Raw genomic sequence first — 55,672 nt, forward strand, 5'->3', positions numbered from 1 at the left:
CGAACTCGGCTACCTCAGCCCCGACGAATACGAGGCGGCCTGGCACGCCCAAACCGAGCCAGATAACCTCACCCCTGCCCCGACCGGAAGCAGGTAACCACCGCTCCGTCGAAACGGGGGGAACTCAGTCCAAGTCGAAGGACACCTACCCGGCGGAGACCCCTTCTACTTCAGAGCCCGCCACAACGAGGTATGCCTGGCCGTAGGAGGCGAAGATCCCTCCGACGTGCCCCTGTGGCAACAATGCGAGCCATACCCGAACGCCAGCTACCTACCAGCGGCCGACGGCCTTCCAATCATCAAGAGACTCACCCAGGCGCACCAGGAGTCTGCGGACGACGACTGATCACCCTTTCACTCATCGCCAGAACCGCATGATCGGGCACCCCGAGCCCGGACGTTCGCATCGGGATACCCGCACGTGTGGCGTGCCGAGGGTCGACCGAGAGGTGCCAGCCGGTTGGTTTGCGGTACATTTCGCCACGTAGCAACGGTCAAGACTAGAGGTCGATGATTCAACGACGGGTCGCCGACGCCGAGAGCGGCAAGGCGTTTCCGACCCGCTGGCGGTAGGAAACCTGAAGGTCAGTCCCGCGCGGCCCGCAGCGCCCGGTAGGCCGCCAGGTAGGCGTCGACCCGCGCGGCCCGCTCTTCCCGCTGTTCGCTGCCGTGGTTGGTCCGCCGTTCCGGATAGCGCTCGTGCTGGGAGACGAACTGGCCGCAGTTGCCGCACAGCAGCCCACGCACGCACAGCCCGCAGCTGCGCTTTGCGCAGCATGCGTGGTCGTGGTCAACCGCGAGCGGCACCGGCTCGCAGCACAGCCAGTTGAAGCCGTCCGGGCAGAGTGCACACACGCCGCCCTGGGCCTTCAACATGTCCCGGTAGCGCTGGGCGGTCATTCGATGGGCGCGAATCGCACGCAGCGGCAGAGCGTCCATGCACATGTCCGACCGGGGCCACCACTTCCGCTCTACCCGGATGCCGACGTCCACACGCACCAGGCGGGTCTTCGCCGGGCAGCTGAAGTTGTGCTCGTCCTCGACCCGCTGCAGCGGCAGCTCCGCTTGGTTGCGCAGGTGCGCGCCCAACCGCGGTGGCGGCCCTGGCGGCAACCAGCTAGGCCGCGGCCGCAGTTGGCGCATCCACTCATTGACCTGGTCTGCGCCTGCGCTCCACCCTGCGTACGCGCCTCCACTCACGCCCGAATTGTACGAAATGATCAAAACCCGCGAGGTGACGATCGCCTCGGACCCAGCAGGTCGCGACGGTGGACCTATCTGGCCTTCTTGGACGCCGTCATGAAACCTCCGTGTCGGGATGCTGCGACACCGACGCTAAGCCCACCAATGCTTGTCCGAATTCCGCGCGACGACGCCCTGATCCGAATCCCTGGAGCAAGCTTCACCGAAAACAAACAACCGCACCCTACGAAGGGCCCGACTAACCCGGATTGGTCAGGCGGCTACTCTCCGCCGTCATCCGATCAAACCGAACGCGAGCATCCGCCAGGTCAACCGCATCGAGGCCGACGCGGGCCATCGCCATGAACTTTCGATCTCTCACAGCAATCGGCCGGCGCGAGTGCACGCGGGTCGCGGCATGAGAGTGTGCTGGTTCGTCGACACCACGACGTTTCGTCTGGCAGCCGTCCGCTAGTAGCTCGCCGATTCATGATGTGGAGCAGCGTGACGCCGAGCTGGCGACGCAGGGGGCCGACAGGTTGGTTCTGTTGTTGAGAACCGAGGACGCGTTTGTCGAGAAACCGGATCGCGTGTCGGGCGGTTCGGGACTCATCACGATGCGGCCTGTAATCAGTGACGTCCCGTCTTATCGGAGTGGTTCGCGGAGATGTCTTAAGTGGACCGCATCGGGTTGCCGAACGCGGAGACCGTCGATTCGCCGGGGCGGTACCCAACAGTGTCAGCATGTACGGATGGCATCGAATGTGATCACCCTCGCTGACGGCAGGCGGCTGAACTGGCACGAGTTCGGACTCCCGAACGGGTGGCCGGTCATCTACACGGCCGGGACTCCAGTGTCCGGCCTGGGTGCAGCCGGCTACGACCAGGCAGCCCGGGCAGCCCGTCTGCGCTTGGTCTCGCCGGACAAACCCGGCTACGGCGCCTCCGATTATCATCCCCGGCGCAGCGTGGCCAGTTGGGGTGAGGATCTCGCCACGCTAGCTGATCACCTCGGCTTGGACCGGCTGGCGCTGGCCGGCGAGTCCGGCGGTGCCCCGTTCACGCTGGCCGCCGCGCGTCATCTCGCCGATCGGGTCAGTGTTGTCGGGCTGATCGCGTCGGGCGGGCCGATGAGCCGAGCCGACCGGGTAGGGATGACGGTGAATGCCCGGGTGATGAACTGGCTGGCCAGGAACGCGCCGATGCTCAACACCATCCGGGTCGCGGCGATGCGGCGGCAGGTTGTCAGCGGGGAGCGTGCTCTGCACCGCGCGACGGCGGAAGCGCCCGATGCCGCGCACGCCGCTGCCCTGCGCATCGAGTTCGAGGCCGTCGCCGACGCGCTGCGGCCAGGCGCGCGCGCCACCGTGCAAGAACTCGCCCTGATCAAGCGCCCATGGACATTCCCGCTGAGCGAGGTCAAGGTGCCGGTGCACCTGTGGCACGGCGCGCTTGACCGTAACGCGCCGATCGCCTTCGCTCGCCGTCTCGCGCGTGAACTGCCCGACGCCACCCTGCACATCAGCGACTCATCGGGGCACGATGTCGGCCCCGGCCGGGCCGGCATGATCATGGACGCGCTGGCCTCTTTCGCGAAATAGACAGCCAGTGACAGGGTTCCTTCGCCCGCCAGCATCAAGTTCCCACTCAGGGGCCAGCAGCGGGTTTGTCGTCGAGCAGCGCTTCGGCAGGAAGTGTTGCGCCCGACGGCCGCCAGATCCACATCAAGCTTCAACAGGATGTTGAAAACTCCCCGTTGAGCTGTCATGCTTTAGGCATGGCTGATCTCTTTGCTCGACCTGACTCCGCGGCACAGCGCGTCGAGCGCACTTATAGATCTCTGACGCACCTTGTCGACCGGCACGCCGACAGTCCCGGTCGCCGGTCACGCCAGGTGCATTCCGCCATGCCGGCTCCACATGAGGTAGTTCGGCTCGTGGCGGGGATGGTAAGTGGCTCGATCGTCGCGGAATCGGACGAAGACGATGTCGATGACAACGACCTGGTTGCGGCGCTGACCTTGCTGCCCAGTGTTCGGGCCGATCTCGACTCGACCGAGCTGGCCCTGCTGAAAGTTGCCCGGAGCAGGGGGATGACATGGCAGGACATCGCTTTCAGCCTGGGACTCAATACGCCCCAGGCGGCTAAGCAGAGGTATGAACGCCTCGAAACGCGTTCCGCAGGGTCCGCAAGTACCGATAATTGACCCTCGCGCCTTGCAGCTGAGCTTCAGCGGTTCGCTCGCCGCCGGCTCCGAAACGCGGCGGGCGGCGGGAACGACTGCGTCAACTGCGACGCAAAACGCAGGAGTTACGCATGGAGAACAAAGTTCCGACGCACTGTTCTCGGCAGATCCCCGCGAGCATCACGTTGGCCGGGTTGGTGTCGAGGGGGCCGCACCACGGCAAGTCGTGGATGGCTTGGGCGTGGATGCGGCGGAAGATGTCGTTCAGGGCGGCGACCGACGGGGACCGCGAAACGATTGCCGCGTGGAAGGTGGCCGCCTCGGTGGGTGGGGCGGGGCTCAACCATTCCATGATTTGCAGGTCGCCGCCACCGGGGAGCCGGTGATGGGTGAACAGATGGGGCACCTGGCGGGTAGGGGCGGCCTCGCGGTAGAGCGCCGCAATAGCGGGCCTACCGGATCGAACGGGCTTATTCGGGCGTTGGCCTTGCCGTCCGGTGAGCGCAGGGCGATGGCCCAGTCGCCGGCGCCGCACCTGGTCCAGCCTTCGGCCAGGAGCACGCGTTCGACCTCGCGATGGTCGGCGGCGGAAAAGCGGTCCATGGGAGGGAGCCTAGGGCGACCGGTTGTGGAAAACGGGCATGGGGAACGCCAAACCGGGCACCAAACTACGGCGTGTACGCCTTGCAGCCGCCCCCAGGAGACCCGCGGCCATCAGAAGATTCCCCAAGCCGGTCGGCGGTGACCTGGACGTTCCAGTGGGATGCTGTGGGTGATCCCCGATCCACTGCCGGGAGGAAGAGCCACCATGCTGCCCCTCAACGCTGAGACCCTGCGTCAACTGCCCGCCGGCCTCGCCGTCCCCTCGTACGATCGGGGCGCGCTGAGCACCGGCATCGTCCACTTCGGGGTGGGCGGTTTCCACCGCGCGCACCAGGCGATGTATCTGGATCGGCTGATGAATGAGGGTAAGGCCCTCGACTGGGCGATCTGCGGGGTCGGGGTGATGCCGGGCGACCGGCGGATGCAGCAGGTGCTCGACGCGCAGAACGGGCTCTACACGCTGGTGGTCAAGGCCCCGGACGGCACGCTCGAGGCGCGGGTGATCGGCTCGATCAAGGAATACCTGTTCGCGCCGGACGACCCGGATGCCGTGATCGAGAAGATGGCGTCGCCGGAGGTGCGGATCGTCTCGTTGACGGTCACCGAGGGCGGATACAACTTCAACGCGGTCACCGGCGAGTTCATGGCCGACAACAAGGACGTCCAGCACGATTTGGCCATGCCCAATCAGCCCCGTACGACGTTCGGGCTGATCACGGCGGCGATCGAGCGCCGGCGCGAGCGGGGGCTGCCGCCGTTCACGATCATGAGCTGCGACAACATTCAGGGTAACGGGGACGCGGCCCGGCGCAGCTTCGTCGCGTTCGCGGCGCTGCGCGGGGGCGACCTGGCGGCGTACGTGGAAAGCAGTGTGCTCTTCCCGAACAGCATGGTCGACCGGATCACGCCGGTGACGACCGACGACGACCGGGCCGAGGTGGGCAAGCACTTCGGGGTCGAGGACGGCTGGCCGGTGGTGTGCGAGCCGTTCACGCAGTGGGCGCTGGAGGACAGCTTCGGCAACGGGCGCCCGCCGTGGGAGGACGCGGGCGTGCAGGTGGTGCCGGACGTCGAGCCGTACGAGTTGATGAAGTTGCGCCTGCTCAACGCGTCGCACCAGGCGCTGTGCTACTTCGGCTACCTGTCGGGCTATCGGCTGGTGCACGACGTGGCGCGCGACCCGGCGTTCGCGAAGTTCCTGCTCGCATACATGGAGAAGGAGGCCGAGCCGACGCTGGAGCCGGTGCCCGGCATCGACCTGCGGGAGTATCAGCACCAGCTGATCGACCGGTTCTCCAACGCGCAGGTCAAGGACACGGTGGCCCGGCTGTGCGCCGAGAGCTCCGACCGGATCCCGAAGTGGCTGCTCCCGGTGATCCGGCACAACCTCGACGCGGGCGGCGACATCATCCTGTCGACGGCCGTGGTGGCCTCGTGGGCCCGCTACGACGAGGGCGTCGACGAGGAGGGCGAGCCGATCGAGATCGTCGACCGGCTGCGCGACAAGCTCAACGCGGCGGCCCTGCGCCAGCGCGAGGAGCCGCTCGCCTTCATCGAGGACCGCGAGGTGTTCGGGGACCTGATCGAAAGTGAGCGGTTCGTCTCGGCGTACAGGTCGGTGCTCTCGTCCTTGCACTCGCGCGGCGCGAAGGCCACCCTCGAGGCCCTGGTGTCAGGAAGCCTTTAGCCGCTGGGCGCGGAACCGGGCCGGCACTGCCCAGTCGACGGCCCGGTTCAAAATCTCGCGCGCCATGATCGCGACGCAGGTGCAGCCGTTGAAGAACGAGGCGATCACGTCGCTCGGGTGGTGCATGCCGCGGTAGAGGCGGGCGGTGGCCACCGCGATCGGGAACAGCACGAGCAGCCAGACCAGGCTCCGCGACCAGGTCTGGTGCAGCAGCGTGAACAGCACGAAGGCCAGCCCGACATAGAGCGCCACCGCGGCCGACGTGTGCCCGGACGGGAAGCTCGAGGTGGGCGGCGAGTCGTCCATGCGGTGCACGGCCGGGCGATCCCGGTTGATCACCATCGTGGTGAACAGGAAGATCAGGGCCTGGGCGCTGACGGCCGCGCAGAGGTAGAGCGGCTCGCGCCAGCGGCCCAGCTTCCAGCGCAGGATCGCCGCGGCCACGCCGGTCACGGCGATGATGACCGGGGTGCTGCCGATCAGGCTGGCGATCTCGCTGATCACGTTGAGCGGGGCGGTGCGATGGGCCTCGAACGACCGGTTGATGTCGTCCTCGACGGTGAACGGCCAGGCCTGTTCGGCCACGCGCGTCACCAGCAGGCCGAGTCCGACCATCACTCCGAAGAGGACGGTCACCGGCAGCAGCAGACGCTTGGCCACTTGCGCGACGATCGGGGGCATGGCGGCCCCCATACCCGGACGCGCGAAAATTTATGCCCGCACGTCGATGGGCCTGCGCACCAGGAACGCGGCCGTCGTCGCGGCCACCACCGCCAGCCCGAACAACCAGCCCCCGACCACGTCGCTGAGCCAGTGCACGCCCAGACCGATCCGGAACAGGCCGGTCAGGGCGGGCACGGCGATGCCCGCGGCCAGCAGCAGCCGACGGCGCTTCACCACGGGCCAGAGCGCCATCACGATCACCGCCGCGACCAGGGCGTTGTTGAGCGCGTGCCCCGACGGGAACGAGTAGCCGACCGCCGTGGCCACCGGGTCGAGGAACGACGGCCGCTCCCGCTCGAAGACCAGCTTGAGCAGCATGCCGAGCAGGCCGCCGGCGATCGTCGTGACGGCCACCCACCAGGCCACCGGCCGCGCCCCGCGCCGGACCAGCCAGATCACCAGCGCGAGGGCGGCCGCCCGCCACGTCCACGGGTCGAAGACCAGGCACCACCACCACATGAAGCTCGCCCAGGCCGGGTGGGCCAGCGAGAAGTCGTGCACGGGCACGCTGACGTCGTGGTCGAGCGTGTGCAGCCAGTCGACGTTGCCGACGATGAGGGCGGCGATCACGGCGAACGGCACGAGCAGCACGACGGCACCGGCGGCCGCCACCGCCAGGCGCGCCTCGAGGGCATGTTCCTGATCTCGCATCGGAGCTAGTTATACCCGCGGATTAACCGCTGATACACCTCAAGTTCACTTCTCCGGGCGCAGATCCACATGCCGTACGGTGAAATCGCCGCGGGTCACCGGAGCGAAGGGCGCCGGGGCCAGGCAGGTGCCGATTCTGGCCGCTCCCCAGGTGCCGTTCTCGTCCTGATCGCCGCTGAACGACCAGCTGTAACCGGCCCTGTCGGGTCCGCGGCTGCCGCCATCCTGCACGCTGAACCCGAGCCGCCGGCCGACCCAGTCCGCGACCAGCGGGTCGGCCCGGGTGACGATCGCCGTCACGATCGCGCCGCCCGGGTTGGTGATCAGGCAGTCCGCGGAGGCCTCGGCCGTGACCGCGATCCCGTCCTTCGCCACCCAGTGATAGATCTTGACGGTCCCCGTGGCGTCGGTCGGCAGCCCGTTCTCGGCGCCGGGCTTCGGCTCGCTGTACGGGTTTGCCCGCACATCGAACGTGAAGCGGCGAATGTCGTCGTCCGGCGAGAACGTCAGGACGAACTCGGCCGTGCCGGTGACCCGGGCCTGCCGCGGGGGCGGGCCGGCCTGGGCGCTCGACCCCGCCAGAACGGCCAGGGTCACGGCGATAGCACCCGCCCCGATCAACTTGCGCATGATGCTTCTCCCTACGGGACCGCGGTTGTCGCGGCCTCCGTCGGGATCCACGCTCGCCGATCCGGCAGCCCGCGAGATCCCCGGCGGGAGTGATCGTCCTCCCCCGGCCGAGGGAGCTAGAGGGCGGCCAGAATCTGGGACGGCTGAGGGTAGGCGGCGCCGTCGGGGCGGACGTCGGCGTGCCGCACCACGCCCGAGCGGTCGGCCACCACCACGGCCGGGAACGGCAGGATCGAGCGGCGGGCGCCGAGCAGCACGTCGGCCCCCGGGGCGTGGAAGCCCAGGTTGAACGCGTCGATCAGCTGGTGGCGGGGGTCGGCGGCGACGAAATAGCTGAGCTCGTGGCGGCGCTTGACCTCGGCCAGCCGGGCCGGGATCTGCGGGCTCACGGCGAGCAGGTGGGCGTTCATGTCGGCCAGGGCCGGGTAGAGCCGCCGCTCGTAGTCGCTCAGCGCGGCGTTGGCGGGTTCGCTCGACGCGTACGGGAAGAAGATCAGCACCAGCGAGCCGGTCAGGCGCAGGCGATCGAGGTGGATCGGGCCCAGGTCGGCCTCGAGCAGCACGGCGGACGGCAGCCGGTCGCCCGGTTTGACCAGGCGGTCCCAGATGTCGTCGCGGTCGAGCTCCGCCCCGCGGACGGGCCGGGCTGTTGCTCGCTGTGTGGCCGCAGTCATCGCGTTCACCCCGCCAAAGGCTAGTTAGCAGATAGGAGATGTAGTTTAACCGCACGCGCGCGCCGAAGGGTATGGGATGCGCGTCACGGAGCGTGCGCGACCATATCGGACGGTTCGGACGCGGGGGCCTCGACGGCCATCGGAGTGGGCCGCAACACTCTCCACGCCAGCACCGCAGCCACCGCCACCAGACCCGCGGCGACCAGAGAGACCAGGGCAAAGGCATTCCCGTACGAGGTGAGGGCCGCACTCTCGCCCGCCGCGTCCATCAGCGTCCCGCCCGGTGGCAGCCCCGGCGCCCCGGCCCGGTACGCGGCCACGACCACCGACCCGAGGACGGCGATGCCGACCGCGCCACCCAGTTCGGCCCCGGTCTCGGTGACCGCGGAGGCCATGCCCGCGCGCTCCGCCCGTACGGAGGAAACGACAAGATCGGTGGTGAGCGTGTAGACCGGCGCGAGCCCCAGACCCCCGACCACCATGCCGGTGACCAGCGCGGGCAACCCACCCCCGTACGGGGTCAGGGCCATGATCGCGTGCCCGGAGGCCAGCACGACGGCGCCCACGGCCACCACCCGCCCGGCCGGGAACCAGCGCACGAGCAGCGGCCCGGCCAGCGACGCGGCCAGGAACGCGACCACCGACGGCAACGCCCACAACCCCGCCCGCAACGGCGAAAGGCCGAGGACGACCTGCAGATATTGCACGATGGCGAGCTGGGTGCCGTAGAGCACGAAGAACGAGAGCGCATTGGCCGCCAGCGCGACGCGGACGCGGGCGTCCCGGAACATGGTCAGGTCGAGCAGCGGACGTGGGATGCGACGCTGCCGGCGCAGGAACAGCGTGCCCAGCCCGCCCGCGACGACGATCGCCAGGAACGGGACGACCTGCCAGCCCTCGGCCGCGAGGCGCTTGATCCCGTACACGAAGACGAGGACCGCGGCCAGGCTCAGGATCGCGCCGGCGAGGTCGAACCCCTTGGCCTCGGCGTCGCGGGCCTCGGGCAGCAGCGCCGGGCCGAGCGCCACGAGCAGCAGGGTCGCGGGCACGGCCAGCAGGAAGACCGACCCCCACCAGAAGTGCTCGAGCATCACGCCCCCGATCAGCGGCGCGGCCAGCCCGCCGAGCGAGAACGAGGCGCTCCAGACCCCGATCGCGATCGCCAGCTGCCGCGGGTCGGCGAACATGGCCCGGATCAGCGCCAGCGTCGACGGCATCAGCGAGGCGCCGGCCAGCCCCATCAGCACGCGGGCCGCGATGAGCAGCTCCGGACTGGTGGCAAACGCGGCCAGCAGCGACGAGAACGCGAACGCCGCCGAGCCGAACAGCAGCAGCCGGCGCCGCCCGATGCGATCACCGAGCACGCCCATCGCGATCAGGAACCCGGCCACGACGAAGACGTAGCTGTCCATGATCCAGAGCAGCTGCACCGCGGTCGGCTGCAGGTCGCGGGCCAGCTGCGGCGCGGCCATGTTGAGCACCTCGGCGTCGAGCGACACCAGCAGGCAGGGCAGAGCCAGGACGCCGAGCCCGAGCCAGTTCCGTGTGCTTGCCTTCTCTCCGGTCTCTTTGGTCACGCAATGAACCCTGCCATAGCGTTATCGGCGACGCAACGCGAAGGACGGCTTCATGGCGTTACGATGACGGGGTGCAGGTGACCGAGATGGACATGGCCGAGGTGGTGACCCTGGTCAACGAGTGGGGCACGCGGCCCTGCCGCATGGACGGCCGTGCCCCCCGCCCGGGCGCCTCACAGACCGCGCTGGCCGACTCGTTGCACCCGATTTTTGCGGCGTCCGACGCCGCTACCAGGGCATCTTTGGTCACGTCACTACTGCAAAGCACGGCCGTACGGCCGGAGCTGACCCCCTCGCTGACCGCGGCCTGGGCTGTCGACGACCCGGCCCAGGCCCCGCGGGCCGCGGCCGCCCTGGCGCTGCGGCACCACTTGGCCGAGCACCCGGGCCGGCTGGGCGTCTGCGCCGACGAGCAGTGCGAGGACGTTTATGTGGACGCCTCCCCGGCCGGCAAGCGCCGTTTCTGCTGCCTGACCTGCCAGAACCGGGCGCGGGCGGCTGCCTTTCGCCGCCGCAAGGCCCAGCAGAGATAGTCCCGTCCTCGGCGTCGACAGCTCCGAAAGCTAGATACGACACCAAGGAATGAATCCAATTCACGTAGAGTTCAATGTTTGATCAATGACGTAAAGGTGATCTTCACTGGCCGAGGTGATCACATGACTTGCATGAGGCTTCTACAGATGTCAAATCGGGTAGCCCGATCGAGGTTGGCTATTGACTTGAGGGCATAGCCATGCGGTGTGAGCTACGTTTGGGCTGCAATCGCGACCGTCTTCATCCTAGGAATGCTGGCTGGGATCGCATGGCTCGTGGTTCGACTCGCTAAAAGGCGGCATCCGAGAGTGGCGGCGAGTGTCGGATTGGGTGGCTTGCTCGCCATCGTAGTCGCGGTCGCCTCGATCGCTAACGACAGTTTCTTCAACATGCTGGAGGCTGTGGAAAATCTCGATTCGAAGCAGTCGCCGAGCCTCACCCCAATGGGCCCTGACTCTGCCGTATCCGGAGATCCCAGTTCCACGCCCTCTGGCAACTTAAGCCCGCCGGCGTCGCGGTCACCTGGCGAGTCGTCCAATGCAAGCCCGCCGACGTTGCCGTCACCTAGCGAGTCAACCAATGCAAGCCCGGCGGCGGAGGCAAGCCAGCTGCCGACGCCCACAGCGGAGAAGTCCGGACGCGCCAACCTGACTCCGGCAGCACCGAAGGCCAAGGTCGTGCGCTTCGTAGGCGTAAGTGGTGCCGGAAACCAGGTGATGGCGACCGTTGAGGTTGAATCTCCACCTGAGGCCGGGCGTCATTACATCCTTGTTGCCAGGTTTGACAAGCCGTCACGGTATGACATGAAGGTCCAGATTCCAGCGACAAAGGGGACCCACCAGCTTCAGTTTGATCTTGGAGAGGCGCCAGAAAACTCATGGCGCGACTTTGCAGCACTCGCTGTATCGAACTCGGAGATGGTGAGATGGCGGACGACGCTAGATGGCGAGTCGCTGTCTGACATGCCCGGTGGCAAGGTAGTGGCGGGCTGGCGGCCATACCGGCGTTGATGTTGCTTCAGGTCGCATCACCAGCTTCACTGGACGCCACCCTCTCAAGCCGCTGATTGAGCGCGGCACCGCGCGGCCGTGACGGTTCGTAGTCCTGCACAGATCCCGTTGCGCGTCGCATTTGCGACGTGGTCATTGCGTGTCCCGTTGCGTCGGGTTCAGCAACCAGCGGCGAAGCAGCTTGAGTCGTCGAATTGGTGCATGACCGGGCGGTGACTCGATACGTCTTGACTCGGGCCGAAGATTCCATCCAGCTGTCGTCACGTACGAGTGTCGGACGTTCGTCATCACCTGGGAGAATCGTGCGATGACTGCGTTGGACGAGATGAGCGCAGCAAGCGCAGACCTGCTCTTCGCCGCACTGGACTATGCGGTGAAAAAGGGAGTGCGTGAGTGGCGGGATTTCGCACTTCGGCTCGGGCAGAAGTTGGATGCGAACCAACAACCACTGTCGCTCGGGTTCCCTGGTCGTCTTGTCTGAATATTTCGAGCGCGGGCACCCGGTTGTCGTTCTTACCGTGCTGTCCTGCCGGAATTCGGACGGACCGCCGAAAGCCGCTGGACCGTCGGAAAGCCGGGGCCGGAACGCGTGCGGGCGCCGAGGGGTGATCACCCCTCGGCGCCCGCACGGTCACGGTGCCTCTCGTAGCTCGCGGGCGCTCTCGACGAGCGCCCGGACGACCGGCAGCTGCGCGTCCCGCGCGCGCCAGACGACCACATCGGACAGTGAGACGTCGAGGCCGGCGACCGGGCGCCACACCACCGGGGTCATCGGCGCGACCAGGTCCGCCGTCTTCTTCGCGACGAACGAAACCGCGTCGCCGACCGCCACCAGCGCCAGCATCGCCTCCAGGTTGGCGACCTCGGACATCGGGCCGAGCGTGACGTCCCGGGCGCGAGCCGCGGCCATGACGGCCGCGTGCAGGCGAGGATAGAGCGCGCGCGGCTCGAGGACGACGCGCTCGCCGACGAGATCCCGCAGCCGGATCCGCGCGCGGCCGGCAAGCTCATGGCCGGGCGCAAGGATCAGGCCGAGCCGGTCACTGGTCATCTCCAGGAAGGCCAGCGCCTCGTCGGCGGGACGTTCCGTGCCGTACGCGACGGTGATCGTGCCGTCATGCAATGCGGTCTGCTGCGCGGAGCTGCTCATCGCCACCAGCTCCAGGCCAATGCGTGGCGCGCGCTGCCGGAACCCGGCGACCAGCGAGGACAGCGCGCCCGTGAACGTGGCCCCCGGCTCGAACCCGATGGTTACGGTGCCGAGCCGGCCCTCGGCAATGCCCTTGGCCTCCTCGACCGCGGCGTCCACATTGGCGAGAATACCGCGCGCCCGCTCCGCGAACGCCGTGCCTGCGGCGGTGAGCCTGATCCCGCGGCCGTGCGGCGTGAACAGCTCGACCGCCAGCTCCGCCTCGAGGTCGTTCATCTGCCGGCTCAGCGGTGACTGCGAGACGTGCAGCCGGGTGGCGGCGCGCCGGAAGCTCTGCTCCTCGGCGATGGCTACGAAGTAGCGCAGATGGCGAAGTTCCATCCGGTCAAAACCGTTGCTTCGAAGGCATCATAGACCTGCGATCTATGTCTTGGACGTCTCGGTCAGGAGATCATACCGTCGAATCATGAACAGACCCCAGAGAGTGTTGATCTCCGGCGCCGGCATCTCCGGCCTCACCACCGCCTACTGGCTCGACCGGTACGGCTTCCGGGTAACGGTGATCGAGAAGGCGCCCGCACCGCGGCCGGGTGGTCACGCGCTCGACGTGCGCGGGCCGGGCCTCGAGGTCGCGGCGCGGATGGGCCTGCTCGGCACGCTGCACGACCGGAGCACGAAACTGACCGGCATCAGCATGGTCGACGCGGACGGCCAGGAGATCTTCCGCAGCACCGAAAGCACGCTGACCGGCGGTCAGCTGGACAGCCCCGACGTCGAGATCATGCGCGACGACCTCTGCCAGATCCTCCACGAAGCCCTGGATGACCGGATCGAACTCGTCTTCGGCGACTCGGTCACCGCGCTGACCCAGGACGAGAACGGCGTCGACGTCACGTTCGCCACCGGCGCGCCCCGGCGCTTCGATCTGGTGATCGGCGCGGACGGCGTGGGGTCCGGGGCACGGCAGATAGCCTTCGGCCCCCACGAACGGTTCGTGCACGCGTTCGGGACCGTGTACGTGGCCACGTTCAGCATGCCGAACTTCCTCGACCTGGACCGATGGGAGGTGCTCTACCAGCAGGAGGACCCGTACCTCGGCGCCATGGTGATGGGGCTGGACCGCGATGCCGCCGCGCGGGCGTACCTCGGTTTCGGCGCTCCGGAGGCCGTCGACTACGACCTGCGCGACATCGACGCCCAGAAACGCCTGCTGGCCGACCGGCTGGCCGGCGCGGGCTGGGAGATCCCCCGGATCGTCGACCACATGCTGACGGCTGGCGACTTCCACTTCTACTCCCTGAGCCAGGTCCGGATGGACGCCTGGTCCCGCGGGCGGATCACGCTGACCGGTGACGCGGGCTACGCGGTCTCGCTGGGCACCGGCCAGGCCACCACCGTCGCGATGACCGGCGCCTACGTCCTGGCCGGCGAACTCGCGGCCCACCGGGACGACCTCGCCGCCGGGCTCGCCGCCTACGAGAGCGCGCTGCGCGACTACGTCATCCGCAACCAGGAGATCGCGCTGGAGCAGGACTCGAAGCCGCAGAACGACGGGCTTCCGGACTACGGCAGCCTGACACTGCCGTTCACCCTCAAGGCGTACTCGTGACCGCACCGCGCCCCAGCCGCCTGGTGTCGGCGTTGCTGGACATCTCCACCCGCGAAGCCGAGGTCGAGCGTGTGGAGCAGGTCGGGCCGCGCTTCCGGCTGATCTCGCTCGCGGTGCACCGGCCTGCGATGGTGTCCTGGACGCCGGGCGACATGGTGCAGCTCATCGTCTCGGGCGCGGCGTTGCGCGGCCCCTGGGAGCTGCGCTCCTACACGCCGCTCGCGCGGGAACCGCTGACCATCCTTTGGTACGTCCACGGCAACGGGCCCGGCTCCGGCTGGGGCGAAACCGCGTCCGTGGGCATGGGCTGCCGGTTCGTCGGGCCGCGCCACGCGCTGACCCTGTCGAAGCCGGCCCGGCCGGTCGTCTTCTTCGGAGACGAGACCTCGTTCAGCACCGCGCTCGCGATGCGCGAGACACCGGCTGGCTATCGCGACGTGCGCTTCGTTCTCGAGGTGGACTCGGTTACGGAGTCGCGGGCCGTGCTGGACCGCTGCGGGCTCGGGGGCGCGGTCACGCTGGTCGGCCGCGAGGAGGGCGACTGGCATCTGGGTGAGGCCGAGCGCGCGGTGGCCGGCGCCCTCGGCTCTTCCCCGGCGGCCCGCGGCATCCTGACCGGAAAGGCGACGTCGATCCAGCGGATCTACAAGGCGGTGCGCGCCGCCGGGGTGCCGGGCCGCCGGGTGACCAACGTGCCGTACTGGGCGCCGGGGCGGACGGGCCTGAAAGGACACTGATCAGGCGCCGGCTCGCCCGCCGCGATGACCTACGACGCCGGGCGCGGGTGACGAACACGAACGTCGCGCCCGGCCTCACCCTCGCTTACGGGCTGCTGGCCGGCACAGCGATTCACCCGTCGGCGCAGCTGCTCGGCGCCGAGCCGGAGGCCGCGGGACCGTCCGCGCGCACAATGCTGGTGATCACGTCGATCGGGGTCGCTTCGCCCCCGACTTGTCATCCGCTACGGCCTGGTGGCCGCCGATGACGCCAACTCGGCGCCCAGACCTCCCTGCCCGATGCGGGGCCGGGGGAGCAGGACTGTCAGAACAGGGCGCTGAATCGCTGCCGGCGGGACCAGGACGACCAGCGACACTTCACCGGCATCGACACCGACTGCGGCGGACGCTGTCTCGTTGTCCTCGGCCAACGTCTGGAGCGCCGTGTCCGGGTCGTAGTTGAGGGTCAGTTCCCAGCGCCCGCGCGCACTCTCCCTCGGTCGCCGCGTGAAACTCGGTGCGGTACAGGAACGGGCCGAAGAACCGGGCGACGCCCGCCGTGTCTTGGTCGTTCGGGAAGCAGCGCGGGTCGCCGGTCACGTTGATCGCAGTCCGCGTGCCGCGGTGGTAAAAGTGGTAGGCGGTGCGAGCGTGGGCGCGGTTGAATTTCCTGTGCCAGGCGGAGAGTCTGCGCCGGTTCCGGTGGCGTTAGTACGGGGTACGGATGGGCCCACGGGCGCCTTGGTACGCCTTGTCGGCGACCGTCAGCACGTTCGCGCTGGTCAGAGCGTCGATGATGCCGTGGGTGCGGGCGGCGGTTAAGTCATGGGTCTTGCCGGGCAACGCGGCTGAGGCCCAGATGAGCCAGCCTGCCGGGTCGGCTATGACCTGCACGTTAACGCCGTGGCGGTGGTGGTTTCCCGAGTAGTAGGGCTTTTGGTCGGCGACGCGGTCGATCGGGATGAGGGTTCCGTCGAGGATCGCGAAGGACAAGCGTCTGATCATGCTCATGGCGGCGTTGAGGTCGTCGGCGGTGGTGGCGAGCAGGCCGCTCTCAGACCCAGTGCCCGGATCTGCCGATGTGAGCGCATCCAGTGATCCCGTCGAAAGGTGTCCGCTAAGACCGCCGATAGCCGTCCCGCGCTCCGCCCGGTGTAATTTCTCCCTTTCTCTACGCGGCTATCTATTGCCTTTGCTCAAAGGTTGGAAGCTGGCTGTCGACAGGTTTTCGCCTGGTCGACTTCGCCCGTTTCGACGGTGCAGGATTCTCGTAGAGCGGATCACGGTTAGCGTGGGTGGCTGTGACGACATCACCTTCGAGCCAACCGCCTGCGCCTCTTGATGACGAGTCCAGCGGGGTCAGGATTCTCAGTCCCGAGCAGTACGAGGTGCTGCGTAGGGCGCGCGAGGAACAGCAGCGGGATTTGAGCCCCGAGCAGGTTGAGGCGTTGCTGGACGGACCACATGATGTGTTGGACTAGGCGGCATGCAGATGCGTCCCGCGGAGTTGACGGCGATCCGGGCCGGTGAGGTCGATCTGGCGTTCCGGCGGTGGGAGATGCCTCGGCTCAAGGTCGGCACCCGGATGCGGACCGCGGTCGGGCTCATTGAGGTCACCTCCGTCGACCGGGTGCCGGTGAGCAGGTTGACCGCGAAGGATGCGCGGCGGGCCGGGGCGGCTTCGTTGGCGGCGCTCCGGCAGGGGCTGGATCGTGTGCACCCGGAACGGCCGGTGTATCGGATCGGGCTGCGGTACGCCGGCGCCGACCCGCGGCAAGCGTTGCGGGAGACGGTCCCCGACGAGGCCGGGCTCGACGAGATCGGCGCCTGGCTCGATCGGCTCGACCGGGCCGGGGCGTGGACCCGGGCGACGTTGCTGCTCATCGACGAGCTGCCCGCCACCCGAGCGCCCGAGCTCGCCGAGAAGATGGGCCGCGACACCCTCTCGTTCAAGCAGAACGTGCGCAAGCTGAAAGAGCGCGGCCTTACCGAATCGCTCGACATCGGCTACCGGCTGTCGGCTCGCGGCGCCGCCCTCCTGGACCACGAGGGGCATCCCCGCAAGCCCGGGAACGAGCCGGTGCCAGGCACTCCCCTGCCCCACATCGGCGCCGCCGCGACGAAGGCGCTGAATGCGCGCGGGGTGACCAGGCTGGAGCAGGTGGCCATGCTCAGCGCCGATGAGGTGCAAGCACTGCACGGCGTCGGGCCCTACGCCCTCAACCACCTGCGCACGGCGCTGGAAGAAGCCGGCTTGGCTTTCAACTCAGGTAACCAAGCTCCGGCAGCGGCGGACCCCCGAACCCACGACAGCGTCGCACCGTGTTGATGCGGCGCGGCTTCCGGCCGACGCTGTCGTGGGCCGTGGCGTGTGTCAGCGCTCTCGAGCGCTAGTTCACGGCGGTGTCAGTGATGCGTTGGGCGAGGCCCGCCAGGCATCGTTCCACTCCGTCGGTGGGGAAGTGCGGTGCGCTCGTCAAGTCCAGCCACATCGTTTCGGTGCTCATGCTCTCGAGCTTCCTCTTGGCGAGAGCACCAGGCGCCACCGTGTCGTCGTCGGCTGCCGAGACGCATAACGGAATCGATCCCAACGAGCCCGAGGCCGTGGGGGTGGCACCGGCCGACCGGCACGGCATCAGCTGCGCGGACAGGACGTCCTCGACCGCATCGATGGAGTTGACCTCGCTCGGCCCGAGGGCATTGCACAGCTCGTCCAGCTGAGCGAGGTAGGCGGGTGATATCTCGTCCTCCCCGTAACGCTGCCACAGCTGTCCGGAGAGCCGGGTGAGGGTCTCGCTGACGCCGTTGAAGACATCAGCAGCGGCTTCGTCCTGACTGTCGCCGTAGAGATAACCCAATTCGATCTCGGCGGACAGGCGATCGAACGTGGCCCCCGGCGACGTGTCGGCGGCCCGGCGCGGGTTGCCCTGGTCGGGGCGCAGATCCTTGAGGGACTGCCGGACAGCGGCGCCGCGCGCCTGGAAAAGCTCCTCGGCCGAGGCGCCCACCGGGAAAGGCCGGCTCAAGATTGCCCAGCGCAGGTCCTGGCGCAAAGAACTCCGCGAGAGGTAGGAAAGTCGAGTCGATCCGAAGGACTGACCGATGAACCCGACGTACGACAGGTCCTCCTTCTGCTCCACAGCTTCTAGCAGGGCCGCATAGGACGAGGCGTCGAATCCCCACGAGTTGCGAGACTCGTTCTGCAGCTCGCACTCGTCTCGCAGAGCAGCGGAACGCTTCGCGGCCTCGTCGAGGGTCGCCTGTCTGACCGCTTCATAGAACGACGAAAGCGAGTCCTGGCACGGCTGTGAGATCTCCTTGACGGACCACGGCTCATCCAAGGCGATCACGTTGTAGCGCTCGAAGATCGCGGGCGCTGTCGCCCTGAACATGGACAGATAGTCCGCGGCCAAGACCGGAACCCCGGGGCCGCCGAAATCCACGATCACCGTCTTCTTGGTCGGCTTCTCCGGTCTTCTGATGGTGTATCGCCACTGCTGATCCTGCACGCTCACCTGCACACAGGAAGCCCGGCTGGGGTACGCCTCGCACACGTTGCGAGGGGAACTGGAAACTGCCATTGCGGGCTGCGCGGGGCCTTCAGTTCGATCGTCACGCTGAACCAAGACGACCAGGACAACGGATAAGACAGCCGCACAGAGAAGGACGAGGGCGACACGCCCGGCACGCGCATTGCGCACCCGACGTGTCGCCCCGTTCGGGGACCTCCGAATCACCAGCCGGAGTCCTTCAGAACGTATTCGTCCTTACGCGTCGTTCCCTGCGGGCCGAGGTACTGGACGGTTGCCCACGCATAGTCCGCCCAGACGGGCACAGCAGTCTTGTTGGTGGCGTTGTAATCGCCACCGACATCCAGCCGGGCCTGACGCCCGGTCGGCTCGTGACCCTCCACGCCGATACCGATCATCTTCTGACCGGTGTCGATGTGCAGAATCGTCGTGCTGCAGGTCTGAATGGGGATACCGACCGACGCGGAACCACCAGCGGCGCCTCCGCCGACGGTGTAGGTCTTCGTCTCACACTTGCTGGTCGGCCCGGGTGGAGCCCAGGAGTTGAGCTTCGAGACGTAGTTGATGTGGTTCAGGTCCTGCTTCCACGGACGCGACCTGATCGTGAAGTCGCGGATGTCGGGCTTCACCGTGCTCGAGTCGGGCCGGGTGAAAAGACCCCAGCGGTTGTAGACCCAGTGATTGGTGCCCGATTGAGCCCACTTCTCGTAACAGCTCTCGACGTGATAGTCCGTCGAGCTGTACTTGGAGTCCCAGTAGGCGTTCGCGCAACCGGTCCAGATGCTCTTGGTGTACATGTTCTTGGGGTTGATGGCGTTGTCGTAGCCCGACCCGCCACTCAATTGGGCCGGCTCGGCGCCGCGAGTCTCCTCGGTGCCGTCCGGCGCGAACTCGATGGCGAGCCCCATCGCGCCGTTCTCGTCATCCCCGACCTGCTGCATGCGGAGCTCGCTCGGCACCCTCTTCGCGCCCCACACCAGAGTGATGTCGTGACCGGGCGAGACGGGACTGGGCACGGTGGCAACGCGGACGTCGGACGACCTCAACAGCCGTCCGCTGCGTGCCTGCCTGTTCATGTAATCAGCGACGCGCGCTTTTTCCTTCGCACCGACGGAACGCTTGCCGGCCGCGTCCGTGCGGGCGCTGGTTCCAGCGGCGTTCATACCAGCCTCGTCGGCTCGGTGACTGTATTTGAGGATGTCCGCTCCCGTGATGCGGGCGGAACGGACCTCCAAGGACGGCACTTCGTCCGGCGCCGCTTGCGCGGACCCCGGCATAAAGCCGAGCGACGCAATGCCGGCGATTGACGCCACCGCGGCGGCGATTCCCCGTGATTTGTGTTTCAACGACCCTCCAGATCAAGTGGTGTCGATTTTCTATCACACTCGTCGAGGCGTCGCTGCCCCCCGGGGAGACGACGAACCTCAATGTGTGTTGCCTATTTCACACTTGATCGACAGTCCATTTCGGACCGAAAGCGAATCGACCAGAACGGATTCCACGCGCCGCCGGCGACCGGGTTACGCTCGCGTCGAAGCGCCGCTGCTCAGGCCTGGTCACCAGTCCGGGTCACATCGCCCGCCGACCTCAATGGCCATCTCAGCGTCCCGGACCGTCCGGGCTGCCGGAGCGACGGACGCCGCCTCGGGCGGCCGGGGAAGGGCCTTGCGGTGACCCGGCCAGATAGTACGGTTCTCGCATGTCAACACCCCTTCCCCCAGCGGTTCTCCAGCGCTGGTATGTTGTTGCTCCCGCAGCCTTGGCCCTCGGTGTCGTCATCGGCGCAGTGGCTGGTTCTCTATTCGAAGACGACCACACGGCCTCGCCGAGGAGCGTGACAGCAACGGTTGGATGGTCGAACGAGGAGACTCATCTGCTCTCGCTCGCCGGCGACGAAAAGGGCGATGATCAGACCTTCTATTACGTCGTCGCGGACAACTTGAACTATCCCGAGTGCCTCCGAGGAAGTGGCGGCAACCCGGTCCGCGAAGACGAAAGAAGGGTGCGGATGGAAGTTATCGATGTCGCCTACGGGGATAACTCGAGCGCGCAGAAGATTGCCGTTTCGGTCGACTGCCTGTGACGGTCGGAACGGCCTCAGCTCAGGTAGCCGAGTTCCGGCAACTGCGCCTGATAGCCCGCGATCAGCCGCCGCGCGACGGGGACCGAGTCGATCAGGGGGTGGGAGGCCATGGCCCGTACGGCGACTGCGCGCGAGCCTGTCGCCACGGCCTCGAGCACGGCCCGGTCGGTGGCCTTGATGCGCTGCACGAGGGGGACGCCCGGCGCGAACAGTGACGTCAGCAGCGGTCGCGCGCCTGAGGCGTCGACGTGGCAGGGGACCTCGACCACGGCGTCGTCGTCCAGGGCGGGCAGGGTGCCACGGTTGCGGACGTTGAGGATCAGTCGCGTGGGCCTGTCCGACGCGATCGCCGACATCAGAGCCAGCGCGACGGCCTCGTAGCCGCCGCCCTCGACGGTCTCGGCGTCGCGCTCGCCCAGGCCCTCGGCGGCCATGTAGGTCGCATCGCGGTCCCGCCGCGCCGCCTGCCAGGCTTCCAACGGGTCGCCGTCGGCCGCGATCAGGCGCGCGTACACGTCCCGCTGCTGGTGCAGCAGATATTCGCCGCGGGTTTCCGACGCCTCCAGCAACCCTTGCAGCACCGACGAATGGTCGTAGTAGTAGTGCAGGTATTCGTTGGGCACGGCCCCCAGCGCCTGCAGCCGGGCGGCCCCGAAGAGCTGCCCTTCCTCGATCGATGCGGCCAGCGACGGCGTGTTCAGCAGGCGGGGGAGCAGATCAAACCCGTTCTCCCGTACGGCGGTCAGCCAGCCGAGGTGATTCAACCCGGCGTACTCGATCTCCGCGGTGGAAGCGGAAGCACCGAGCGCCCGCACCACCCGCCGCACCATGGCCGACGGTGAGTCGCAGATGCCGATGACCCGGTCGCCCAGGAACGCTGCCATGGCCTCGGTGACCAGCCCGGCCGGGTTCGTGAAGTTGATGACCCACGCGTCGGGCGCGACGAGACTGATCCGCCGGGCGATCGCCTGGGCCACGGGCACGGTCCGGAGCCCGTACGCGATCCCGCCCGCCCCCACCGTCTCCTGCCCGAGCACCCCCTCGCCCAGGGCGACCCGCTCGTCGATCACGCGCCCCTCGAGCCCGTGCACGCGGATGGCGCTGAAGACGAACGCCGCCCCGGTCAGCGCCGCGGTCAGGTCGGTCGTCGCCTCGACGCGGGGGCCGCCCTCGAAAGCGTGCAAAACCCGCGTGATCGCCGAGAGCCGCGCCGCATCCACGTCGTGCAGCACGACCTCGTCGACCGGGGAGCCGGGCCCGAGCAGGGCGCCGTAGACGAGCGGGACGCGGAAGCCGCCCCCGCCGAGGATCACGAGCCTACGAGACATGAGCATCCGAGAGTCGGGCGATGGTCGCTCCCGCGCGGCGCACGGTGCGTTGTTCGCCGCCGGGGATCACGTCCTCCAGGAACGCGTACCGGTCGGCGAAGGAGCCCAGCAGCGAGGCCTGCCGCCACCAGTCGGCGATGTCGCCCCAGCCGGGCGCCGACAGCGAGCCGCCGAAGTGCTGCACCGACAGGCCGGCGATCAGGTTGGCGAAGGCGAGGCTCTGGGCCAGCGGCCACTCGCGCAGGCTGCCCAGGATGAACCCGGCGGTGAACACGTCGCCGGCGCCGGTGGGGTCGAGGGCGGGCACCGGCACGGCGGGCACGTGCACGGTCTCGCCGGTGCGCGAGTCGTGGGCCAGCACGCCGTCGGCGCCGCAGGTCACGACCACGACCGGGGCCAGCCCGGCCAGCCGGCGCAACGCCTCCTCAGGGGTGGCGGCACGGGTGTACTGCATGGCCTCGACCGCGTTGGGGACGAAGGCGTGGCAGTCCTCGAGCATGTCGAGCATCTCGGCCGGCCACTCGGCGCTCGGGTCCCAGCCGACGTCGGCGAACACCAGCGTGCCCGCCTCCTTGGCCTTGCGCACCCACGGCAGCCGGTCTTTGGTCAGCGAGACCGAGGCGGCCCGGCAGGTCGGGAGCTCGCCGACCAGCCCGTCGGCGCCGACCGGCAGCGGATGCCCGTGCGTGATCATGCTGCGGTCGCGGTCGTAGGCCAGCGACACGGTCACCGGGGAGTGCCCCTCGATGCGGCGGGACGCGTCGAGGTTGATCTTCTCCTGGTCGCAGAGGATCTGCGCGCAGAAATCCCCGTACGCGTCGGTGGCCAGCGCCGTGCCGAGCCCGGTGTCGAGACCGAGCCGGGCCGCGGCGACGGCCAGGTTGGCGATGCCGCCGGGGCACGAGCCCATGCCCGACGCCCACACCTCGGTGCCCGGCTCGGGCAGGCCTTCCAGACCGGTGAAGATGATGTCGAGATAGACGACACCGGGGACGAACAGGTCCAGTTCCGGAGTCATCTCGAGATCCTATGCGAGGTCAGCCGTGGTGGGGCCGCTCCGGCGAAGCGACCCCACTCACTCTGTTGTCTACCCGGCGACCCAAGATGCGTCGCCGCGGCGAGATTGGTTGTCTACCCCGCGACCCAGGATGCGTCGCCCGCGGCGAGGTCGGCCGACGCGCCGCCGGCGATCTCCACCCGCCACGGCAGGTCGGGGCCGTCCCGGTCGACGCGGATCGCCGTGCCGTCGCGCGTCACCGTGAAAACAGATTCCCCCACCCGTACGGTGGTCGTGCCCTCGGCCGGCGAGAACAGCCGCAGCGTCACACCGTCGGCGAACTCGTAGTCGGGCCGGTCGGTCCGGTTGCCGATCGGCAGCACCGCACCCGGCCGCACGAGCAGCGGCACGCTGTCGAAGCCGTGCGTCTCGTGCCGCCAGCCCGGCCCCTCGACGACCTCGCCGTTGGCGAAACGCGTCCACTGGCCGGCCGGCACGTAGTAGCTGACCTCGCCGCCCTCGCTGAACACGGGCGCGACCAGCAGATCCCCGCCGAGCAGATACTGCCGGTCGAGATGGGTCACCGCCGGGTCGTCCGGGAAGCCCAGGATCATCGGGCGCATCACGGGCAGGCCCTGCTCGTGCGCCTGCCGGGCCGCCTCGAACAGGTACGGCATCAGGCTGTACTTGAGGTGCGTGAACGAGCGCAGCACCTCGACCGACTCGTCGTCGAAGAGCCACGGCACCCGGTACGAGTGGTTGCCGTGCAGCCGGCTGTGCGAGGAGAGCAGGCCGAACGCGATCCACCGCTTGAACACGGCCGGGTCGGGCCGGCCCTCGAAGCCGCCGATGTCGTGGCTCCAGAACCCGAAGCCCGAGCTCATCAGCGACAGCCCGCCGCGCAGGCTCTCAGCCATCGACTCGTACGTGGCCGAGTTGTCGCCGCCCCAGTGCACCGGGAACTGCTGCCCGCCGACGGTGGCCGACCGCGCGAAGAGCACGGCCTCGCCCTCGCCCCGGGCCTCCTTCAAGACGTCGAAGACGACCTGGTTGTAGAGCTGCGTGTAGTAGTTGTGCATCCGTTCCGGGTCGGAGCCGTCGTGCCAGACCACATCCGTGGGCACCCGCTCGCCGAAGTCCGACTTGAACGCGTCGACGCCCATCTCGACGAGTCCCGCCAGCTTCGCCGCGTACCAGGAACGCGCTTGGGGGTTGGTGAAGTCGACCAGCGCCATGCCGGCCTGCCACTTGTCCCACTGCCAGACGTCGCCGTTGGCCTTCTTGACCAGGTAACCCTGAGCCAGGCCCTCGGCGAACATGGCCGAGCGCTGCGCGATGTACGGGTTGATCCACAGGCACGTACGCAGGCCCCGGTCGTGCAGCCGCTTGAGCATGCCCGGCGGGTCCGGGAAGATCGCCGGGTCCCACTCGAAGTCGCACCAGTGGAACTCGCGCATCCAGAACGTGTCGAAGTGGAACACGCTCAGCGGCAGGTCCCGCTCGGCCATCCCGTCGACGAAACTGGTGACGGTCTCCTCGTCGTACGGGGTGGTGAAGCTCGTCGTCAGCCACAGGCCGAAGGACCAGGCCGGGGGCAGCGCGGGCCGGCCGGTCAACGCGGTGTATTTGCGCAGCACGTCGGCCGGCGTGGGGCCGTAGACGATGAAGTAGCTCAACGTCTGCCCGGCCACGCTGAACTGGGTGCGCGACACCATCTCGCTCGCGACCTCGAACGACACCTTGCCGGGGTGGTCGACCAGCACGCCGTAGCCGCGGTTGGTCAGATAGAACGGCACGTTCTTGTACGCCAGCTCGCTGCTGGTGCCGCCGTCCTCGTTCCAGATGTCGACGCTCTGCCCGTTCTTGACCAGCGGGCCGAACCGCTCGCCGAGCCCGTAGACGGCCTCCCCCACGCCCAGGTCGAGCTGCTCGTGCACGAAATGCTCGCCGTCGGCCGTGTCGACGATGCCCATGCCCCGCCAGCCGCTGCCGGTCAGCCGCTTGCCCTCGGCCTCAAAATCAAGAGCCCACTTCTCGCCCGTACGGAACCTGGCCGTGAGCCGCCCCGAGGTGAGCTCGGTGTCCCCCACGCGCACGTCGTGCTCTTCGCTCGTGATGGCGAAGTTCGGTCCCGTGGGCGCGCCGCCGAGGAAGTGCCCGAGCGTCACCTTGATCACGTCGGGCATCGGCGCCTCGACCTTGATCGTGACCAGCGGCGTGTCCAGGGTGTCCGACCGGCTGCGTACCGGCTTGGTGGTGGCGTACGCGGTCAGGGTCTTCTCGTCGGCAGAAGTGTCCCGCAGCTGAGCCGGGTGCAGGACGGTCATGCCCTGGCGTTTGAGCCAGTACCCGTCGGTGAACTTCATGAGCGTCCTTTGCTACTTGATCGCGCCGGCAGTGATGCCGCGGGTGAGCGTGCGCTGGAAGACGAGGAAAAAGATCATGGCCGGGAGGATGCCGATCAGGCCCGAGGCGCTGGTCATCGTGGCGTCCATCAGCCGGTCGCCCTGCAGCACACCGAGGGCCACCGGCACGGTCTGGTTGTCGTTCGAGACGAGGAAGACCAGCGGCAGGAAGAACTCGTTCCAGGTCCAGATGAAGAAGAACGTGAACAGCACGCCGAGCGTGGGCCGGCTGACCGGCACGACGACGCTCCACAGGGTGCGCAGCTTGCCGGCGCCGTCGACGTCCGCCGCGTCCAGCAACTCGGTCGGGAACTCTTGATAGACCGAGGTCAGCAGGTACGTCCCGAACGCGGCCTGGATGACCGTGAAGATGATGACGATCGAGATCAGGCTGTCGTAGAGGCCGGCCTCCTTGGACAGGAAATACAGCGGGTAGACCAGCACCTCCTGCGGCAACAGGTTCGCCACCAGGAAGAAGACCAGGAACCAGACCCGGCCCTTGACCTTGCCGATGCCCAGCGCGTACGCGTTGAGGATCGACAGCAACACGCCCAGGACGGCCACCGTGAAGCTGGTGATGAAGCTGTTCCAGAGCTTCATGCCGAAGTCGACCCGGTTCCAGAAGTCGACGATGCCGTCCCAGTAGAGGCTCGAGGGCAGCGACAACGGGCCGCCGCCGGCGTAGTCGGCCGGGCTCTTCACCGCGTTGATCGTGATGATCAGCAGCGGCGCGATGACGATCAGGAGCAGCGCCAGCAGGGCCGCGAGGATGACGAACCGTACGGGATTGGCCCGCTTCTCGGCTTTCGGCGGCTCGGTCTTCGCCGTTGGTGTGCGATTTGCGGTGAGAGTCATGCTTTACGCTCCGCGCGGTTCTGCAGGCGCAGGAACACGATGGACAGCGCGATGATCAGCACGGTCAGCACCGTGGAGATCGCCGAGCCGTACCCGACCTGGGCCTTCTCGAAGAAGTTCTTGTACGCGAAGTACGACGGCACGAGCGTGGCGTTGCTCGGCCCGCCGCCGGTCAGCACGAAGATCGGACCGAAGATCTTGAGCGCCGAGATCGTGGTCGTGACCAGCACGACGTAGAACTCGGGCCGGATCAGATACACCGTGATCTTGCGGAACCGCTGCCACCAGGTCGCGCCGTCCAGGTCGGCCGCCTCGTACAGCTCGGGGTCGACGCGCTGCAGGCCGGCCATGAACATGACGATCGGATAGCCCAGCTGGACCCAGATCATGATGCCCATGACGCTGTACAGCGCCGAACCCGGCTCACCCAGCCAGTTGTGGGCCAGGCTCCCGAGACCGATCGTGTCGAGGATCTTGTTGAGCGCGCCGTACTCGGGGTGCAAAATCCAGCCCCACACGATGCCGGTGACCGCCACCGGGATCACCTGCGGCAGATAGAACCCGCTGCGGAACAGCGACGCCCAGCGGTTGCTGAACTTCTTGGCCACGTAGTCGAACAGCACCGCGGCCAGGAACAGGCCCAGCAGCGTCGGCACGACGGCCATGGCCAGGATGAGCAGCACGATGTTGCCGAACGACGACCAGAACAGCGAATCCTCGAACAGCCGGGTGTAGTTGTCGAACCCGATCCAGCGCTGGTCGCCGACGCCGTTCCACTTGGTGAAGCTGGTGTAGACGGTCATCACGAGCGGCACGACGATCACCAGGATCGACAGCAGCACACCCGGGATCAGGAAGACCCAATATCCCCTGCGCCTCATTCATTACCCCTTCCGTGTGCCGGCGAAGGGGTTGCCTCCGCCGGCATCCGGGTCACTTGCCGAGGTCGGCGAGGTTCTCGTCGTACGGCTTGGCGATCTCGGTCAGCACCTGGTCCGGGGTCTTGGAGCCGTTGATCAGGCCCTGCACGCCGGCGACCAGCACGTCGTAGTAGCCCGGGGCCGGCCAGTCGGGGTAGAAGGCCAAACCGTCCTCGGACGAGATCTTGTTGAAGTTCTCGATCAGTTCCTTGTTCTTGGCGTCGGTGATCGAGGCCGCGTCGGCCGCCACCGGCACGCCGCCGTTGTTGCCGAGCAGCGCCTGGATCTCCGGCTTCATGGTGATGTCGATGAAGTCGTACGCGAGCGCCTTGGCCTTGCTCTTCTCCGGCACGACCCAGAGGTTGCCGCTCGAGCCCGGGTGCAGCTTGTTGCCCGGGAACAGGAACGTGCCCCACTCGAAGTTCTTGATCTCGTTGACGAACCGGCCGTACCACCACGAGCCCGAGATCATGATCGGGAACTTGCCCTGGGTGAACGAGACGCCCATGTCCTCGGCCTTGATGCCTGCCGAGTTCTTGGCGATATAGCCCTTGTCGACCCACTGCTTGAAGGTGTCCGCGCCATACTTGAGCTGCGGGCCCTTGAAGTCGACCTTGTTCTTGTAGAGCTGGTAGTCGTCGACCCAGGCCCGGTCGGCCTTGCTCAGCGCGAGCGAATAGAGAATCTGCTGGGCCGGATATTCGGCGCCACCGACGGCGAGCGGGGTCACCTTGTTCTGGACGAAGGTGTCCATCACCTTGGTGAACTCGTCGAGCGTGGTCGGGACCTGCAGGTTGTACTTCTTGAACAGGTCCTTGTTGTAGTAGACCTCGACGTATTCGGCGTAGTTCGGGACCCCGTACGTCTTGCCGGAGCCCATGATGCCGTCGTCGTCGTACTTGGTGGTCGTGGCCAGGCCGGTGTTGAGCGCCTTGTCCCAGCCCCGCTTGCCCGCCTCCTCGGTGAGGTCGGTGAGCAGCCCCTGCTTGCTCAGCAGGCCCGAGGTGGCGTTGCCCTTGTTGTACTCCATGATGTCCGGCGCGCTGTCCGAGTTGAGGATCATCTGGGCGTTCTGCTGGATCTGCTCGAAGCCCTTCTCCTCGAACTTGACCTCGACACCCGGGTGGCTGGCCTTGAAGTCCTCGATGGCCTTGTTCCAGGCGATACCCATGGCGCTGTTCGGACCCTCGTAGTGCCACAGGGTCAGGGTCTTGGCGTCGGCGCCTTCTTCGGAATCGCTGCCGCCACCACCACAGGCGGTGAGAGCGAGCGAGGCAGCCATCAACAGTGCACCGGCCGAGAGACCGGCTCGCGATCGAATCATGTCGGTTCGTCCTCCGGGAGGGGTCCGTCGAAGCGCTTCGACAGGCAGTTCACGGCTCCTGCCGCACGGTTGTCGAAGCGCTTCGACGCGGGACTTTGGGAGGAAACTAGGCCCGCCCGCGCCCACATGTCAACGGTGTGACAAAGACATTTCCAAACCCGAGACCTGCGGTCGTGGTCGCCGCGCTGCCCGCGTTCGACGGCCGGCCGGGAACGCTCCCAGCCGCAGCCCCCCAGCGACTTCCACGTCACCGGTGACTCGACGACGCGCGGCCGCCCCTCGCCACCCCTCGCGGCCGGCCCTGGCCGCAGCCCTCGGCGCCGCCTCTCGACGCCCGCCCCTGGCCGCCACCCTCGCCGCCGCCTCTCGACGCCGCGCCCGGCGGCCGCCCCTGGCCGCCACCCTCGCCGCCGCCCCTCGACGCCATTCGGCTACGCCGCGGCGGTCAACGCTCGCACTGCCGCTTCAGGCTTCCTAGGAGGCTAGGTCAAACATCTTCGAGCGGCAGCTGATGGGCACACGACACGGCGCGTCGGCGAAAGGCTTCATCGAGCGCGGGCTTGGTGGCCTGCATGCGCTCGGTGGGGGCTTGGATGAATTTCTTTGGTCACGCTGGGGCGGTGGTTGCGGTGACCACTCGCGGCCGTCCGGGGCTTGCGGTGAGGGAAACTCGTCGTGCTGTGGTTGCGGTTAGATCGGGGCGAGAGGGGCCGCTCAGCCGCGGGATTGGCGCTGAGAGCTGTGGTTCGTTTTGAGCCGGACCACAGCATGATGAGTTTTACGCAGCCGGCGGCGGAAAAGCGGCATCGAGTGGTCAGCATGACCACGACCATGGGCGACCGAAGTAGCTTCAATCAAGCCCCCACCGAGCGCAACCGGGCCGCAGGGCCGCGCGCCTGATGGGGCCTTGTGCCGACGCGCTGTGGCTCGGCCCAGCGCAACCGGACAGTCCTCGGGCGCGTCCAAGCGAAGTGAGACGATTGACGATCCTTCTGCCCCTCATGGTGGCTGCGTGTGCCAATAGCCCGAGCCCAGCCACCACCCCGCTCGATCCCAGCCTCTCGCCGCCGAAAGACGCCCAGCGCACCGGCGCACCCAGCACGACGCTGAGCCCCGGGCAGGGGGCGGCCGACTGTGGCACGTTCACTCTCGGGCAGGGTGAGACGCTTCCCGATGGCGTGGCCCGTTGCTTTGTCGACGCGGCCAGTGCCGGGCATCGGGCCTGGCTCCAGGTTTCCTGGCCCACCGTCGAGGGCGACCCCATCCACGTCACCTACCTGTCCGGCGACGACGGGCACATCGAGGTTGTCACCGATTCGCGGGCGGACGGTTTCGGGCCCAAGCCGGTGACCACTGAGGACTGTCAGGGGCCCAAGCCGGCCCGGCAGGGCATCGAGTTCACCACCTGCGTCAAGAAGTGAGGATCACCAGTTCCTGGGTGGCGCGGGTCATGGCCACGTAGCGGTCGACCGCGCCTTCGATGCCGGTGCCGAACGAGTCGGGGTCGACCAGGACCACCAGGTCGAACTCCAAGCCTTTGGCCAGTTCGGGGGTCAGCGAGCGCACCCGCGGGGACGGCCACGCGAACGACGGGTCGCCGATCACGCAAGCAATACCCTCACCGGAGGCGTGTGACACGAGCCATCCACTCACGACCTCCGCGAGCTCCGACCTGGAGCCGTACCGGACGGGGGTTCCGCTGTCGCGGATGGATGTGGGGACGTTGGCGTCGGGCAGCACGGCTCGGATCACCGGCGCCGCCGCGTTCATGACCTCGGACGGCGTACGGTAGTTGATCGTCAGGGAGGCCTGGTGGATGCGCTCGATGCCCACCCTGGCCAGTCGCGAGGACCACGACTCGGTGAAGCCGTGCCGGGCCTGGGCGCGGTCGCCGACGATCGTGAAGCTGCGGGACGGGCAGCGCAGCAGCAGCATCTGCCATTCGGCGTCGGTCAGCTCCTGAGCCTCGTCCACGACGATGTGGGCGAACGGGCCGGCCAAAAGATCCACGTTGGAGTCATGCTGGGAGGAGTCGATCAGCACGTCGCGCATGTCCTGTTGCATGAACATCTGCATGAGGCCCTCGCCGTCGTCATATTCGTGCGAGGCGAGCAGGTCGTCGATCACCCGGGCGTACGAGCGGCGTTGCGAGTCGACGGCGACGGCGCGGCGGCGTTCCTCGCGGGACGTCTCGGGATCGCCCACCCGCTGGTACGCGGCGTCCAGCAGCGGCAGATCGGCGTGCGTCCACGCCCGCGGGTCGGTGCGTTGCAGCGCCCGGATCTCGTCGGTGCTCAGCCAGGGCGCGCATTTCCGCAGGTACGCCGGCACCGACCAGAGATCGGCGACGATGTCGGCGGGTTCGAGGATCGGCCACGCCCGGTTGAACGCCGCGAGCAGGTCCCGGTTGCGCAGCAGGCTCCGGCGTACGAGGTCGGAAGGCTCTTCGCCCTGATATTTGACCAGCAGGATCGTCAGGAGCTCCGCCCACACCTGGCCGCGCCCCTCGTTGTGCGGGGTGGCGGGGCCGGGCGCGTCGAAGGCCTCGGCCCAGTCGTCCGCGGTCAGCCGGATCTCGTCGTCGTCGGTCGCCACCGTCATGCCCTTGACCGGCGGCTCCTCGTAGAAGCGCACGGCCGCCTCGACCGCATGGACGATCCGGGCCGACGATTTCAGCGCAGCGACTGCCGGATCACTCTCGGGCACGGCCGTCGCGCCCTCGGGCACCAGGTCACGCACCATGCACGTTTGCACGTCCTCCTCCCCCAGGCTGGGCAGCACGTCGGAGACGTACGCCAGATAGGGCTCGTGCGGGCCGACGAAGAGCACGCCGCGCGCCTCGGTGTAGAGCAGGTACGCCGTGCGGTGCAGCGCGACGACCGTCTTGCCGGTGCCCGGACCGCCGTCGACGACCAGCGCGCCGCTCGAGCCGGCCCGGATGATCGCGTCCTGGTCGGCCTGGATCGTGCCCAGCACGTCCCGCATCCGCGCCGACCGGTTGCCGCCCAGGCTGGCGACGAACGCGGACTGGTCGTCGAGGGCGGCGTGCCCCTCGAGCCCGCCGGGGGTGAACACCTCGTCCCAGTAGTCGGTGACCTGGCCGCCGGTCCACCGGTAGCGGCGGCGGCTGGCCAGGCCCATCGGCTGGGCGTGGGTGGCGCCGAAGAACGGCTCGGCCGCGGGCGACCGCCAGTCCACGAGCAGGCGCCGCCCGTCGCTGTCGGTCAGCCCGAAACGGCCGATGTAAAGACGATCGCCGGCGTCGAAATGAAGTCGCCCGAGGCAGATGTCGAGGCTGTAGCGCCGCAGCGCCCGCAGCCGGGCCGTGAGCCGCTTGACCTCCTCGTCCCGGTCGACGGCCTGACGGCCCTTGCCCGCGGGCGCCTTGCGCACGGCCTCCAGGCGTTCCGTCAGCTCGGCAATGGTCGCGGTCAGGCTTGAGGAGATCGCCGCGAAGTGCTTGGTGTCCTCGGCGATCAGGGCCGGATCACCCTTGGCGGCGAGGTTGGCAGGCAGGTTGAACGGTTCCACGGTGAGCGATTCTCCGGGACCACCGGGGTCTTGCCGCAAGACCGGGGGTGTGGTAGACGATATAAGTGGGAGGAATGTCGGACAGGCACGAGCAACGGCTCAAGGACCTGCGACTTCTCCGCCGGGTCCGCGATCGGATCGACCGCGACTACGCCCAGCCCCTCGACGTCGAGGCCCTGGCCCGCGGGGTCAACGTCTCGGCCGGCCACCTGAGCCGCGAGTTCCGCGCCGCGTTCGGCGAGTCGCCGTACAGCTATCTGATGACCCGCCGCATCGAGCGCGCGATGGCCCTGCTGCGCCGCGGCGACCTCAGCGTCACCGACGTCTGCTTCGCGGTCGGGTGCTCGTCGCTCGGCACGTTCAGCACGCGCTTCTCCGAGCTGGTGGGCATGTCCCCCAGCGCGTACAGGCGCTTCACGGCCGAGCAGGCGCAGGCCCAGGGGCTGCCGGGATGCGTCGTCAAGCAGGTCACCCGACCGATCAGGAATCGAGAAGCGACGCCCGCGCCCGGCCTCTAGCGTTACGGGCATGGACCTCACGATTCACAACACGTTCCTTCCCGCCGACGACCCCGAGGCGTCGCTGGCGTTCTGGCGCGACACCATGGGCTTCGAGGTGCGCAACGACGTCGGCTACGGCGACATGCGCTGGATCACCGTCGGCCCGCCCGGGCAGCCCCAGACGTCGATCGTGCTGCACCCGCCGGCCGTCGACCCCGGCCTGACCGACGACGAGAAGCGCGTGATCGCCGAGCTGATGGCCAAGGGCAGTTACGCCAGCATCGCGCTGAGCAGCCAGAACGTCGACGAGGCGTTCGAGACGGTGCAGAAGAACGGCGCCGACGTGGTGCAGGAGCCGATCGACCAACCGTACGGGCTGCGCGACTGCGCCTTCCGCGATCCGGCCGGCAACATGGTGCGGATCAATCAGGCGGTCTAGCGCTGCTCTCCCGCTCGACGAGCGTGGGCGGGAGCAGGCGTACGGGCTCGGTGTGCCGGCCGTCGAGCAGCTTCATGGCCGTCTCGACCGCCAGGCCGCCGACGTCGTGGGCCGGGATGTCGACCGAGGTCAGCGGCAACGGCATGTTGAGGGCCACGTCCCGCGGGCAGACCGCCACCACCGAGACGTCCGCGGGCACCCGGCGCCCGCTCGCCTGCAGCTCCTCGAGCACGATCCGCAGCGCCTCCTCGTTGTGCACGACGAACGCCGTGGCCCCCGGCAGCTGCGCGTCGATGTCGGCCAGGCAGGCCCGCACCCCCTCGCGCCCCGGCTCGCAGGGGTGGGCGAGCGTCTGCAGGCCCAGCGCCGCCGACGTCTCGGTGAAACCGGTCAAGAACCTTTCCGCGTACGTGGTGCCGCGCTTGTAGACCGCGGGTGACGGCCCGACCAGCGCGATCCGGCGGTGCCCGTGGAACGACAGGTGCCGCAGGGTCTCGGCCGCGGCCGCCTCGAAATCGAGGTCGACGCAGACGATGCCGTCGGGGGCCTCGGGCAGCCCGATCAGCACGGACGGCTGCTTGAGCCGGCGCAGGGCCGGGATGCGGACGTCGTCGCGCTCCACGTCCATCACGATCAGCGCGTCGACCATCGTGCTGTGCGCGACGCGCTCGAGACCCGCGGTGCCCTCGTCCTTGGTCAGCAGCAGCACGTCATGGTTGTGCACGCGCGAGGCGGTGACGACGGCGGTCGCGAACTGCATGATGACCGGCACGTTGACGTCGACGCGCAGCGGCACGACCAGGGCCAGCACGCTCGTCCGGCTGCTGGCCAGGGCGCGCGCCCCCGCGTGCGGGTGGAAGCCGAGCTCGGCGATCGCGGCCTGCACGCGGGCGCGGGTCTGGGCCGAGATCGGGCGGCGGCCGCTCAGCACGTACGACACCGTGCTCGGGGACACGCCGGCCGCCCGCGCCACGTCGTTGATCGTCGCCATCCACGCTCCCTGCCTGCTGCTTCAGCCCGGATCCTACTTACTGCCCGGAGCGGGCTGACGCCGCGGCGTGCGCACGGGCGCCTCGGGCAGCAGGACGGCGTCCTCAGTCAGCAGCAGAACCCAGCCGCCGTCGCGCAGGTCGCCGGCCACCGTCACGGGCTGCGGCCGCGTCTCCTCCGTTTTCCAGCTGTCCTCCCACTTCACTTCCTCACCGGTCAGGCGGGGACGGGACAGCCGGCGCGGGGTCGACGCGACCGGCACCAGGGCCAGGCCGTCGTGCAGCAGCGCGCGGCCCTGGTCCGGGGCGGCGGTCAGCTCGACGCCGGGCAGCGGGCCGCCGCTCAGCAGCCGCCGGCGGGCCGCCCGCATGCGCTGCTCGCGGACCAGCAGCAGGAGGGCGAGGGCGAGCGCTCCCAGCCCGATGCTGAGCCAGACGGTCACGTCCTCGGGCTCGTCCACGGGACGCACCCAGTCGCCGTCGACCAGCACCGGGACGACCTGCCCGGGCTCGTACGAGCCGAGCACGTCGACCTCCACCGGCCGCGGCACCTCGAGCACGACCGTGCCCTCGGAGTTGTCGACGCTGCGCACCACCGCCTCCGCCCGTACGGCGGCCGCCTCGTGCCGCGCGACCTGGTCGGTGCGGTGGTTGTACCAGGCCAGGCCGATGGCCCCGATGACGATCAGCAGGCCGGCGATCACGGACCGCCCGCCCCACCCGGGGACGCTGTCGCGCAGCCGCTCGGTCAGCTCCGTGTCCAGGCGTACGGGCTCGGCCACCTCCGCGACGACCGCCGCCTGCCGCCGCCGCGCCGAGACGATCCAGGCGGCGACGGCCAGGCAGAGCAGGCCGTGAAGGGCGAAGGCCACGTTCGCGGCCCGCAAGTCGTCGTAGATGACGTCGAGGACGGCGAACACCACCCCGGCCGCGCAGCCGGCCAGGGGCAGCCACCACAGCAGCACCGGCGTGGCGAGCAGGATGACGATGCCCACCGCGAACGTCACGTCCGGCCCGCACACTTGCGGGTCCGCCACCGAGCAGGCCCGGTTGTCGGCGGCCACCGCCACGAGGACGGCGACCACCCACCCGAGCAACAGCCCCACCCGGGACACCCACCACGGCACCGCCGCGGCGGCCCACCTCTTGATGCTCGGACCGTCCATGGCGCAGAGCATAGGTTCTACTTCAAAGTAAATTCCGCCAGCCGCACCCCGGCGTCAAGAACCAGATAGATGTCGTGGCGGCCCGTCGTCCGGGTCAGCGGGGCCCGGACGTCCGCGTACGAGTAGACGCCGCCGGTGCCCGAGGCGGTGGCCGTGCCGAGCAGCCGGCCGGTGGGTGACCCGAGACGCACCTGAATTGTGCCGGTGCCGGAGACCCGTCCGGTGAACGACGTGACCCCCTTCAGAGCGGCGTCCTGGTAGGCAGCCCACTGGCCGTCGGCGGTGGCGCCCACGACAGTGCCGGCGGCCTTGGTCTCGTCGAGCAGCCGCACTCCCTCGTACGCGTCAAAGGTCTCGGCCCGAGTCTTCGTCAGATCCCGTGGCGGAATCGTCGAGCCCTGGACGCGCAGGACACCCCGGGCACGGATGTCGCTCGACGACGCGCCCACGAGAATGTCGTAGTCGGATTTCTCCACGATCCACCGCGACCGGGTCTGATCCCAGCGGGCCAGGTCGGAAGGCTTCAATGGCAACGTGACCGTCTTGGTCTGCCCCGCCTTCAACGCCACCCGGGCGAAACCCCGCAACTGCTTGACCGCCGTACGGTCCCGGGACGTCCGCTGGTGCGTGTAAAGCTGGACCACCTCGTCGCCGGCGGAGCGGCCGGTATTGGTCACCGCGACCGAGACCCGGCCCCCGCTGACCGACAAAGCGCCGTAGCGGAATGACGTGTAGGACAACCCATGGCCGAACGGATAAAGCGGCCGCGCTGAACTGTAAAGGTAGGTCTGCCCCGACGAGATGATGTCGTACTCCAGCAGATCACCGGAAACCGACGTCGGCCACGTCTGGGTCAGGCGCCCGGCCGGGTTGCGTGACCCGTACAAGACGTCGGCCAAGGCGTTCCCGGTCTCGGCCCCCGCGTGGGTTGTCCACAACAGAGCGGGCACCTCGGGCGGCAACGCGGACACCGGATAACTCGTCTGCAGGACCACGACCGTACGGGGATTGGCCTTCACGACGGCTTTGATAAGCGCTTCCTGTCCGGCGGCCAGTCCGATGCTCGTACGGTCGTGGGCCTCGCGGCCGTTGATCATGGGCTGGCTGCCGACCACCACCACGGCCGTGTCCGCCGTCTTCGCCGCCGTCACCGCCTCGTCGATCGCGCTGCGCAGCACTTCGCGCGTGAACCGGGCCGCCCCGGCCGCGTCGGGCGAGCCCAGCGCGAGCTTGCCGTCGGCGCCCACGGTCACATAGACGTTGGGCCCGAACCAGCTCTCCGAGGTCTCATAGCCGGCGTAGCGCAGCACCACACTGCCGTCCGCCTGCGCCTCGATCTTGAACTGCTGCTGCACGAACCAGCCGCCCGGCTGCTCGTCCACGGTCTGGAACGAGCCGTTGAGATAGCGGCCGTTGGCCACGTTGCGCAGGGTCACCACGCCCTGGCCCCAGTCGACGACGTCGAACTGGGCAAGGGCGTCCGCCGCCGCGGCAGTCACCGAGGCCGGGCCACCATCGACGGCCGTCAGGTAGCGGCCCGTGGCAGCCGATCGCAGCGCGATCCGGTCCGCCCCGTTCGCGCCGACCACGGAGGACGCCCGCGCCGCGATGCCGTCGAGCGCCGTCACCTCGTACGGGAGCTTGCCCCCGTACCAGTCGGTGTAGAGCTCGCCGGCGAGCGGCCCGACCACCGCGACTTTGCCGCCCGGTCGCAGCGGCAGCAGCTCGCGCTGGTTCTTGAGCAGCACCATCGCGTCTCCGGCGGCCTCCCGGGTCAGCTCGCGATGGGCCGGCGAGTCGATGACCGACGCGTCGATCTTCCCGTACGGGCCGCCGCCCGGATCGAACTCCCCGAGCCGGAACCGGATGCTCAGCGCGTGCCCGACCGCCTTGTCGACGTCGGCCTCGGCGAGCAGCCCCTGCGCCAGCGCCTCCTTGACCGCGGTGACGGTCGGGGCGCCGTTGGTGTCGTTGACCGTGAAGCTGTCGAGCCCGGCCTTGAGCAGCGCGGCGCTCGCCTCGGCCTGGGTCGGGAAATACGCCTGCGAGCCGGTCAGGTTGTTCGGCGCCCACGCGTCGCTCACGTTGAACAGCGGATAGTCCGACCAGCCGCGCAGCAGCCCGGCCTGATCGGGGTCCACTGTGGCCGGCCGCCCGTTGACCAGGTTGTAGGAGGCCATCACGCCGGTCGCCGCGTTCGCGATCAGCGCCGGCTTGAACGCGGCCCGGTCGTATTCGTTGAGCACCCGCGGCGGCACGTTGGACGAGGTGGTGTCGCGCCGGGTCTCGTTGTTGTAGGCCAGGTAGTGCTTGAGCGTCGGAGCCGTTTTCAGGTGCTCCGGGTCAGGACCTTGCAACCCCTTCCCGTACGCCGTGGAGATGGCCCCGGTCAGGTAGGGGTCCTCGGAGTAGCCCTCCTCGTTGCGCCCCCAGCGCGGGTCACGCAGCAGGTTGACGACCGGCGCCCACAGGTTGAGGCCCCAGACGCGCGGGTTGCGGGAGTGGAAGCCGCGGGCCTCGTCGCCGACCGCCGCGCCGACCCGCTTGATCAGGTCGGGATCCCACGTGCTGGCCAGCCCCACGGCCTGCGGGAAGCTGGTGCCGTCGGCGGTGACGACGGCGCCGCCGTTGTCGATGTCGGTCGACCAGGCGACGCCGTGCAGCGCCTCGGTGCCGGTCTTGAAGAAGCCGACCCCCAGGCGCGGGACCGCCGGCTGATATTGGTGGAGCATGGCGACCTTCTCGTCGAGCGTGAGCCGCCCGACGAGGTCGTCGACGCGCGCCTGCAGCGGCAGGGCCGGGTCGCGGAACGGGTAGGACGGTTCGGCGTGGGCCGCTCCGGGGACGACCGGAGCGGCCAGCAGTCCGGCGGCCAGGACCGCCAGAAATCGCCTTCGCATGAGCAATTCACCTCAACTGCGGAATGCGCCCCGGCGTGCCCTTCGTCGAAGCGCTTCGATATGTCGGCGGATTCGCTCACCATAGATGCTGGTAAATCAAGTGTCCATAGCCCCGAGCAGCTCCCGATACTGGTCCAGATAGAACCCGTCCTTGATCGCGGCACTCTCGGCCGCGCCCAGCACTCCCACCTCCGGCGCGTACGTCACCCCGCCCTTGGGGCCGAGTGGCAGCACGATGGCGTCGGGCTGCGGCGCGTACGTGTGCTCGGCCTCGCCACCCGCGATCAGCGAGCGGATGTTGGCCGCGACGACCCCGGCGTGCATCTGGGCCAGCCGGGCCATCTTCTGCTCGGGCAGCGCCGTGACGTCGCCGATCGCGAACAGCGTCGCGCTCCCCCGCACCCGCAGCTCCGGCGTCACCTCGATGCGGTCGCCCGAGCCGGCCAGGTAGCTCCGGTCGACCGAGGCGCCGTGGCAGACCAGCGTCAGATCGGCCGCGACGCCGTTCGCCGTCGTGCCCAGCCGCAGGTCGATGCCCAGCTCGTCGATCTGCTCGCGCAGCTGCCGCCGGAACTCGTCCGGATAGTCCCCCGGCATCAGCTCGGTCCCCCGGTCGACCACGATCACGTGCTTCTCCGGCCAGGCCGCCTTGATCTCGCCCGCGAACTCCAGCCCGACCGGACCGGCCCCGATCAGCAGCACAGTCGCGGCCGCGGCCAGCTCGCCGTGCAGTTGTCGGAAATGCGCCGGCCCCTCCTGAGCGGTCTTCGCCGGGAACGGATAGGAGGAACCGGTCGCGAGCACGACATAGTCGGCATTCAATGATTCCCCCGATTCCAGCTCGACGGTTCTTTCGGTCACCCGCACCGCCCGGTCGCGCCGCACGACGCCATTGACGAGCATTCCCCCGTACGGGAGGAAGATCTTCTCGGCCCACGCCGGGTCGATCACCGCCCGCAGCGCCGCGACGTTGTGCACAAAGGTGGCCTTGGGCTCGATCAGGGTCACCCGGGCCACGTCGTCGAGGGCCTTGGCCACGGTGATGCCGCCGTAGCCGCCACCCACCACAATCACGTTTGTCGTCATGACCCGACGCTCGCGGCTTTCGGAACGCGTAACCAGGCCGCTCCTAGGCTGGTAGCAGCGGGGACACCATAAATCGGAACCGCGGCGCTACGGTCGGACGGTGAGCGAGAACGAGCTCGGCCTGTTCCTGCGCAGCCGCCGCGAGTCGATCGACCCGGCCGCGGTGGGCCTGCCCGCGGGTTCGCGCCGCCGCACGCCCGGCCTGCGCCGCTCCGAGGTGGCGATGCTGGCCGGTGTCAGCGTCGAATACGTGACCCGCCTCGAGCAGGGCCGCGACCGCCACCCGTCGCCACCGGTGCTGGGCGCGCTGGCCGACGTGCTGCGGCTCAGCGGCAACGACCGCGTCCACCTCTACCGCCTGACCAAGGGCGCCGACGCCACCTTCCCGTGCCGCGCCGACCTGACCCCGAGCCGGGTTCTGCGGCCGACGCTGCGCGCCCTGATCGAGCGGCTCGAGCCGTCCCTGGCCGTGCTCGTCAACCACCTGGGCGACCTGGTGGCCCGCACGGCGGCGTTCGACGCGTTCGCCCAGCCGCTCGGCCTGCTCGGGACCGACCCACCCAACCTTCTCCGGTACGTCCTGACGTCGCCCCGCGCCCGCACGGTGTTCCTGGAGTGGCCCGCGGTGGCCGACCACTGGGTGGCCACGCTCAAGGAGGGCCCGTTCCGCGCCGACCCGTACGTGGCGGCGGTGGCCGACGAGCTGTCGGTGATCGCGGGCGACGACTTCACCAGCCGCGTGGCCACGGTCCCCGGCGTCCCCGCCCCCACAGGCATCCTGCGCGTGGCTCATCCGGCGCTGGGCTCGCTGACCCTGGCCTACGAATCGCTGGAGCTCCCGGCCGACGACAGCCTCCGCCTGATCGTCTACCTGCCCGCCGATCCCGCCACGACGGCGGCGCTGGAGGGGCCGGCCGCCCACCCGCCGCTGCGCCTGGTCGCCACGTAGGCGTGCGGCGCGCCCCCGGAGGAACACGCCGCGCGTCGATCAGCTTTCGCAGCTCCGGGCCACGGTCGCTCCGAGCAAAAATGCCCGTCCGCGTTCTGTCGGTGGGTGCTGCTACCTTCCGGCGCATGATCGATGAGGACCTCCGGCAGCAGGCGGCCGACCACATCCGGGAAGAGGTAGCCCGCGGGCGCTCGACCTACGCCGAGATCGTGGACGGCACGGTCGAATGGCTGGAGGACCAGGCTTCCGGAGCCGAGTTGCGCCCGCTGGCCGAGGCGATCACCCAGGACGAGTTCGCGGCCCATCTGGCCGCGCAGGCGTCGTGGCCCGAGCGCACCGACAGCGACCGGCTGACCGATGCCTTCCGGGCCCTCGACATGGCCGGCATCACCGCCCGGGAAGACTTCGCCTGCTGCCGGAATTGCGGCACCACCGAGATCCGCGACGAGGGCGCCGGCCGGGGTTACGTCTTCTATCACGAGCAGGACGCGCAGCGAGCCGTCAACGGTGGCGGCGTCTGGCTGGCGTACGGGCATGCCGGCGCCGAACCGACCGTCGAGCTGGGTGAGGAGATCGCCGCCGCCCTGCGCGCCGAGGGGCTGACCGTCGAGTGGGACGGCGAGGCCGGGCAGCGCATTCTGGTCCCGCTGCAGTGGGCCCGGCGCCGGCACGGTCGCATGGCGGCGCACCCCGGCGCGCCCGAGGAGGCGAGCCCGATCACGGTGACGCTGCACGACGGCTCGGAGCGGCCGATGGGGCCGGCCGAGATGCTCGACGTGCTGCGCCGCCTGCCCACCCGCGTCAACGCCTTCCTGGTGGCGGTCCACCCCACGGCCGGCTGCGTGCAGATGCGCTGGGAGGAGGGCCGGCTCTGGCTGGAGACGCCGGACGCCGACGCGGAGGCCTCGACGGGCAAATACGCCACCCTGGCCGAGGCCGAGCGGATGCTGACGATCCTGGCCACCGAGCATCGCAACGCCGTGCCCGGCCTCGACGGGGTCACCACTACGGCTTGGTGATCCGATAGCCGTACGGCTCGAGGATCTGGCCGTTGACCTCGACCGGCGTCGGATTGTGGTTGATCAGGGTCACCATCGGGCCGCGGGCGCACGCCTCCACGCGCGGGGGCAGGTCCTTCAGCACGGGCTTCAGGTCCAGGGCGCCCACCACGTACGAGGTGAGGGCCGCGGTGCCGGCCTCGTCGGCGATCGTGGCCAGGTGATAGGACGTGCCCGAGCCGTACGGGTGGCTGGTGAACGCGGGCGAGCCGTCACCGAAGGTCGCCAGCACCGTGGCCCCCTCGACGTGCAGCACCTCGGCCAGCACCGTCCCCTCGAAGCCCAACCCGTCACCCCGTACGGTCGCCTCGCCCGGCAGCACGCCCGCGAAGTCCAGCACCGTGGCCCCGAGCACCGGCCCGAGCTGCCGCGTGAAGCCGCCCGGCCGGAACCGGTCGTGCTCGTCCACGATGTCGGTGAACGCCGTGGTCAGCAGGGCGCCACCGGCTTCGACGAACGACACCAACGCGGCGGCCGAGGGCAGCAGGTGCAGGCTGGGCGCCACGACGAGGCGATAGCCGTCGAACGGTCCGGTGGCCCGTACGAAATCGGTCTGCACCCCGGCCTGCAGGAACGCACCGTGCCAGGCGCGCACCTGGGCGATGTAGTCGAGCGGGGCCGGGTGGTTGGGCTGGTCGAGCGCCCACCAGCTGTCCCAGTCGAGCACGATCGCGACCGCGGCCTCGCCGCCCGGGGCCGGCAGGTCGCCCAGCTCCGCCAGCTCGGCGCCCAGCCGCGAGATCTCCCGGAACGTCCGCGTGGTGGGACCGCCGTGGGGCAGCATCGCCGAGTGGTATTTCTCGGCCCCGGCCGACGACTGCCGCCACTGGAAGAACAGCACGCCGTCGGCGCCGCGCCCGACCGCCTGCATGCTCATCGCGGCCATCTGCCCGGGCGCCTTGGCCGCGTTGTTCTCCCGCCAGTTGACGTAGTTGGGCGCCTGCTCCATGAGAATCCACGGCTTGCCCGGTTTCAGCGAGCGCATCAGGTCGCGGGCGAAGGCGCCGACCTCGTACGACCGGGGGTCGCGCGGATCGGGGTAGGTGTCGTCGGCGATGACGTCGACCTCGGCGGCCCACGACCAGTAGTCGGTGGGCTGGAAGGCACTCATCATGTTGCTCGTCAACGGCTGCGTCGCCCCGGCCTCGCGGATGATCCGCTTCTCCATCCGCAGCAGGTCGAGCAGCATGTCCGAGCTGAACCGGCGGAAGTCGAGCACCTGCGACGGGTTGACGCTGTAGGGCGCGTGCCGCGGCGGCAGGATCTCGGCGAAATCGGTGTAGCGCTGCGACCAGAACATCGTGCCCCAGGCCGCGTTGAGCGCGTCGACGTCGCCGTACTTGCCGGACAGCCAGACCCGGAAGGCCGCGGCCGCCTGATCCGAGTAGTCGTAGGCGACGTGACAGCCGAGCTCGTTGTTGATGTGCCAGAGCACCACGGCCGGGTGATCCTGGTAGCGCTCCACTGTGGCCCGTACGAGGTCGGAAGCGAGCCGCCGATAGACGGGCGACGTCGGGGCGTAGTGCTGCCGGCTACCCGGCCACCGGGTCACGCCGTCCGCGTTCTCGGTCAGCACCGCCGGATACTTCGCGGTCAGCCAGGGCGGCGGCGACGCGGTGCCGGTGGCCAGGTCGACGGCGATCCCCGCCGCGTGCAGCAGGTCGATGACCTGGTCGAGCCACTCGTAGTCGAAGACACCCTCGGCGGGCTGGATCCGCGCCCACGAGAACACGCCGACGGTGGCCAGGTTGACCCCGGCCTCGCGCATCAGCCGCACGTCGTCGGCCCACACGTCCGCGGGCCACTGCTCGGGGTTGTAGTCCCCGCCGTAGAAGATCGGCATGCCCCTATCCTGCGGCGGGCCGCCGGGAACCGACAGAGGCCCTGGCTAGCGGCCTGTGTCGATCCCGCCGTAGGCTGCGGTTCAAGGCGGCATCACGGGAGGCGGACCCGGCATGACGACGGACGGCAGACCTGCGCGGCTTCTGCGGGGGTACGGCTGGTGGATCATTCTGGTGACCGTTTTGCTCACCGCCGGGGCATACGCGCTGAGCCGCCTGGAGAAACCGGCCTACCGCTCGACCGCGACCGCCGTGACCAGCCCCCGGCTCAGCCCCGACACGATCCCGGTGGCCGCCAACCCCGGCACCGAACGCGAGATCGCCCGCTCCGGCAACGTGCTCAAGACCGTCTCCGGGCAGCTCGGCATCGGCCAGGACGTGCTGACCCGGGGCCTGAAGGTCGAGGCGGTCGAGGGCGGCGGGGCCGCGATCGTCTTCACGTACGACAACCGCAACGCCACCGTCGCCCAGCAGCGCGCCCAGGCCGTGGCGGCCGAATACGTGCGCTATCGCAACAGCAGCATCGCCCAGTACGGCATCGCCGCCTCGCTGGTGTCGCCGGCGAGCCGGGCCGAGGAGCGGCACCGCCCGCTCTGGGTCTATCTGGCCCCCGGCGCCGCGCTGGGCCTGCTGCTCGGGCTGCTCTCGGCGCTGTGGCTGGCCCGCCGCCGCGACCGGCTCGGCGGGCGGGAGCACTTCGAGCGGGTGACCGGGGTGCCGGTGCTGGCCACGATCCCCCGCGCCCGCCGCTCGCACGGCCCGGGCGCCCCGCTGCCGGTGCTGCTGCGCTCCCCCGACTCGGCCGACGCCGAGTCCTACCGCTACCTGCGGGCCCGGCTCGGCCCGCGGCTGCAGGGCCCGTCGACGGTGCTGGTGGCGGGCGGCCGCGACGGCGAGGGCCGCAGCACGACGGCGGCCAACCTGGCCGTCGCCCTGGCCCAGGCCGGCCGCCGGGTCGTGCTGATCGACACCGACGTCCGCCACCCGGCCCTGCATCTGATGTTCGACCTGTCCCGCGACCGCGGGCTGACGAACGTGCTGACCGGCGAGCACTCGCTGGCCGAGACCCTGGCCGCCGGCGCGATCGTCAACCTGCGGGTGCTGGCGGCCGGGGCCGACCGCGACGGCAGCGGCGACCTGCTGGCCGCGGGCGGGCTGACCGGGCTGCTGCACGAGCTCAAGACGCAGTGCGACGTCGTCGTGCTCGACTCGCCGGCCCTGCTCAGCGTCTCCGACGGGCTCGGCCTGGCCGCCCACAGCGACCACGTGCTGCTGGTCACCGACTATCGCCGCACCACCCGGGCCGCCGCCGTGCGGGCCGCGGCCGAGCTGGAGCAGGTAGCGCCGGGGCGGGTCGCGGCCGTGCTGATCGGCGTGCCCGAGCGCGACGGTGGGCTGACCCCGCGCACCCGGGCGGGGCGCGCCCCTGCCCCGGCCCCGATTCACCACCCGGTGGCCGACCGGTTCGACGTGCTGGAGGGGCCGTCGGTCGCCCTGCCCCCGCACCCGATCGCCGCTCCTGCCCCTTCCCCGGCCCCCGCCGCGGCCCCTGCCCCATCCCCGGCCCCCGCCGCCGCTCCTGCCCCATCCCCGGCCCCGGCCCCTGCCTCCGCTGCGGCCCCTGAGCCTGAGCCTGAACCCGTCGCGAAGACGCCGAAGGCGAGGCCGGCCCGCGCCAAGGCCGCCATCCCGAAGCCGCGCGTCTACTCGTCGGCCGCCGCGGCCGAGGCCGAGGCCCGGGTGCAGGCCAAGGCGGCCGCGGAGGCCGAGGACGCCCCCGCCGAGAAGTAGCCCGCCGGCCCGGCACGCGACGGGCGAGGCGCTGGAGGACTAGGCGGCCCGGGTGGCCAGTTCCGGAACCGGCAGGTTAGGTTAGGCGTGCCTTACGTTCCGGAAGTTGCTCAGGAGGCCTCCCGTGACCCAGACCGTCGACCCGGCCACGAGCACGGTGCCGTGGCGGTTCTTCGCCACCGAGGTGCGTGCGGTGACGCGGCTCAGCCCGCATTTCGTGCGCGTCACCTTCACCGGCGACGACCTGGACACGTTCGCCGACAACGGCTTCGACCAGCGGATCAAGCTGATCCCGCCGCTGCCCGGCTCGGGCCTGGCGCACCTGCCGACGGGCGAGGACTGGTACACGGAGTGGCGTGAGCTGCCCGAGGAGCGGCGCAACCCGATCCGGACGTACACGGTGCGCGCCGTCCGCCCCGAGCTGCGCGAGGTCGACGTCGACATGGTGCTGCACGGCGTCGACGGCCCCGCCTCCCGGTTCGCCGCCGAGGCCGGTCCGGGCACCCCGGCCTACCTGATGGGTCCGAACGCTCTTTTCGACGGCCCGCACGGGGGCATCGACTTCCACCCGCCCGCGCACACCGACTGCCTGCTGCTGGGCGGCGACGAGACAGCGGTGCCGGCCATCACCGGGATCCTCGAGCGGCTGCCGGCCGACGCACGCGGTGAGGCCCTGCTCGAGGTGCCCTCGGCCGACGACGCGCTGGAGCTGGTGGCGCCTGCGGGCGTCCGCGTCACCTGGCTGGCCCGCGACAACGCCACCCACGGCGAAAAGCTCATTCCCGCCGTACGGGCGGCGACCCGCCGGCTGTTCGGCGAGGGGCACCTGGGCGGGGCCACGGAAGCCGTCGAGCTGGAGGACGTGGACGTCGACCACGACGTGCTCTGGGAGGTCCCGGAGGAGGTCGTCGACGTCAGCCGCTTCTACGCCTGGCTCGCCGGCGAGGCCGCGATGATCAAGACCTTGCGCCGCCACCTGGTCGCCGAGTGCGGCGTCGACCGCAAGCTGGTCGCGTTCATGGGCTACTGGCGCCTCGGGCGGGCCGAGGGCAACTAGACCTCTCGTCCCGTTTTCCGCCGAATTCCCCCGGACGGGCACAGCGTCGCCTAGCGTTTTCGGTGAGGCCGCGCGTGTGCGGCGGCCCGGAGAGCCGCACCCCGACGCGGCTCCACCGAGCCCGAGGGGAGAGGCGATGTGGAACACCTCGGCGCCCCAGCAGGGTCCGGTCGTCCTGCTGGTCGAGGACGACGAGGACCTGCGCGACATGACGTCCCAGATGCTCGAGCTGCGGGGCTTCCAGGTGCTGGTGGCCACCGACGCGGTCAGCGCCATCACCACGTGCCGCGTGCATGAGGGCAAGATCGACGTGCTGCTGACCGACCTGGGCCTGCCCGGGGTCTCGGGCGGCGAGCTGGCCCGCTCGGCGCACGCCGTACGGCCCGGCATGGAGACGGTCTACGTGTCAGGCATGCCGCAGGAGATCGCGATCCGGCGGGGCATCATCAAGCGCGGGGCGCCCTTCATCGCCAAGCCGTTCACGGCGGACCAGCTGGCGGGCATGTTGCGCTCGGTTCTGGCCCAGCACAACAGCAACGCGCCTGCACCCTGAAGCAACGGTTCGCTAACTCAACTCGCCGGGGTTCCCTCCGATTCTTACTGGTGCAAGGCCACGAAGAACGCGGCCGAAACAACCAGGGGGAACCGACATGCTTGCCATCACCTCTTACGTCTGCTCGTTCGTCCAGTCCCGCATGACCCGCAAGGACGACGAGGGCGCCACCGCCGTCGAGTACGGCCTGCTCGTCACGCTGATCGCGATCGCCCTGATCGCCGGCGCCACGATCTTCGGCGGCAAGATCAGCGACCTCTTCAAGACGGTCGGCAACAAGCTCGTCGTCCCGTGATGATCTGAAAGGCCGGTAGTCACGACCGTGCGATCCGCCAGTCGTTCCCTCCTTCGCCCCGGGCCGCGTGCCGAACGCAGGCCGGTCCGGGGCGAGGAGGGTGCCGCCGCGGTGGAGTTCGCCATCGTGCTGCCGTTGATGCTGGTGCTCGTGTTCGGGGTCATCGACTTCGGGCGGGCCCTGCAGCAGCAGACCCTCCTCAGCGCCGCGGTTCGGGAAGGGGCCCGGACCGGGGCGTTGAACGGCACCACGGCCACAATCCAGGCCAAAGTGCAGGGCATGGCGGGCACCACCGCCACCGTCACCAGCACCCTGTGCACCAGCAGCTCGTCCACCATCGCCGACTCGACGGTGACGGCGTCACAGCCCTTCACGGCCGTGACGCCCATTTTTGTGTTCATGAAGATGTTCGGGGTCACCTCCAGCCTCACAACCCTCACCGCCACCGGGGTGATGTCGTGCACCGGCTGACCCGGCGGCCCCTGCTGACAGCCCGGCGCGTGTGGCGCCGGGCTCTGCGTCGTCACGGCTCCGAGAACGGCGTGGTCGCCGCGATGCTGGCCGTCCTGCTCAGCACCGGCGTCTTCTTCGGCACCGGCGCCCTGGTCATCGACGTCGCCCAGCTCTCGCTGGAACGCACCGAGCTGCAGTCGAGCGCCGACGCCGCCTCGTGGGCGGTGGCGATGCGCTGCGTGCGGAACGCCGCCGACTGCACCATGGCCGCCCAGAGCACGGTGGCCCAGACCTACACCACCAAGAACATCAAGCGCGGCTCGGCCGACTCGCAGATCTGTCTCACCGGTGTCACCGGCCAGACCTGCTCGACCTGGAGCAGCACCACCGCCTGCCCCGCCACCACCGTGACCGGCGGCAAGTCGGTCGAGGTGCGCACCAGCACCAAGCTGTCGAGCGGCTCCACGCTGCTGCCGCCCACCTTCGCCGGCACGCTTTCGGGCACCACCTACACCGGCACCCGGGTCGGCGCCTGCGGCCGGGTCGCCTGGGGGCCGCCCGCCATCTCTAAGGTGTTCGCGCTCGGCATCTCGCTGTGCGACTGGCAGCGCATGACCAACAACGGCAGCACCTATTACGGTCCCCTGGTCGGGTTGCTGGGTCAGCTCGGCCTCTTCCCGTTCCTGGGGCTGCCCGCGCCGACCGCCGCCGCCGAGAGCGCGATCGCCCAGGTGCTGCCGGCCGCCGTGCTCGGGCTGCCGCTGCCCTCGTGCACGACGCCGACCGTCAACCTGTCCAAGCCGCGCGGCTGGACCTGGCTCTACGACAACAGCCTCAACCCGCCCGACGCCAACTGCGAGCTCAGCCTCAACATCGGCGACGAACCGCGCGGTTTCGTCCTGTCCGGCCTGGCCGCCGGTGCGGCCTGCCGCAACCGCCTGCAGACGCTCTACACGACGCGGCAACCGATCCTGGTGCCGATCTTCGACCAGATCGAGCAGACCCTGCTCTCGCTGGCCCCGACGTACCGGATCGCCGGTTTTGCACCGTTTGTGGTCACCGGTTACGACACCCTCATCCCCGGGGTGCTGCAGTCCGTGGCCAACCTGCTGTCGCCCGGCGGAGTCCCGTCCCTGCTGGAGAAGGCGCTGTGCACCATCTCCTCCTGCATCTACGGCTACTTCACCAGGACCGTCGTGCCCATCGACAACCCGGTCTTCGGCACCGGCTCGGACTTCGGGGCCACGGTCATCGGGCGTACGGGATGAAAGGGCCAAGGGGGTAGGACATGCGCAGGCGCATTCTCATGCTGGGCGTCGCGGCCTTGCTGGCCCTGCTGAGCGCAGTGGCGGTCGTCGCCTACGCGCGCGGCGCCGACCGGCGTGCGGTCGAGGGCAAGAAGGGCACCTGGGTGCTGCTGGCCACGGCGACCATTCCGAGCGGCACGACCGGGGCCCAGATCCGCTCCAAGCGGCTGGTGCGTCAGGTGCTGATGCCGGCCGAGACGGTGCCGTCGGGCGCGCTGACCAAGCTCGACTCGGGGCTGGACACCAGGAAGTTGAACGCCGACCTGGCGCCTGACCAGATGCTGCTGAGCCGGCAGTTCGATGTGGCCGTCAAGCCCGTGGCCTCGCCCACCCCGACGTTCAAGGTGCCCGCCGACCGGCTCGCCGTCAGCGTCCAGCTCGGCATCGCGCCGCAGGTCGCGGGCAACGTCAAGCGGGGTGACCAGGTGGTCGTCTTCCTCACCACGCCCAAGCAGGAGACCGACGAGAAACCGCAGCAAACCGCGGTGCTGCTGGCCAAGGTGACCGTCCTCAGTGTCGGCGAGAGCGCGGTGCCGAGCCAGCCCCCGATCGTCGTGCCGCAGAGCGGCGCCGCGGCCATCATGTCGACCGCGGTCCCCAGCCCCTCCGTGGGCTCCACGACCGAGCTGATCCGCTACGTCGTCACCCTCGCCGTCACCGCCGATCAGGCTGAGGCCCTGGTCAACGGCTACAACCGCGGGCTGTTGCACCTGGGGCTGCTGGGCGCCAAGGCGACCGTGACCGCCTCACCGACCGTCGTCGAGAGCGGGGCTGCCGGATGAGCCTGTACGTCTATCTGGAACCGGACCGCGACATGCTGGCCGAGCGCGGACAGGAGTTCCAGTCCGTCGGCGGCTCGCTCGTGCACAGCATGGCCGAGCTCGAGGCCCACCTGCCCCGCTACCCCGAGACGCTGCTGGTGCTCGTGGGGGCGACCGTCGACCTCGACGAGGCGCTGATGTTCACCGCCTACCAGCGGCTGCAGCGGCCCCTGATCGGGGTGGTGCTCGTGCGCAAACAGATCAACCCGGCCGAGGTCATCCGGTGCCTGCAGGCCGGCGTACGGGATGTGGTCGACGAGGCCGACTGGGACGGGATCCGGCAGGCGACCAGCCGCTCGGTCGACATCTCGAAGGCGCTCAGCACCACGATGCGCTCGGGCGCCGACGTCGCCCCGCACGGCCGGATCGTCACGATCTTCGCCGGCAAGGGCGGGTGCGGCCGCAGCTTCGTGGCCGTCAACCTGGCCGTGGCGTTGTGGGCCGGGGGCGCCCGCCGGGTGCTGCTGGTCGACCTCGACCTCCAGTTCGGCGACGTGGCGATCATGCTCAAGCTGCCGCCCGACCGGAGCATCGCGGGCGGCATCGCGATGGCGGGCCGCCTCGACGAGCCCGGCCTGCGCTCGATCGTCACCCCGTACCGGCCCGGCATCGACGCGCTGCTCGCCCCGGGCAATCCGGCGCAGGGGGAACACGTACGGCGGGAACTGGTCTTGGAGATCCTCGACGCGGCCCGCCCGCACTACGACTTCATCGTGATCGACACCCCGGCCATCGTCACCGATCAGGTGCTGGCCGCGCTCGACGTCTCGGACTGGTTCGTCCCGATCGTCACGCCCGACCTGCCGACGCTCAAGACCGTGCGGCTGACCGTCGAGATGTTCGACATGCTGGAGTATCCGCGCGACCGCAGCCTGCTCGTCTTCAACCGCGCCAACACCCAGGTCGGTCTGACCACGGCCGACGTCGAGGAGGCGATCGGCATGCCGTTCGCGTCGCTCGTGCCCTCCAGCCGGGACGTGCCGATCTCGGTCAACCAGGGCGAGCCGATCATGCTGACCGAGCCGCTGCACCCGGTCAGCCGGGCCATCCGGCAGCTGGCCGACCGCTGCGCCGGCACCGAGACCGCGCCTGAGGTCAAACGCGGCCTGTTCGGACGGTCGCTCAAGCGGAAGAAGGTCGCGCGGTGAGCCTCTCCGCCCGCCTGGGCATGTACGGCAACAAGGCCGCGGGCGGCGGCGAGGAGGAGACCCCGGAACCCGTCGAGGAGGCGCCGAGCCGGGCGTCGGCGACCACCCAGCGCTACCGGGCGGCCGGGCGGCAGGCCGCGGACCCGGTCTACGACGTCCGGCTGCGGATCCAGCGGCGGCTGGCCGACGAGCTCGGCCCGACCCTGTACGCCAGCCGCGGCAACGACGAGGCGCTCGACGCCCGGGTCCGCGAGGTGCTGTTCGAGCTGCTGGCCCGCGAGGAGACCCCGCTCTCCGGCGGCGACCGGGCCCGCATCATCAAGGAGGTCACCGACGAGGTCCTCGGTCACGGCCCGATCGAGACGCTGCTGCGCGACCCGTCGGTCACCGAGGTCATGGCCAACGGGGCCAAGAGCATCTATGTGGAGCGGTTCGGCCGGCTCGAACGCACCGAGGTCGAGTTCGACGACGACGCGCACCTGCGCCGCATCATCGACCGGATCTGCGCCCGCGTGGGCCGCCGCGTCGACGAGGCCAGCCCCATGGTGGACGCCCGCCTGCCCGACGGCAGCCGCGTCAACGCCATCGTGCCGCCGATCGCCCTGGACGGCGCGTCGCTGACGATCCGCAAGTTCTCGGCCACGCCGCTGACCGTGGGCGACCTCATCTCGTACGGGACCATGACGCGACCCGCCGCCGAGTTCCTCGAGGCCAGCGTGCGCGGCCGCCGCAACGTGCTGGTCAGCGGGGGCACCGGCTCCGGCAAGACGACGATCCTCAATGTGCTCTCCGACTTCGTGCCGACCGACGAGCGGATCGTGACCATCGAGGACGCCGCCGAGCTGCGCCTGGGCCAGGACCACGTGGTGCGCCTCGAATCGCGCCCGTCCAACGCGGAGGGACGCGGCACGATCAACACACGCGACCTGGTCAAGAACGCGCTGCGGATGCGCCCCGACCGGATCGTCGTCGGCGAGGTCCGCGACGCCGCCGCCCTCGACATGCTGCAGGCCATGAACACCGGTCACGACGGCTCGCTGACCACCCTGCACGCCAACACGCCGCGCGACGCGCTCGCCCGCCTCGAGACCATGGTGCTGATGGCCGGCATGGACCTGCCCAGCCGGGCCATCCGCGACCAGATCGCCTCCGCCGTCGACCTGGTCATCCAGATCACCCGCTTCAAGGACGGCTCGCGCAAGGTCACCCACATCACCGAGGTGGTGGGCATGGAGGGCGAGACCATCACCCTGCAAGACCTTTTCCTGTACGACCTCAGCGCCGAGACGCCGGCCCACCTGGCCCAGCTGCGCCCGACCGGCATCCGCCCCCGGTTCGTCGACGCGCTCGCCATGTACGGGGTGACGTTGCCGGCCGGGATGTTCGGCGGGAAGCCGCGGTGACCGCCGCCCGCTGGGTCGTCGCCCTGCCCGCCGCCGGGGCCACCTTCCTGCTGTTCGCCCTGATCATCGAGCGGTTCTTCGGCCGTACGCCGATGCAGCGCCGGCTGACCACGCTGAAGCACTACACCGTGGGCGAGAAGCAGGTCGCCGAGCCGGTGCTGCGCCGCCTGCAGCACGCGGCCGGCCAGTTCGTCGAACGCTCCCCCGCGCTGACGAGCCTGGCCGCGCGGGCCGAACCCAAACTGGACGCGGCCGCGACCGGGCTGGTGCCCAGCGAATGGCTGGCCATCCGGTTCCTGATCTGCGTGCTGGCCGCGCTCGTCGGCATGCTGCTGCTCCCGCTGATCCTCGGGCTGCTGGCCGGGGTCGTGTTCGGCTACCTGCTGCCCGGCGCCCTGCTCAACATGCAGATCAACCGGCGCCGCAAGGTCTTCGCGGACGAGCTGCCCGGCATGCTCCAGCTGATCCTCAGCGCGCTGCGCTCCGGCTTCACCCTGCAGCAGTCCGTCGAGGCGGCGGTCCGCGACGACGAGGGCCCGGTCGCCGAAGAATTCAGCCGGGCGCTGTCGGAGACCCGGATCAGCGGCGAGTTCGAGGACGCGCTCGCCCGCGCCGGCGAACGGGTGGAGAGCGCCGAGCTGACCTGGCTGGTGATGGCGCTGCGGCTGCAACGCGAAACCGGCGGCAGCCTGGCCGAGGTCATGCAGACCACTGCCGACACGATGCGCGAACGCGCCTACCTGCGGCGGCACGTGCGCAGCCTGTCGGCCGAGGGCCGGATGTCGGCGTACGTGCTCATCTGCCTGCCGATCTTCACGTCGATCATGCTGTTCCTCGTCCGCAAGGACTACATCATGCCGCTGTTCCAGCAGGTCCTGGGCATGGTGCTGCTCGGCGTGGCGGTCATGATGCTGGTCATCGGCGCGGTCTGGCTGCGCGCGATCACCAAGATCGAGGTGTAGCGGTGAACGGCCCGGTCCTCGTCGCGATCGCCACGCTGGCCTCGATCCTGGCCGTGGCCTTCGTCGCGGCTGCGGCCACCGTGCCCCCCAGCCGGCGGCAGCGCATGCTGCGGATCCTGCACTCGTTCGACCGCAGCCGCAACGCACCCCGGGCGGTCGCCCCACCGTTCGGCGGCCGGCTGCGCCCGCCGGTGGTGTGGGCCCTGCAGCGCCTCGGCAACCTGGTCACCCCGCCCCCGGCGCGGGCCCGGCTGCTGCGGCACCTGGACTACGCCGGCAACCCGACCGCGTGGCCGCTCGACCGGGTGATCCGCGGCCGCATGGTCGCGGGCGTGGTGCTGGGGCTGCTCTTCTACATCATCGCCCAGGGGATCGCGCTCAAATACGGGCTGCCGGGGGCCGCGCTCGGCGTGCTGATCGGCCTGCACGTGCCCGACCTGCTGGCCTACAACGCCGGGGTGAAAAGGCAGAAGGACATCACGATGTCCCTGCCCGACGTCCTCGACGCGATGGTGATCGGCGTCGAATCGGGCCTCGGCCTGGACGCGGCGATGGCCCAGGTGGCGCAATTGCTTCGCGGCCCGATGCCGGACGAGCTCAACCGGGTGCTCCAAGAGATGCGGCTGGGGGTGTCGCGGTCCATCGCGTTGCGGGCGTTGGCCAAGCGGACCACCGTCCGTGATCTGAAGACCCTGGTCACGGCGCTGGTGCAGGCGGGCGAGCTGGGCATCTCGATGGCGGGAATTCTGCGGGAACACGCCGCCGACCAACGCATGAGACGCCGCCAGCGGGCCGAGGAACAGGCCCAGAAAGTCACGGTGAAACTGCTCTTCCCCGTCCTGTTCTGCCTCTTCCCGGTAATCTTCATCATCGTCCTGGGCCCAGCCATGATCAAAATCGTCGGCAGCCTCTAACCCCGGCCCCCACACTTCGCCGCCCGCTCGCTCGCCCGCGCCCCGCAGATCGCCGCCTGCTCGCTCGCCCGCGCCCGCACTTCGCGGCGCCCGCACTTCGCCGCGCCCGCGCCCGCGCCCGCACTTCGCCGCCCCTCGCCCCACGCCCCACGCCCCACGCCCCACGCCCCACGCCCCACGCCCCACGCCCCACGCCCCACGCCCCACGCCCCACGCCCCACGCCCCACGCCCCACGCCCCAACCAGTTTGTGAGTACTCACTTACTACGGGGTCGTTCCCAGCCCGGCTAAGGGACGGACGTTTTCGGCCGATAAGTGGATGTGACATCTGTCGTGGCCGACCCCGAGCTCGACGAGGAGAGGCGGCTCGCGGTCCTGCACGAGTACTGCGTGCTTGACGCTCCCGCCGACGAGGAGCTGACCACCGTCGTACGGGTTGCCGCTCTGGTCGCCGGCGTCCCCACCGCGACCCTCAATCTGATCGACGAGAGCCGTCAGTGCCAGCTCACCACGTACGGCTTCGAGGGTGGCAACTCGGCCCGCTCGGATTCGATGTGCGCCATCCAGTTCCGGGCCGGCCGCTTCGTGCACGTGCCGGACGCCCGCGAGCACCCGCTCTACCGCGACAACCCGTGGGTCAACGGCAACATCGCCCAGGTCCGCTTCTACGCGTCGGCGCCGCTGATCACCCCCGAGGGATATGCGCTGGGCACCCTGTGCGTCTTCGACGACCAGGTCAAGGAGATGAGCGACGAGCAAAGCGGCCGCCTGATCGACCTGGCCGACGTGCTGGTCGCCCTGTTCGAGCGGCGCCGCCAGGCCCGCCTCAACGAGCGGCTCGCCGTCGAGTCCGAGCACCGGCAGCGTTTCATCACGACGGTCCTCGAGACGATCGACGTCGGGGTGGTCGTCGCCGATCACACGGGACGCGTCACTCTGCTCAACCGGGCGGCCCGCGACTGGCACGGTTTGGACGCCGACGCCTCGCTCGACCCGTCGGCGCTGCCCGAACACTATGGGCTGTTCGACGCGGAGGGCGTTTCCCGGCTGACCCCCGACCAGGTTCCGCTGCTGCGGGCGCTGCGCGAGGGCCGAATCGAAAACCTCGAGATGACCGTACGGGCTCCGGGTCGTCCCCCGATCTTGTTGAACTGCAACGGAAGCCAGCTCGTCGACGACGCCGGGGAGGTGCTGGGCGCGGTGGTCGCCATGAGCGACGTCACCGCCGATCGGGCCTACCGCCGGGAGATCGAGCGGGCCAGCGCCGAGATCGCGGCCCGGGGCGAGAAGCTGGCCGCGGCCATGGTCGAGTTGCGCCGGTCGAACGAGGAGCTCGAACAGTTCGCCGGCGCGGTCAGCCACGACCTGGTGCGCCCGATGGCGGCCGCGCACGGCTTCCTCGATCTGCTGGTCGGCGAATACACGGAGGACCTCGACGACCGGGCGACGAAGTGGTTGACCGGGGCGATGCGTTCCGTGGAGCGCATGCAGAAGTTGGTGGACGCGTTGCTCCGGTATGCGCGGGCCGGCCAGACGCCGTACCAGGCCGAGCCGGTGCAGTTGAACAACGTGGTGCTCGATGTGCTGGCCGACCTGCGCACGGCCACGGAGAGCAGCGGAGCTCAGATCTCGGCGACCGATGATCTGCCCACGATTCAGGGTGATCCGGTGTTGCTGCGGCAGCTGCTGCAAAACCTGATCGACAACGCGATGAAGTACCGCCGGCCCGACCGTCCGTGCCACATCACGATGAGCGCCGAGGCCCACCCGGACAAGTGGATCGTGCGGGTGGCCGACAACGGGATCGGTATTCCACCTTCGCAACGCGAGCGGGTGTTCGAGATGTTCGCACAGGTAGATCCGAAGCAGCAGAAGGGCTTCGGCATCGGCCTGTCCACGTGCTTACGCATTCTGGAACGCCACCACGGCAAGATCACGCTCGAGGAGACCCCGGGCGGCGGCACAACGGTCTGCCTACAACTGCCCAAATAGCAGTAGGCCCACCCCGAGTGGGGTGGGCCTACTGTTTCACGTTGAGTCCGGCGGCGTCCTACTCTCCCACACCCTCCCGAGTGCAGTACCATCGGCGCTGGAGGGCTTAGCTTCCGGGTTCGGAATGAGACCGGGCGTTTCCCC

49 protein-coding genes, 1 rRNA gene and 1 pseudogene are annotated in these 55,672 nt (G+C 69.4%); 27 read left to right on the plus strand and 24 right to left on the minus strand.

Annotated elements, in window-relative coordinates; translation table 11 throughout:
- Positions 1-585 precede the first annotated feature (585 nt).
- A complete protein-coding gene (locus JKJ07_RS48505; RefSeq protein ID WP_203078688.1) occupies positions 586-1,089 on the minus strand; it encodes an endonuclease domain-containing protein in 504 nt (167 codons plus the stop codon).
- 845 nt (positions 1,090-1,934) lie between these two features.
- On the opposite strand from JKJ07_RS48505, the gene JKJ07_RS48510 reads away from it, so the two are divergent.
- Complete coding sequence (locus tag JKJ07_RS48510; RefSeq protein ID WP_203078689.1) at positions 1,935-2,783, plus strand: alpha/beta fold hydrolase; 849 nt, start codon at positions 1,935-1,937, stop codon at positions 2,781-2,783.
- A 176-nt stretch (positions 2,784-2,959) separates the two neighbouring features.
- Positions 2,960-3,388 (plus strand): DNA-binding protein, encoded by a 429-nt coding sequence (locus JKJ07_RS48515; protein WP_203078690.1) that lies wholly within the window; start codon positions 2,960-2,962, stop codon positions 3,386-3,388.
- Positions 3,389-3,467: 79 nt separating this feature from the next.
- On the opposite strand, the gene JKJ07_RS48520 is transcribed toward JKJ07_RS48515, so the two are convergent.
- Entirely contained in the window at positions 3,468-3,773 is a 306-nt protein-coding gene (locus JKJ07_RS48520; RefSeq protein ID WP_203078691.1) for a hypothetical protein, read from the minus strand.
- A 402-nt stretch (positions 3,774-4,175) separates the two neighbouring features.
- Here JKJ07_RS48520 and JKJ07_RS48525 point away from each other — a divergent pair, with 402 nt between their 5' ends.
- Positions 4,176-5,657, plus strand: a complete 1,482-nt coding sequence (locus JKJ07_RS48525) for a mannitol dehydrogenase family protein (protein ID WP_203078692.1) — start codon at positions 4,176-4,178, stop codon at positions 5,655-5,657.
- Here JKJ07_RS48525 and JKJ07_RS48530 read toward each other — a convergent pair.
- From JKJ07_RS48530 to JKJ07_RS48550, 5 genes are all read right to left on the minus strand, one after another.
- Positions 5,643-6,317 (minus strand): phosphatase PAP2 family protein, encoded by a 675-nt coding sequence (locus JKJ07_RS48530; protein ID WP_307834833.1) that lies wholly within the window; start codon positions 6,315-6,317, stop codon positions 5,643-5,645. The two genes, JKJ07_RS48525 and JKJ07_RS48530, sit on opposite strands and share 15 nt — an antisense overlap.
- 51 nt (positions 6,318-6,368) lie before the next feature.
- Complete coding sequence (locus JKJ07_RS48535; protein WP_203078694.1) at positions 6,369-7,031, minus strand: phosphatase PAP2 family protein; 663 nt, start codon at positions 7,029-7,031, stop codon at positions 6,369-6,371.
- 45 nt (positions 7,032-7,076) lie between these two features.
- Positions 7,077-7,661: a hypothetical protein gene (locus JKJ07_RS48540; protein ID WP_203078695.1), complete on the minus strand. Its 585-nt coding sequence runs from the start codon at positions 7,659-7,661 to the stop codon at positions 7,077-7,079.
- 116 nt (positions 7,662-7,777) lie between these two features.
- Positions 7,778-8,335 carry a redoxin domain-containing protein gene (locus JKJ07_RS48545; RefSeq protein ID WP_203078696.1) on the minus strand — a complete coding sequence of 186 codons (558 nt, stop codon included), beginning with the start codon at positions 8,333-8,335 and terminating at the stop codon, positions 7,778-7,780.
- A gap of 83 nt (positions 8,336-8,418) precedes the next feature.
- The gene (locus tag JKJ07_RS48550) at positions 8,419-9,912 is read right to left on the minus strand and encodes an MFS transporter (RefSeq protein WP_307834834.1); all 1,494 of its coding nucleotides are present in this window, start codon (positions 9,910-9,912) and stop codon (positions 8,419-8,421) included.
- Between the two features lie 71 nt (positions 9,913-9,983).
- Here JKJ07_RS48550 and JKJ07_RS48555 point away from each other — a divergent pair, with 71 nt between their 5' ends.
- The 3 genes from JKJ07_RS48555 (at position 9,984) to JKJ07_RS48565 (ending at position 11,937) form a co-directional block, all read left to right on the plus strand.
- Complete coding sequence (locus JKJ07_RS48555) at positions 9,984-10,445, plus strand: CGNR zinc finger domain-containing protein (RefSeq protein WP_203078697.1); 462 nt, start codon at positions 9,984-9,986, stop codon at positions 10,443-10,445.
- 207 nt (positions 10,446-10,652) lie between these two features.
- Positions 10,653-11,456, plus strand: a complete 804-nt coding sequence (locus JKJ07_RS48560) for a RodZ family helix-turn-helix domain-containing protein (protein WP_203078698.1) — start codon at positions 10,653-10,655, stop codon at positions 11,454-11,456.
- Between the two features lie 307 nt (positions 11,457-11,763).
- Positions 11,764-11,937, plus strand: a complete 174-nt coding sequence (locus JKJ07_RS48565) for a hypothetical protein (protein WP_203078699.1) — start codon at positions 11,764-11,766, stop codon at positions 11,935-11,937.
- A gap of 150 nt (positions 11,938-12,087) precedes the next feature.
- On the opposite strand, the gene JKJ07_RS48570 is transcribed toward JKJ07_RS48565, so the two are convergent.
- Positions 12,088-12,987, minus strand: a complete 900-nt coding sequence (locus JKJ07_RS48570; protein ID WP_203078700.1) for a LysR family transcriptional regulator — start codon at positions 12,985-12,987, stop codon at positions 12,088-12,090.
- An 85-nt stretch (positions 12,988-13,072) separates the two neighbouring features.
- Between JKJ07_RS48570 and JKJ07_RS48575 the strand changes: the two genes are divergently transcribed.
- Together JKJ07_RS48575 and JKJ07_RS48580 are read left to right on the plus strand one after the other, a co-directional pair.
- Positions 13,073-14,215, plus strand: a complete 1,143-nt coding sequence (locus tag JKJ07_RS48575) for an FAD-dependent oxidoreductase (protein ID WP_203078701.1) — start codon at positions 13,073-13,075, stop codon at positions 14,213-14,215.
- Entirely contained in the window at positions 14,212-14,952 is a 741-nt protein-coding gene (locus JKJ07_RS48580) for a siderophore-interacting protein (RefSeq protein WP_203078702.1), read from the plus strand. Before JKJ07_RS48575 ends, JKJ07_RS48580 begins: the two co-directional genes overlap by 4 nt.
- A gap of 627 nt (positions 14,953-15,579) precedes the next feature.
- Here JKJ07_RS48580 and JKJ07_RS48585 read toward each other — a convergent pair.
- Positions 15,580-15,978 (minus strand): annotated as a pseudogene (locus JKJ07_RS48585) (transposase family protein); the annotation flags it as partial.
- Positions 15,979-16,417: 439 nt separating this feature from the next.
- On the opposite strand from JKJ07_RS48585, the gene JKJ07_RS48590 reads away from it, so the two are divergent.
- On the plus strand, positions 16,418-17,260 hold the full coding sequence (locus tag JKJ07_RS48590; RefSeq protein WP_203078703.1) for a hypothetical protein: 843 nt from the start codon (positions 16,418-16,420) through the stop codon (positions 17,258-17,260).
- Positions 17,261-17,321: 61 nt separating this feature from the next.
- Here JKJ07_RS48590 and JKJ07_RS48595 read toward each other — a convergent pair whose 3' ends face one another.
- A complete protein-coding gene (locus tag JKJ07_RS48595) occupies positions 17,322-18,446 on the minus strand; it encodes a hypothetical protein (protein ID WP_203078704.1) in 1,125 nt (374 codons plus the stop codon).
- A gap of 218 nt (positions 18,447-18,664) precedes the next feature.
- Complete coding sequence (locus JKJ07_RS48600; RefSeq protein ID WP_203078705.1) at positions 18,665-19,807, minus strand: hypothetical protein; 1,143 nt, start codon at positions 19,805-19,807, stop codon at positions 18,665-18,667.
- 353 nt (positions 19,808-20,160) lie between these two features.
- On the opposite strand from JKJ07_RS48600, the gene JKJ07_RS48605 reads away from it, so the two are divergent.
- The gene (locus JKJ07_RS48605; protein WP_203078706.1) at positions 20,161-20,544 is read left to right on the plus strand and encodes a hypothetical protein; all 384 of its coding nucleotides are present in this window, start codon (positions 20,161-20,163) and stop codon (positions 20,542-20,544) included.
- A 14-nt stretch (positions 20,545-20,558) separates the two neighbouring features.
- Here JKJ07_RS48605 and JKJ07_RS48610 read toward each other — a convergent pair whose 3' ends face one another.
- From JKJ07_RS48610 to JKJ07_RS48635, 6 genes are all read right to left on the minus strand, one after another.
- A complete protein-coding gene (locus JKJ07_RS48610) occupies positions 20,559-21,872 on the minus strand; it encodes a family 4 glycosyl hydrolase (protein ID WP_203078707.1) in 1,314 nt (437 codons plus the stop codon).
- Positions 21,862-22,890 (minus strand): carbohydrate kinase family protein, encoded by a 1,029-nt coding sequence (locus tag JKJ07_RS48615; protein WP_203078708.1) that lies wholly within the window; start codon positions 22,888-22,890, stop codon positions 21,862-21,864. Before JKJ07_RS48615 ends, JKJ07_RS48610 begins: the two co-directional genes overlap by 11 nt.
- Before the next feature lie 113 nt (positions 22,891-23,003).
- Positions 23,004-25,235 carry an alpha-xylosidase gene (gene yicI, locus JKJ07_RS48620; protein WP_203078709.1) on the minus strand — a complete coding sequence of 744 codons (2,232 nt, stop codon included), beginning with the start codon at positions 25,233-25,235 and terminating at the stop codon, positions 23,004-23,006.
- A 12-nt stretch (positions 25,236-25,247) separates the two neighbouring features.
- Entirely contained in the window at positions 25,248-26,129 is an 882-nt protein-coding gene (locus tag JKJ07_RS48625) for a carbohydrate ABC transporter permease (RefSeq protein WP_203078710.1), read from the minus strand.
- A complete protein-coding gene (locus JKJ07_RS48630) occupies positions 26,126-27,010 on the minus strand; it encodes a carbohydrate ABC transporter permease (RefSeq protein ID WP_203078711.1) in 885 nt (294 codons plus the stop codon). The genes JKJ07_RS48625 and JKJ07_RS48630 overlap by 4 nt, the downstream gene beginning before the upstream one ends.
- A 52-nt stretch (positions 27,011-27,062) precedes the next feature.
- Entirely contained in the window at positions 27,063-28,373 is a 1,311-nt protein-coding gene (locus JKJ07_RS48635; RefSeq protein WP_203078712.1) for an ABC transporter substrate-binding protein, read from the minus strand.
- A gap of 1,178 nt (positions 28,374-29,551) precedes the next feature.
- Between JKJ07_RS48635 and JKJ07_RS48640 the strand changes: the two genes are divergently transcribed.
- The gene (locus JKJ07_RS48640; RefSeq protein ID WP_203078713.1) at positions 29,552-29,794 is read left to right on the plus strand and encodes a DUF4362 domain-containing protein; all 243 of its coding nucleotides are present in this window, start codon (positions 29,552-29,554) and stop codon (positions 29,792-29,794) included.
- Here JKJ07_RS48640 and helR read toward each other — a convergent pair.
- Positions 29,784-31,904, minus strand: coding sequence for an RNA polymerase recycling motor ATPase HelR (gene helR / locus JKJ07_RS48645; protein ID WP_203078714.1), 2,121 nt, complete (start codon positions 31,902-31,904; stop codon positions 29,784-29,786). The genes JKJ07_RS48640 and helR overlap by 11 nt on opposite strands.
- A gap of 74 nt (positions 31,905-31,978) precedes the next feature.
- Between helR and JKJ07_RS48650 the strand changes: the two genes are divergently transcribed.
- Together JKJ07_RS48650 and JKJ07_RS48655 are read left to right on the plus strand one after the other, a co-directional pair.
- Positions 31,979-32,422 (plus strand): helix-turn-helix transcriptional regulator, encoded by a 444-nt coding sequence (locus JKJ07_RS48650; RefSeq protein WP_203078715.1) that lies wholly within the window; start codon positions 31,979-31,981, stop codon positions 32,420-32,422.
- Positions 32,423-32,432: 10 nt separating this feature from the next.
- Entirely contained in the window at positions 32,433-32,843 is a 411-nt protein-coding gene (locus JKJ07_RS48655; protein WP_203078716.1) for a VOC family protein, read from the plus strand.
- On the opposite strand, the gene JKJ07_RS48660 is transcribed toward JKJ07_RS48655, so the two are convergent.
- The 4 genes from JKJ07_RS48660 to JKJ07_RS48675 form a co-directional block, all read right to left on the minus strand.
- The gene (locus JKJ07_RS48660) at positions 32,827-33,834 is read right to left on the minus strand and encodes a LacI family DNA-binding transcriptional regulator (protein ID WP_203078717.1); all 1,008 of its coding nucleotides are present in this window, start codon (positions 33,832-33,834) and stop codon (positions 32,827-32,829) included. The genes JKJ07_RS48655 and JKJ07_RS48660 overlap by 17 nt on opposite strands.
- Before the next feature lie 33 nt (positions 33,835-33,867).
- Complete coding sequence (locus JKJ07_RS48665; RefSeq protein ID WP_203078718.1) at positions 33,868-34,998, minus strand: hypothetical protein; 1,131 nt, start codon at positions 34,996-34,998, stop codon at positions 33,868-33,870.
- 17 nt (positions 34,999-35,015) lie between these two features.
- Positions 35,016-37,898, minus strand: a complete 2,883-nt coding sequence (locus JKJ07_RS48670) for a glycoside hydrolase family 3 protein (protein ID WP_203078719.1) — start codon at positions 37,896-37,898, stop codon at positions 35,016-35,018.
- 96 nt (positions 37,899-37,994) lie between these two features.
- Entirely contained in the window at positions 37,995-38,984 is a 990-nt protein-coding gene (locus JKJ07_RS48675) for an FAD-dependent oxidoreductase (protein WP_203078720.1), read from the minus strand.
- 100 nt (positions 38,985-39,084) lie between these two features.
- Here JKJ07_RS48675 and JKJ07_RS48680 point away from each other — a divergent pair, with 100 nt between their 5' ends.
- Complete coding sequence (locus JKJ07_RS48680; RefSeq protein ID WP_203078721.1) at positions 39,085-39,933, plus strand: helix-turn-helix transcriptional regulator; 849 nt, start codon at positions 39,085-39,087, stop codon at positions 39,931-39,933.
- Between the two features lie 125 nt (positions 39,934-40,058).
- The gene (locus JKJ07_RS48685; RefSeq protein ID WP_203078722.1) at positions 40,059-40,952 is read left to right on the plus strand and encodes a DUF6891 domain-containing protein; all 894 of its coding nucleotides are present in this window, start codon (positions 40,059-40,061) and stop codon (positions 40,950-40,952) included.
- Here JKJ07_RS48685 and JKJ07_RS48690 read toward each other — a convergent pair.
- Positions 40,939-42,834 (minus strand): beta-galactosidase, encoded by a 1,896-nt coding sequence (locus JKJ07_RS48690; protein ID WP_203078723.1) that lies wholly within the window; start codon positions 42,832-42,834, stop codon positions 40,939-40,941. The genes JKJ07_RS48685 and JKJ07_RS48690 overlap by 14 nt on opposite strands.
- A gap of 172 nt (positions 42,835-43,006) precedes the next feature.
- Here JKJ07_RS48690 and JKJ07_RS48695 point away from each other — a divergent pair, with 172 nt between their 5' ends.
- The 12 genes from JKJ07_RS48695 to JKJ07_RS48750 all read left to right on the plus strand — a co-directional run bounded on the left by JKJ07_RS48695 (position 43,007) and on the right by JKJ07_RS48750 (position 55,528).
- On the plus strand, positions 43,007-44,623 hold the full coding sequence (locus tag JKJ07_RS48695) for a polysaccharide biosynthesis tyrosine autokinase (RefSeq protein WP_203078724.1): 1,617 nt from the start codon (positions 43,007-43,009) through the stop codon (positions 44,621-44,623).
- A gap of 124 nt (positions 44,624-44,747) precedes the next feature.
- Positions 44,748-45,680, plus strand: coding sequence for a siderophore-interacting protein (locus tag JKJ07_RS48700; RefSeq protein WP_203078725.1), 933 nt, complete (start codon positions 44,748-44,750; stop codon positions 45,678-45,680).
- 136 nt (positions 45,681-45,816) lie between these two features.
- Positions 45,817-46,233, plus strand: a complete 417-nt coding sequence (locus tag JKJ07_RS48705; protein WP_184949517.1) for a response regulator — start codon at positions 45,817-45,819, stop codon at positions 46,231-46,233.
- A gap of 97 nt (positions 46,234-46,330) precedes the next feature.
- A complete protein-coding gene (locus JKJ07_RS48710; RefSeq protein WP_236202870.1) occupies positions 46,331-46,528 on the plus strand; it encodes a Flp family type IVb pilin in 198 nt (65 codons plus the stop codon).
- Positions 46,529-46,639: 111 nt separating this feature from the next.
- Positions 46,640-46,999 (plus strand): TadE/TadG family type IV pilus assembly protein, encoded by a 360-nt coding sequence (locus tag JKJ07_RS48715; RefSeq protein WP_203078726.1) that lies wholly within the window; start codon positions 46,640-46,642, stop codon positions 46,997-46,999.
- Positions 46,987-48,249, plus strand: a complete 1,263-nt coding sequence (locus tag JKJ07_RS48720) for a TadE/TadG family type IV pilus assembly protein (protein ID WP_203078727.1) — start codon at positions 46,987-46,989, stop codon at positions 48,247-48,249. Before JKJ07_RS48715 ends, JKJ07_RS48720 begins: the two co-directional genes overlap by 13 nt.
- A gap of 20 nt (positions 48,250-48,269) precedes the next feature.
- Positions 48,270-49,070, plus strand: coding sequence for an RcpC/CpaB family pilus assembly protein (locus JKJ07_RS48725; RefSeq protein WP_203078728.1), 801 nt, complete (start codon positions 48,270-48,272; stop codon positions 49,068-49,070).
- Positions 49,067-50,257: a CpaE/TadZ family protein gene (locus JKJ07_RS48730; protein WP_203078729.1), complete on the plus strand. Its 1,191-nt coding sequence runs from the start codon at positions 49,067-49,069 to the stop codon at positions 50,255-50,257. Before JKJ07_RS48725 ends, JKJ07_RS48730 begins: the two co-directional genes overlap by 4 nt.
- Positions 50,254-51,660 carry a TadA family conjugal transfer-associated ATPase gene (locus tag JKJ07_RS48735; RefSeq protein WP_307834835.1) on the plus strand — a complete coding sequence of 469 codons (1,407 nt, stop codon included), beginning with the start codon at positions 50,254-50,256 and terminating at the stop codon, positions 51,658-51,660. The genes JKJ07_RS48730 and JKJ07_RS48735 overlap by 4 nt, the downstream gene beginning before the upstream one ends.
- Complete coding sequence (locus JKJ07_RS52145; RefSeq protein WP_203078730.1) at positions 51,657-52,622, plus strand: type II secretion system F family protein; 966 nt, start codon at positions 51,657-51,659, stop codon at positions 52,620-52,622. The genes JKJ07_RS48735 and JKJ07_RS52145 overlap by 4 nt, the downstream gene beginning before the upstream one ends.
- Before the next feature lie 2 nt (positions 52,623-52,624).
- Positions 52,625-53,536, plus strand: coding sequence for a type II secretion system F family protein (locus JKJ07_RS52150; protein WP_203078731.1), 912 nt, complete (start codon positions 52,625-52,627; stop codon positions 53,534-53,536).
- Positions 53,537-53,857: 321 nt separating this feature from the next.
- Positions 53,858-55,528 (plus strand): GAF domain-containing sensor histidine kinase, encoded by a 1,671-nt coding sequence (locus JKJ07_RS48750; protein WP_307834836.1) that lies wholly within the window; start codon positions 53,858-53,860, stop codon positions 55,526-55,528.
- A 45-nt stretch (positions 55,529-55,573) separates the two neighbouring features.
- Here JKJ07_RS48750 and rrf read toward each other — a convergent pair.
- Positions 55,574-55,672: ribosomal RNA gene (rrf, locus tag JKJ07_RS48755) — 5S ribosomal RNA — on the minus strand; the annotation flags it as partial.

It is taken from the genome of Paractinoplanes lichenicola, assembly GCF_016785085.1.
Taxonomy (GTDB): domain Bacteria; phylum Actinomycetota; class Actinomycetes; order Mycobacteriales; family Micromonosporaceae; genus Actinoplanes; species Actinoplanes lichenicola.

Coding starts and splice junctions, on each gene's coding strand:
- JKJ07_RS48545 (WP_203078696.1), bottom strand. CDS start 8,335: ATGACTGCGGCCACACAGCGAGCAACAGCCCGGCCCGTCCGCGGGGCG.
- JKJ07_RS48540 (WP_203078695.1), bottom strand. CDS start 7,661: ATGCGCAAGTTGATCGGGGCGGGTGCTATCGCCGTGACCCTGGCCGTT.
- JKJ07_RS48510 (WP_203078689.1), top strand. CDS start 1,935: ATGGCATCGAATGTGATCACCCTCGCTGACGGCAGGCGGCTGAACTGG.
- JKJ07_RS48575 (WP_203078701.1), top strand. CDS start 13,073: ATGAACAGACCCCAGAGAGTGTTGATCTCCGGCGCCGGCATCTCCGGC.
- JKJ07_RS48635 (WP_203078712.1), bottom strand. CDS start 28,373: ATGATTCGATCGCGAGCCGGTCTCTCGGCCGGTGCACTGTTGATGGCT.
- JKJ07_RS48630 (WP_203078711.1), bottom strand. CDS start 27,010: ATGAGGCGCAGGGGATATTGGGTCTTCCTGATCCCGGGTGTGCTGCTG.
- JKJ07_RS48725 (WP_203078728.1), top strand. CDS start 48,270: ATGCGCAGGCGCATTCTCATGCTGGGCGTCGCGGCCTTGCTGGCCCTG.
- JKJ07_RS48615 (WP_203078708.1), bottom strand. CDS start 22,890: ATGACTCCGGAACTGGACCTGTTCGTCCCCGGTGTCGTCTATCTCGAC.
- JKJ07_RS48655 (WP_203078716.1), top strand. CDS start 32,433: ATGGACCTCACGATTCACAACACGTTCCTTCCCGCCGACGACCCCGAG.
- JKJ07_RS48650 (WP_203078715.1), top strand. CDS start 31,979: ATGTCGGACAGGCACGAGCAACGGCTCAAGGACCTGCGACTTCTCCGC.
- JKJ07_RS48605 (WP_203078706.1), top strand. CDS start 20,161: ATGTCAACACCCCTTCCCCCAGCGGTTCTCCAGCGCTGGTATGTTGTT.
- JKJ07_RS48535 (WP_203078694.1), bottom strand. CDS start 7,031: ATGCGAGATCAGGAACATGCCCTCGAGGCGCGCCTGGCGGTGGCGGCC.
- JKJ07_RS48675 (WP_203078720.1), bottom strand. CDS start 38,984: ATGACGACAAACGTGATTGTGGTGGGTGGCGGCTACGGCGGCATCACC.
- JKJ07_RS48685 (WP_203078722.1), top strand. CDS start 40,059: ATGATCGATGAGGACCTCCGGCAGCAGGCGGCCGACCACATCCGGGAA.
- JKJ07_RS48565 (WP_203078699.1), top strand. CDS start 11,764: ATGACTGCGTTGGACGAGATGAGCGCAGCAAGCGCAGACCTGCTCTTC.
- yicI (WP_203078709.1), bottom strand. CDS start 25,235: ATGAAGTTCACCGACGGGTACTGGCTCAAACGCCAGGGCATGACCGTC.
- JKJ07_RS48610 (WP_203078707.1), bottom strand. CDS start 21,872: ATGTCTCGTAGGCTCGTGATCCTCGGCGGGGGCGGCTTCCGCGTCCCG.
- JKJ07_RS48625 (WP_203078710.1), bottom strand. CDS start 26,129: ATGACTCTCACCGCAAATCGCACACCAACGGCGAAGACCGAGCCGCCG.
- JKJ07_RS48660 (WP_203078717.1), bottom strand. CDS start 33,834: ATGGCGACGATCAACGACGTGGCGCGGGCGGCCGGCGTGTCCCCGAGC.
- JKJ07_RS48525 (WP_203078692.1), top strand. CDS start 4,176: ATGCTGCCCCTCAACGCTGAGACCCTGCGTCAACTGCCCGCCGGCCTC.
- JKJ07_RS48515 (WP_203078690.1), top strand. CDS start 2,960: ATGGCTGATCTCTTTGCTCGACCTGACTCCGCGGCACAGCGCGTCGAG.
- JKJ07_RS48590 (WP_203078703.1), top strand. CDS start 16,418: ATGCAGATGCGTCCCGCGGAGTTGACGGCGATCCGGGCCGGTGAGGTC.
- JKJ07_RS48710 (WP_236202870.1), top strand. CDS start 46,331: ATGCTTGCCATCACCTCTTACGTCTGCTCGTTCGTCCAGTCCCGCATG.
- JKJ07_RS48705 (WP_184949517.1), top strand. CDS start 45,817: ATGTGGAACACCTCGGCGCCCCAGCAGGGTCCGGTCGTCCTGCTGGTC.
- JKJ07_RS48665 (WP_203078718.1), bottom strand. CDS start 34,998: ATGGACGGTCCGAGCATCAAGAGGTGGGCCGCCGCGGCGGTGCCGTGG.
- JKJ07_RS48670 (WP_203078719.1), bottom strand. CDS start 37,898: ATGCGAAGGCGATTTCTGGCGGTCCTGGCCGCCGGACTGCTGGCCGCT.
- JKJ07_RS48690 (WP_203078723.1), bottom strand. CDS start 42,834: ATGCCGATCTTCTACGGCGGGGACTACAACCCCGAGCAGTGGCCCGCG.
- JKJ07_RS48570 (WP_203078700.1), bottom strand. CDS start 12,987: ATGGAACTTCGCCATCTGCGCTACTTCGTAGCCATCGCCGAGGAGCAG.
- JKJ07_RS48730 (WP_203078729.1), top strand. CDS start 49,067: ATGAGCCTGTACGTCTATCTGGAACCGGACCGCGACATGCTGGCCGAG.